General features: G+C 50.0%; 52 protein-coding genes, 1 tRNA gene, 1 pseudogene and 1 CRISPR repeat array (2 of these 55 running past the window's edge). Of the genes and pseudogenes, 24 read left to right on the top strand and 30 right to left on the bottom strand.

All coding sequences use genetic code 11. From position 1 onward, the window contains the following. The 3 genes in view from J1836_RS19815 to J1836_RS19825 are tightly spaced (at most 46 nt apart) and all read right to left on the bottom strand, a layout consistent with a single transcriptional unit that may run on beyond the window. On the bottom strand, positions 1-222 hold the 5' portion of the coding sequence (locus J1836_RS19815; protein ID WP_207252869.1) for a hypothetical protein. The gene continues 1,275 nt to the left of window position 1, outside the view; the window shows 222 of its 1,497 coding nt (coding positions 1-222); it begins with the start codon at positions 220-222; the stop codon falls past the left edge of the window. 46 nt (positions 223-268) lie between these two features. Beyond that, positions 269-583, bottom strand: coding sequence for an MGMT family protein (locus tag J1836_RS19820; RefSeq protein WP_207253231.1), 315 nt, complete (start codon positions 581-583; stop codon positions 269-271). Further along, positions 580-1,155 (bottom strand): carboxymuconolactone decarboxylase family protein, encoded by a 576-nt coding sequence (locus J1836_RS19825; protein WP_242632931.1) that lies wholly within the window; start codon positions 1,153-1,155, stop codon positions 580-582. The genes J1836_RS19820 and J1836_RS19825 overlap by 4 nt, the downstream gene beginning before the upstream one ends. A 160-nt stretch (positions 1,156-1,315) precedes the next feature. Here J1836_RS19825 and J1836_RS19830 point away from each other — a divergent pair. Both J1836_RS19830 and J1836_RS19835 read left to right on the top strand, forming a co-directional pair. Then, a tRNA-Arg gene (locus J1836_RS19830) sits at positions 1,316-1,392 on the top strand. 107 nt (positions 1,393-1,499) lie between these two features. Beyond that, entirely contained in the window at positions 1,500-4,265 is a 2,766-nt protein-coding gene (locus J1836_RS19835; protein ID WP_207252870.1) for a response regulator, read from the top strand. Here the strand turns inward: J1836_RS19835 and J1836_RS19840 are convergent. Together J1836_RS19840 and J1836_RS19845 are read right to left on the bottom strand one after the other, a co-directional pair. Then, positions 4,262-6,010, bottom strand: a complete 1,749-nt coding sequence (locus J1836_RS19840; protein ID WP_207252871.1) for an ABC transporter ATP-binding protein — start codon at positions 6,008-6,010, stop codon at positions 4,262-4,264. The genes J1836_RS19835 and J1836_RS19840 overlap by 4 nt on opposite strands. Before the next feature lie 9 nt (positions 6,011-6,019). Further along, a complete protein-coding gene (locus J1836_RS19845; protein ID WP_207252872.1) occupies positions 6,020-6,472 on the bottom strand; it encodes a hypothetical protein in 453 nt (150 codons plus the stop codon). Between the two features lie 111 nt (positions 6,473-6,583). On the opposite strand from J1836_RS19845, the gene J1836_RS19850 reads away from it, so the two are divergent. The 4 genes and pseudogenes from J1836_RS19850 to J1836_RS19870 all read left to right on the top strand — a co-directional run bounded on the left by J1836_RS19850 (position 6,584) and on the right by J1836_RS19870 (position 9,944). Continuing rightward, positions 6,584-8,623, top strand: a complete 2,040-nt coding sequence (locus tag J1836_RS19850) for a monovalent cation:proton antiporter family protein (RefSeq protein WP_207252873.1) — start codon at positions 6,584-6,586, stop codon at positions 8,621-8,623. 47 nt (positions 8,624-8,670) lie between these two features. Beyond that, a pseudogene (locus J1836_RS21660) lies at positions 8,671-9,194 on the top strand (disulfide bond formation protein B). 195 nt (positions 9,195-9,389) lie between these two features. Then, a complete protein-coding gene (locus tag J1836_RS22035; protein ID WP_207253233.1) occupies positions 9,390-9,560 on the top strand; it encodes a tRNA-dihydrouridine synthase in 171 nt (56 codons plus the stop codon). Positions 9,561-9,686: 126 nt separating this feature from the next. Beyond that, positions 9,687-9,944 (top strand): helix-turn-helix domain-containing protein, encoded by a 258-nt coding sequence (locus J1836_RS19870; RefSeq protein ID WP_207252876.1) that lies wholly within the window; start codon positions 9,687-9,689, stop codon positions 9,942-9,944. Positions 9,945-10,015: 71 nt separating this feature from the next. Here the strand turns inward: J1836_RS19870 and J1836_RS19875 are convergent, their stop codons facing one another. After that, positions 10,016-10,543, bottom strand: coding sequence for a helix-hairpin-helix domain-containing protein (locus tag J1836_RS19875; protein WP_207252877.1), 528 nt, complete (start codon positions 10,541-10,543; stop codon positions 10,016-10,018). A 181-nt stretch (positions 10,544-10,724) separates the two neighbouring features. On the opposite strand from J1836_RS19875, the gene J1836_RS19880 reads away from it, so the two are divergent. Further along, entirely contained in the window at positions 10,725-12,158 is a 1,434-nt protein-coding gene (locus tag J1836_RS19880; RefSeq protein WP_207252878.1) for a cytochrome-c peroxidase, read from the top strand. On the opposite strand, the gene pyrE is transcribed toward J1836_RS19880, so the two are convergent. The 7 genes from pyrE to murA form a co-directional block, all read right to left on the bottom strand. After that, positions 12,155-12,796 (bottom strand): orotate phosphoribosyltransferase, encoded by a 642-nt coding sequence (pyrE, locus tag J1836_RS19885; protein WP_207252879.1) that lies wholly within the window; start codon positions 12,794-12,796, stop codon positions 12,155-12,157. The genes J1836_RS19880 and pyrE overlap by 4 nt on opposite strands. A gap of 9 nt (positions 12,797-12,805) precedes the next feature. Beyond that, positions 12,806-13,660 carry an archaetidylserine decarboxylase gene (gene asd / locus J1836_RS19890; protein WP_207252880.1) on the bottom strand — a complete coding sequence of 285 codons (855 nt, stop codon included), beginning with the start codon at positions 13,658-13,660 and terminating at the stop codon, positions 12,806-12,808. A gap of 111 nt (positions 13,661-13,771) precedes the next feature. Continuing rightward, entirely contained in the window at positions 13,772-14,206 is a 435-nt protein-coding gene (locus J1836_RS19895) for a sulfur globule family protein (RefSeq protein WP_207252881.1), read from the bottom strand. 166 nt (positions 14,207-14,372) lie between these two features. Then, entirely contained in the window at positions 14,373-15,674 is a 1,302-nt protein-coding gene (hisD, locus tag J1836_RS19900) for a histidinol dehydrogenase (RefSeq protein ID WP_207252882.1), read from the bottom strand. A gap of 9 nt (positions 15,675-15,683) precedes the next feature. After that, positions 15,684-16,745 (bottom strand): 3-deoxy-7-phosphoheptulonate synthase AroG, encoded by a 1,062-nt coding sequence (aroG, locus tag J1836_RS19905; RefSeq protein ID WP_207252883.1) that lies wholly within the window; start codon positions 16,743-16,745, stop codon positions 15,684-15,686. Further along, positions 16,745-17,386, bottom strand: coding sequence for an ATP phosphoribosyltransferase (gene hisG / locus J1836_RS19910; protein ID WP_242632932.1), 642 nt, complete (start codon positions 17,384-17,386; stop codon positions 16,745-16,747). Before hisG ends, aroG begins: the two co-directional genes overlap by 1 nt. 4 nt (positions 17,387-17,390) lie before the next feature. Continuing rightward, the gene (murA, locus tag J1836_RS19915; protein WP_207252885.1) at positions 17,391-18,650 is read right to left on the bottom strand and encodes a UDP-N-acetylglucosamine 1-carboxyvinyltransferase; all 1,260 of its coding nucleotides are present in this window, start codon (positions 18,648-18,650) and stop codon (positions 17,391-17,393) included. A gap of 212 nt (positions 18,651-18,862) precedes the next feature. Here murA and J1836_RS19920 point away from each other — a divergent pair, with 212 nt between their 5' ends. The 3 genes from J1836_RS19920 to J1836_RS19930 all read left to right on the top strand — a co-directional run bounded on the left by J1836_RS19920 (position 18,863) and on the right by J1836_RS19930 (position 22,728). Continuing rightward, positions 18,863-21,274 (top strand): sugar-binding protein, encoded by a 2,412-nt coding sequence (locus J1836_RS19920; protein WP_242632933.1) that lies wholly within the window; start codon positions 18,863-18,865, stop codon positions 21,272-21,274. Positions 21,275-21,300: 26 nt separating this feature from the next. Further along, positions 21,301-21,714 (top strand): DUF3293 domain-containing protein, encoded by a 414-nt coding sequence (locus J1836_RS19925; protein ID WP_207252887.1) that lies wholly within the window; start codon positions 21,301-21,303, stop codon positions 21,712-21,714. A gap of 90 nt (positions 21,715-21,804) precedes the next feature. After that, positions 21,805-22,728 carry an NAD(P)H-binding protein gene (locus J1836_RS19930; RefSeq protein ID WP_207252888.1) on the top strand — a complete coding sequence of 308 codons (924 nt, stop codon included), beginning with the start codon at positions 21,805-21,807 and terminating at the stop codon, positions 22,726-22,728. Between the two features lie 5 nt (positions 22,729-22,733). Here the strand turns inward: J1836_RS19930 and J1836_RS19935 are convergent, their stop codons facing one another. The 6 genes from J1836_RS19935 to J1836_RS19960 all read right to left on the bottom strand — a co-directional run bounded on the left by J1836_RS19935 (position 22,734) and on the right by J1836_RS19960 (position 26,223). Next, entirely contained in the window at positions 22,734-23,072 is a 339-nt protein-coding gene (locus J1836_RS19935; protein WP_207252889.1) for a zinc ribbon domain-containing protein YjdM, read from the bottom strand. Between the two features lie 55 nt (positions 23,073-23,127). Further along, the gene (locus J1836_RS19940) at positions 23,128-24,450 is read right to left on the bottom strand and encodes an ABC1 kinase family protein (RefSeq protein WP_207252890.1); all 1,323 of its coding nucleotides are present in this window, start codon (positions 24,448-24,450) and stop codon (positions 23,128-23,130) included. Continuing rightward, a complete protein-coding gene (locus J1836_RS19945) occupies positions 24,447-24,716 on the bottom strand; it encodes an HNH endonuclease family protein (RefSeq protein ID WP_207252891.1) in 270 nt (89 codons plus the stop codon). The genes J1836_RS19940 and J1836_RS19945 overlap by 4 nt, the downstream gene beginning before the upstream one ends. 21 nt (positions 24,717-24,737) lie before the next feature. Then, on the bottom strand, positions 24,738-25,367 hold the full coding sequence (locus tag J1836_RS19950; RefSeq protein ID WP_207252892.1) for a Rossmann-fold NAD(P)-binding domain-containing protein: 630 nt from the start codon (positions 25,365-25,367) through the stop codon (positions 24,738-24,740). A gap of 2 nt (positions 25,368-25,369) precedes the next feature. Further along, the gene (locus J1836_RS19955) at positions 25,370-25,588 is read right to left on the bottom strand and encodes a hypothetical protein (RefSeq protein WP_207252893.1); all 219 of its coding nucleotides are present in this window, start codon (positions 25,586-25,588) and stop codon (positions 25,370-25,372) included. A 185-nt stretch (positions 25,589-25,773) separates the two neighbouring features. Then, a complete protein-coding gene (locus J1836_RS19960) occupies positions 25,774-26,223 on the bottom strand; it encodes a PAS domain S-box protein (protein ID WP_207252894.1) in 450 nt (149 codons plus the stop codon). 262 nt (positions 26,224-26,485) lie between these two features. On the opposite strand from J1836_RS19960, the gene J1836_RS19965 reads away from it, so the two are divergent. Genes J1836_RS19965 through J1836_RS19985 form a run of 5 tightly spaced genes read left to right on the top strand, consistent with a single transcriptional unit; the run spans position 26,486 to position 28,917 of the window. Beyond that, entirely contained in the window at positions 26,486-26,605 is a 120-nt protein-coding gene (locus J1836_RS19965) for a DUF2805 domain-containing protein (protein ID WP_207252895.1), read from the top strand. Then, positions 26,602-27,147 (top strand): DUF924 family protein, encoded by a 546-nt coding sequence (locus J1836_RS19970; RefSeq protein ID WP_242632934.1) that lies wholly within the window; start codon positions 26,602-26,604, stop codon positions 27,145-27,147. Before J1836_RS19965 ends, J1836_RS19970 begins: the two co-directional genes overlap by 4 nt. Positions 27,148-27,181: 34 nt before the next feature. Then, positions 27,182-27,709, top strand: coding sequence for a lipocalin family protein (locus J1836_RS19975; protein WP_207252896.1), 528 nt, complete (start codon positions 27,182-27,184; stop codon positions 27,707-27,709). A gap of 42 nt (positions 27,710-27,751) precedes the next feature. Next, positions 27,752-28,498 carry an SDR family NAD(P)-dependent oxidoreductase gene (locus J1836_RS19980; RefSeq protein WP_207252897.1) on the top strand — a complete coding sequence of 249 codons (747 nt, stop codon included), beginning with the start codon at positions 27,752-27,754 and terminating at the stop codon, positions 28,496-28,498. After that, entirely contained in the window at positions 28,498-28,917 is a 420-nt protein-coding gene (locus tag J1836_RS19985) for a nuclear transport factor 2 family protein (protein WP_207252898.1), read from the top strand. Before J1836_RS19980 ends, J1836_RS19985 begins: the two co-directional genes overlap by 1 nt. Before the next feature lie 96 nt (positions 28,918-29,013). Here J1836_RS19985 and J1836_RS19990 read toward each other — a convergent pair whose 3' ends face one another. The 7 genes from J1836_RS19990 to J1836_RS20020 form a co-directional block, all read right to left on the bottom strand. After that, a complete protein-coding gene (locus J1836_RS19990; RefSeq protein WP_207252899.1) occupies positions 29,014-29,979 on the bottom strand; it encodes a TerC family protein in 966 nt (321 codons plus the stop codon). 99 nt (positions 29,980-30,078) lie between these two features. Beyond that, positions 30,079-30,609 carry a chalcone isomerase family protein gene (locus J1836_RS19995; protein WP_207252900.1) on the bottom strand — a complete coding sequence of 177 codons (531 nt, stop codon included), beginning with the start codon at positions 30,607-30,609 and terminating at the stop codon, positions 30,079-30,081. Between the two features lie 11 nt (positions 30,610-30,620). Beyond that, positions 30,621-31,091, bottom strand: a complete 471-nt coding sequence (locus J1836_RS20000; protein WP_242632935.1) for a DUF3833 domain-containing protein — start codon at positions 31,089-31,091, stop codon at positions 30,621-30,623. Then, a complete protein-coding gene (locus J1836_RS20005) occupies positions 31,081-32,439 on the bottom strand; it encodes an MFS transporter (RefSeq protein WP_207252902.1) in 1,359 nt (452 codons plus the stop codon). The genes J1836_RS20000 and J1836_RS20005 overlap by 11 nt, the downstream gene beginning before the upstream one ends. Continuing rightward, positions 32,436-33,659: an SAM-dependent methyltransferase gene (locus J1836_RS20010; protein ID WP_207252903.1), complete on the bottom strand. Its 1,224-nt coding sequence runs from the start codon at positions 33,657-33,659 to the stop codon at positions 32,436-32,438. The genes J1836_RS20005 and J1836_RS20010 overlap by 4 nt, the downstream gene beginning before the upstream one ends. Continuing rightward, a complete protein-coding gene (locus tag J1836_RS20015; RefSeq protein WP_207252904.1) occupies positions 33,660-34,427 on the bottom strand; it encodes a DUF1365 domain-containing protein in 768 nt (255 codons plus the stop codon). Next, positions 34,424-35,716 (bottom strand): NAD(P)/FAD-dependent oxidoreductase, encoded by a 1,293-nt coding sequence (locus J1836_RS20020; protein ID WP_207252905.1) that lies wholly within the window; start codon positions 35,714-35,716, stop codon positions 34,424-34,426. Before J1836_RS20020 ends, J1836_RS20015 begins: the two co-directional genes overlap by 4 nt. A gap of 241 nt (positions 35,717-35,957) precedes the next feature. On the opposite strand from J1836_RS20020, the gene cas1f reads away from it, so the two are divergent. The 6 genes from cas1f (at position 35,958) to J1836_RS20050 (ending at position 47,935) form a co-directional block, all read left to right on the top strand. Then, complete coding sequence (cas1f, locus tag J1836_RS20025) at positions 35,958-36,920, top strand: type I-F CRISPR-associated endonuclease Cas1f (protein ID WP_207252906.1); 963 nt, start codon at positions 35,958-35,960, stop codon at positions 36,918-36,920. After that, positions 36,917-39,856, top strand: a complete 2,940-nt coding sequence (locus J1836_RS20030) for a CRISPR-associated endonuclease Cas3'' (RefSeq protein WP_207252907.1) — start codon at positions 36,917-36,919, stop codon at positions 39,854-39,856. Before cas1f ends, J1836_RS20030 begins: the two co-directional genes overlap by 4 nt. A gap of 11 nt (positions 39,857-39,867) precedes the next feature. Further along, positions 39,868-40,815, top strand: coding sequence for a type I-Fv CRISPR-associated protein Cas7fv (cas7fv, locus tag J1836_RS20035; protein WP_207252908.1), 948 nt, complete (start codon positions 39,868-39,870; stop codon positions 40,813-40,815). Between the two features lie 11 nt (positions 40,816-40,826). Further along, entirely contained in the window at positions 40,827-41,843 is a 1,017-nt protein-coding gene (gene cas5fv, locus J1836_RS20040) for a type I-Fv CRISPR-associated protein Cas5fv (protein WP_207252909.1), read from the top strand. Between the two features lie 11 nt (positions 41,844-41,854). Next, on the top strand, positions 41,855-42,406 hold the full coding sequence (cas6f, locus tag J1836_RS20045) for a type I-F CRISPR-associated endoribonuclease Cas6/Csy4 (RefSeq protein ID WP_207252910.1): 552 nt from the start codon (positions 41,855-41,857) through the stop codon (positions 42,404-42,406). A 171-nt stretch (positions 42,407-42,577) separates the two neighbouring features. Then, positions 42,578-46,627: direct repeats of the CRISPR family, unit length 28 nt; unit sequence GTTCACTGCCGGATAGGCAGCTTAGAAA. A 66-nt stretch (positions 46,628-46,693) separates the two neighbouring features. Further along, positions 46,694-47,935, top strand: coding sequence for an AAA family ATPase (locus tag J1836_RS20050; RefSeq protein ID WP_207252911.1), 1,242 nt, complete (start codon positions 46,694-46,696; stop codon positions 47,933-47,935). Here the strand turns inward: J1836_RS20050 and J1836_RS20055 are convergent. The 4 genes from J1836_RS20055 to J1836_RS20070 form a co-directional block, all read right to left on the bottom strand. Beyond that, positions 47,919-48,983, bottom strand: coding sequence for a class I SAM-dependent methyltransferase (locus tag J1836_RS20055; protein WP_207252912.1), 1,065 nt, complete (start codon positions 48,981-48,983; stop codon positions 47,919-47,921). The genes J1836_RS20050 and J1836_RS20055 overlap by 17 nt on opposite strands. 17 nt (positions 48,984-49,000) lie before the next feature. Beyond that, complete coding sequence (locus J1836_RS20060; protein WP_207252913.1) at positions 49,001-51,475, bottom strand: cellulase family glycosylhydrolase; 2,475 nt, start codon at positions 51,473-51,475, stop codon at positions 49,001-49,003. Positions 51,476-51,625: 150 nt separating this feature from the next. Beyond that, complete coding sequence (creD, locus tag J1836_RS20065) at positions 51,626-53,002, bottom strand: cell envelope integrity protein CreD (RefSeq protein ID WP_207252914.1); 1,377 nt, start codon at positions 53,000-53,002, stop codon at positions 51,626-51,628. 73 nt (positions 53,003-53,075) lie between these two features. Continuing rightward, complete coding sequence (locus J1836_RS20070) at positions 53,076-53,606, bottom strand: SCP2 sterol-binding domain-containing protein (RefSeq protein WP_207252915.1); 531 nt, start codon at positions 53,604-53,606, stop codon at positions 53,076-53,078. Between the two features lie 286 nt (positions 53,607-53,892). Between J1836_RS20070 and J1836_RS20075 the strand changes: the two genes are divergently transcribed. The 3 genes in view from J1836_RS20075 to J1836_RS20085 are tightly spaced (at most 26 nt apart) and all read left to right on the top strand, a layout consistent with a single transcriptional unit that may run on beyond the window. Next, a complete protein-coding gene (locus J1836_RS20075) occupies positions 53,893-55,821 on the top strand; it encodes a PrkA family serine protein kinase (protein WP_207252916.1) in 1,929 nt (642 codons plus the stop codon). 26 nt (positions 55,822-55,847) lie between these two features. Beyond that, complete coding sequence (locus J1836_RS20080) at positions 55,848-57,137, top strand: YeaH/YhbH family protein (RefSeq protein WP_207252917.1); 1,290 nt, start codon at positions 55,848-55,850, stop codon at positions 57,135-57,137. Continuing rightward, positions 57,137-57,671: the 5' end (the start) of a SpoVR family protein gene (locus J1836_RS20085; RefSeq protein WP_207252918.1), read on the top strand. It continues 992 nt past the right edge of the window; the window shows 535 of its 1,527 coding nt (coding positions 1-535); it begins with the start codon at positions 57,137-57,139; its stop codon lies beyond the right edge, outside the window. Before J1836_RS20080 ends, J1836_RS20085 begins: the two co-directional genes overlap by 1 nt.

Raw genomic sequence — 57,671 nt, forward strand, 5'->3', positions numbered from 1 at the left:
GTGCGTGGGGACTTCTTCCCATTTGCCACCGACTTCGATGCGTTTGGTGACGAGGGAACGGTTGTTGGTCAGGGTGGGGTCTTTCCACAAGGCTTGCGCGGTGGCGGGATTGATGTCGTAAGCCGCTGGCGGCAAAGGACGGTCATAGCGAGATTGTGGATTCTGAGCGTACCAAGCATTGGCTTGCGCCAAGGTGAGGTCGGCGAGTCGTGAGACCATCATATTCTCCTTCTGTTGTTGCCCGATTGCTTGAGTATAGTGCAATGTTTTAGCGTATGGGCTGCCAGCGGAAGCGTTTTAAATCGATTTTGTTATTGGCATCAAACACGATGCCTTCGGCTTCTAAGAGGTGACGTTGGTGTAAGTCGCCGCCGGGATAAGCGCGACCAAGGCTGAGCTTACCTTGCGCATTGATAACGCGTTGCCACGGTACGTCAGAAAATTCGGGGAGGGCGTGCAAGGCATAGCCCACTAAGCGAGCGTGTCCCGGTAAGTGGGCTATGGCGGCTACATCGCCGTAAGTAGCGACGTAGCCTGCGGGAATTTGCCGGACGGCGGTATAAATGCGTTGGTGCTTGTTCAGGCAGCAGCCTCAGCCGGTTCGTATTTTTCCAGTGCGTGTACCAGTTGAGGAATTTGCGAGAGCGCGGGTGCGCCATCCATCAACAGGGCGATAGGCATGACCTCGAAAATTTCTTCAGGGCTTGCACCAAATTCACGCGCCGCTTTGACGTGCATGTCGATCAGACGAGCATCTTGGCGCACTAAGGCGATACCTAACCCGACCAGCTCGCGGCAACGGCGGTCAATACAGCCTTTGCTGAGGGAAAATTCACGCCATGAGTCCATCCACGCTTTCCATAGTTCGGTGTGATGGTGTTCTGGGCTGGCTTGCACGTAGAGCGCGACGCGGCGTACTTGCAGCATTTCGGTGTCGCTTGCCCCCAGTTTGAGTGCTGCGTCGGTGTGAATGTCGATGCAGCGGTGACAGCCTTTGGCTAATGCCATGCCTAAGGTAATCAGTTCTTTATGTTTACGATCCAGTACGCCTTTTTTGGTACTTTCTTGAGAAAGTTCGCCGATGATTTCCAAAAACTCACCTAAGCCGTAAGTTCTTGCCTGTTTCAGGGATTCCATGAAGTCATGATCTATCATTGTTTGTACCTAGTTTTGTTGCAGTGCAAACAAAGTTTAGCATATTCTTATACGCTACTGTCTCGGTCGTTTTTCTGAAAGACTGAAAAAAGTGTAAAAAAATGTAAATTTTTGCTTGACCAAATCTGAATGCATCTCCATAATATGCACCTCTTCCAGCGCATCTGTAGCTCAGTTGGATAGAGTACCTGGCTACGAACCAGGTGGTCGGAGGTTCGAATCCTTCCAGATGCGCCATCTATATCAAAGGGCTGTCCATGTGACAGCCCTTTTTTTTTACTGAATCTCCTCAGTATATTTGCTAATATGGCCATCAATAATTTTATAAAAAAGATGCCATACGTGTGAAAAATGCAAACGTTTACTCTAGTGATGGTTTTGTTACCCGCTACATCGTCTACATTCTCTCCTTTTTGCTGGTGATTGGTTCTACACTGGTGTTTTGGGTCAGTTATCAGAAAAGCCGTTCGGTCAATGAAGAAATTGCGGTTTACGAAGCCAGCCAGTTTGCTGCGTCGGTGGCGCGTTTCCGCACGTTTTATTCTGAGCAGTTTTTGCCGCGTGCTCAAGAAAACGGGATGGTGATTACGCATGACTACCTTTCTCGTAAGGATGCCTTACCCTTACCCGCAACGATGATGATTGATTTTGCAAAGTTTTTGACCGATGCAAAAGACAGTTCGTATAAAGTGCGTATCTACAGCGATCTACCTTTCCCATGGCGTAAAGATAAAGACGGTGGGGCGCACGACGATTTTGAGCGGTGGGCATTGCAAGAGCTGCGTAAAAGCCCTGAACAAGCAGTGTGGCGATTTGAAGGCAAAGACGATAACCAAGTGTTACGTTATGCCCGTGCGGATCGTTTGGGGGCGAGTTGCATCGAGTGCCATAACACCTACCCCGGTACGCCTAAAAAAGATTGGAAAGTGGGTGATGTTCGTGGAGTCTTGGTCGTCAGCCGTCCGATCAGTGGGTTCGAGAAAGCGACCCAATCCGCGATGATGGAATCGTTTCTGATGCTGTTCGGCTTGGGGATTGCGATGTTGCTGGTATTAGTGCTGGCATTGCGTGGCTTGCGAGCCTCCGCTGAGGAGTTAAAAGCCAGTCAAATCAAAAGCCGCACGATTGTCGATTCGGTGCTGGATGCGATTGTGGTGATCAATTCCAAAGGCATCATGATTGAAGCGAATGAATCCGTTTACCCTGTTTTGGGTTACACGCAGCAAGAATTACTGGGGCAAAACATCAATATTTTGATGGAGGGTGAGCACCATGTTGCGCACAATGGCTATCTTCAGCGTTATTTACACACCGGCGAGCCACATATTATTGGTAAACCGCGTCAGTTGATTGCCCGCCGTAAAGATGGTTCGTCTTTCCCTATCGACTTATCGGTGAGTGAGGCGCGTTTCGGTGATAATGTAGTGTTTACGGGGATTATTCGCGATATTAGTCACCGCATTGTTGCGCAACAAGAGTTGGCGACAGCGCGTGATGCGGCGTTGGAATCAGCGCGTCTAAAATCCGAATTCCTCGCGAACATGAGCCACGAAATCCGCACCCCCATGAACGGTGTTATTGGGATGACCGAGTTGCTGCTGGGCAGTAAATTAAATCGTGAACAACGTGATCAGGTACGTACCGTACAGCACAGTGCCGAATCGTTGTTGCGCATTATCAATGATATTTTGGATTTTTCTAAAATTGAGGCAGGGAAATTGTCGATCAGTAGCAGCCGGTTTGAGTTGTTGCCGGTAGTGGAGGGTGTGATCGACTTATTAGCTGAATATGCACACACCAAAAATATCGAAGTGGCGTTCTTTATCGACGCTGATGTGCCTGCGATTATTGTGAGTGACCCCATTCGTTTGCGCCAAATTTTAATCAATCTACTCAATAATGCCATCAAGTTTACCGAACGTGGGCATGTGATTCTCAATATTCGTACATCAGGGGACGTTTGGCAACACGAGGGTGATAAGCAACGGTTACTGTTTGAGGTCATGGATACGGGGTGTGGCATTCCTGCCGCTGCGCAAGCCAAGCTGTTTTCCGCGTTTTCGCAGGTGGATGGTTCTGTCACGCGTCAATACGGTGGTACAGGTTTAGGGTTAGCGATTTGCAAGCAATTGGCGCAATTGATGGGCGGCGATGTGGGTTTGAGCAGTACCGTGGGCGAAGGGTCGTGTTTCTCGATTACGCTTCAGGTGGTGGTGGTTGCTGGGCAGCAGCGCTTGCAGAATCCGCGTGTGACATCGTTATTAATGTTGGGCGCAAAACCGTCACTCAATCGTTATTATGAAAAACAGATACGCCAATGGGGTATTGAGCCTACCCTCGTTGAAACCCTGAATAGCTTGATGATGACCTTGGAGGAAAACAATCGTTATGACGTGGTGGTGTTGGATGCCGATATGTTTTACTACAAACCAGAACACCCGTTAGGGATTCTGGCGGTACTCCATGCGGTGCGGCAATGCAGCGCTGTGCCCTTGATTATTTATGGTAGTGCGCGACAGATTGCTGTGTTGGAAACGATTCGTTTAGGGCGGCATGTGCAACTGTTGACCAAGCCGATCAAGCATTCCGCTATCCAACGGTATCTCCAGCGCTCCAATACGCTACCCGTTGAGGCAACCGTTGAGGTCACGCGACCTGCGACCGCTTCGCCAGACACGGTTAAAACGACTGCAACCGTGGTGCGTATCCTACTGACCGAAGATCATATGGTGAATCAAAAAGTCGCCTTAGCCATGCTGAAAAAGCTCGGTTATACCCAGATTGATTGTGCCATGAACGGTGAGGAGGCGTTGGCAGCAGTGCAACAGCACACCTACGACGTGGTGTTAATGGACTGCCAAATGCCACAAATGGATGGTTATGAAGCCACTCGCCAAATCCGCCAGTTGGCAGACGCACGTTATCAAGCTTTACCCATTATTGCGTTAACAGCACACACCATGAAGGGTGACGATGAGAAATGCTTTGCTGCGGGCATGAACGACTACTTGTCCAAACCCGTGCGCGTCGATGAACTTCAGCAAAAGCTGGCAAAATGGTTGAAGGTCAACCCTCTACAACTGTTGGCGGTGGTGGCAGCAGACGCTTAGCTATTCAAGAATTCGCCGCTTTGGTGTTGCCACATTTCGGCATATTTGCCGTGTTGTGCGAGGAGTTCATGGTGTGTGCCTTGTTCGATAATGCGCCCATTTTCGAGCACGATGATTCTGTCCATGCGCAGAATAGTGGAGAGGCGGTGCGCAATCACGATGGCGGTTTTGTCCTTAATCAGCTCAAAAATAGCCACTTGGATTTGCTGCTCGGTTAGGGAGTCGAGGGCGCTGGTGGCTTCGTCCAGCACCACAATCGGTGCATTGTCGAGGAAGGCGCGTGCAATCGCGATGCGTTGTTTTTCCCCGCCGGATAGTTTCACGCCGCGCTCACCGACCATGGTCTCGAAGCCTTGCGGTAGTTTGTCGATAAAATCTAATGCTTGTGCTTTGCGAGCAACGTCGCGTAATTGTTCATCCGTAATGATTTTGCCCAAGGCAATATTGTCGCGAATGCTGCGGTGAAATAGATCGGGTTGTTGCGGTACGAGCGAGAGTTGTTCCCGCAACGAAGTGAGGGTGAAGGCTTTAGCATCCACTTGATCAAACAGGATATGCCCTTGCTGCGGGTCAATAAAGCGGAACAGTAATTTGGTTAATGAGGTTTTGCCTGAGCCGGAATGCCCGACGAAAGCGACTTTTTCGCCCGCCTTAATGTGTAGGTTAAAATCGTCAAATAGCGTGACGTGTTGAGCGTCTTTACCATACGCAAAACCGAGATGCTCAAAGCGAATGTCGCCCTGTGTAATGGGATACGCTTGCCCCGCGTTGGCGTCTTCGACGTCGGTTTGCCGGAATACATCGGCCATTTCCCGCGCATCCGCGAGTACGTTGAAGAAACGCCGGAAATTCATGCCGAAATCCCACAAATGTTTGATTAGAATAAGCAAAACGCTTTGGAATAAAATGAATTCGCCGATCTCGAATGCGCCGTTACGCCATGCACCAATCATCCAATAAATCAGCAATAATTCGATGCCAAACACCAAGGTACTTTGCACGGCAAAGGATACGAAGGTGAGCAACCACGCCACATTGCGTTTACGGTAAGCTTCATCGGCGATGCTGCTGATATTGGTGCGTTCCCGCTGTTCGAGCGCGAAACTTTTGACGACCGCCATATTGCTAATGCCGTCGGCATACGCGCCACCGAGTTTGGAATCCATCGCCGCCACGCGTAAGTCGAATTGCAATTTCCACACCAGAAAGCCGCCACTCCAGCCCAGAAAAATCACGACCCAAATCAGAAAATACAGCGCAAACTCCGGTTGTTGCTGGTAAAAAATGATGAAGGCGAGGGCGATACGCAGCAAGTTGCCGTAGAACTGGAAAATCAGCCAATCAATAATGGTTTCAAAGGCTTTAATGAAACGGTTGGCTTGCTTGACTAAACTGCCTGCGAAATTATTTTCAAAGAAGTGTTGGCGTTGCTTCACCAAGACATCGAAACAGCGTTTATCGAGTTTGTTTAAACCCCAACTTTGGAACATGATCATGCCCAGTTCCAACGCCCGCCAGCTTAACCAAATCAGCCCGTAGGTGAAGGCAATATAGCCGAGATTTTCCAGCAGCAGCGTGTGCGTGGCAGCACTGAACGGTTTAGAAAGACCGTTGGCGATTTCTTTGTAATACAGGGGGACGAGCAGATCCAGCCCCGCACCACCGGAAATGCCCAGCATGACCACAAAAAACCATCCCCATTTTTGGCGGATGAGCGTTCCATATTCGCGAAAAATAATATCCATGCCGGAATATTAGCAGAGGGCAGGGTTTGAATGCTTGTTTCTTGCTGCTGCGGTGGCTCTGGCGCGTGCTTCGATTTCGTAAGGATTATCCCAATAAAAGCGCTTGCCTTGTAGATGAGCGCGTAGCCCCGCGAGCGCGTACACCAGCGGGAAAAGTACACCCCAACGCTCAAATTGTTCCACATGCACGCGTTCATGCACGCGGCTGTTGTGTAAATGTTGTGGGGAAACACCTGCGATGACGTGCCCGATGGTGATGGCATTGACTGCGCCAAGAAAGGGCAGCCGCCCTTTATCCAGCCATTGCCCGACGATACCCCCCCAGATTTCCAATGCGCCGCTGTGTATCACGTATCCACCGCCAGTCCATTTCGCGAGTAAGGCTAAGGGCAGGCAAGCGATGCTGATAGGGCTGACCCATAGGTAGAGGAGTAATTGCCACCAAAAGGGCGTTTTTTTCACCTGTTGCTCCGCGTGATCTGGATAAGAACTGAACTGATGCCGTGTGCCAAGGGTCAGAAACCCGTATACTTATGGAAAACGATGTTAAGCAGATTGTAGGGGATTTAGGCGATGGAGCATGAACTATTACGCAACATTTTATTATTGTTGGTCATGTCCGTGGGCGGTGTCGCTGCATTTCGTACCCTGCATTTACCGCCTATCTTGGGCTATTTGTTGGTGGGGGCGTTAGCGGGCACGCATGGGCTGGAATTTATTCATGAGCCGAAAAGGCTGGATTTCATGGGTGAAGTCGGCATGGTCTTTTTGCTATTTGCGATTGGACTAGAGTTTTCTGTGAAGCAATTCATGGCAATGCGCAACACCATTATGGGCTTGGGTGGTATGCAGGTGGTGATCTCGACGCTATCCGGCATGGTGATACTGTCGTATTTTGGTGCATCTTGGCAAAGTGCTTTAGTGGCTGGTGGGGCGATGGCGATGTCTTCCACGGCGATTGTGGTCAAGCAATTGAATGATCAGGCTGAAATGCGTTCTCCTCACGGTCAAGCCGCATTAGGTATTTTGTTGTTTCAGGATATAGCGGTTGTGCCGTTTTTAGTCATTATTCCCTTGTTAGCGCTTGGCGATAGCGGAGGCGGACGTAGCCTAAGTGAATTATTATTGACGGCTTCTTATTACGCGGCGTTGTTATTTGCGACGTTGTTGGTTGGGCATTATACCTTGCGCCCGTTATTCCAATACATTTCCCGTGCGGAATCTCTTGAACTGTTCAATATTACGGTATTGTTGGTCGCGCTTACAGCGGCGTGGATTACGTTTTCATTGGGGTTGTCGATGGCGTTAGGTGCATTCCTTGCGGGGATGTTGCTGAGTGAAACGGAATACAAGCACCAGATTGAAAGTGAAATTCGCCCGTTTCGCGATATTTTGATGGGGATTTTCTTTATCACTGTCGGCATGAAATTGGACATGGCGTTGTTGTCGTCCCTCTGGTTGCCGGTACTGTTGTTGGTAGTGGGGTTGACCGTTGGCAAGGGGTTCTTGATTGCGCTATTGGCGCGGATGTTTACGAGCAGTAATAGCTCTTCGTTGCGTACTGGGTTAGTGTTAGGGCAGGGGGGGGAGTTTGGTTTTGCTTTACTGGCATTGGCATTGGACAACGATGTGATGCTTGAACATGAATCCCAGACAACATTGGCGGCGATTGTGATCAGTATGGCGATTTCACCGCTGATTATTCGCTACAATGAAAAGATTACCACGGTGCTGTTGGGCGATACCTACGCAAAACAACAATTTAAGGAGGCGGCAGAGGTCAGCGTTGCCGTCAAAGAAATCGAGGATCATGTTATTCTGTGCGGGTATCGCCGCATGGGTCAGAATATTGCGCGTTTTTTGCAGGAACAAGGTGTGCCGTATATTGCGCTCGACCTTGACCCCGGTATCGTGGAAAAAACCTGGGAAGCGGGTGATCCCGTGCATTATGCGGATGCAACCCGCCCTGAGATTCTGCTAGCGGCAGGCTTGCAACGGGCGCGGATGGTGGTGATTACCGTGGTGGATATTGAAGTGGCGAAGCGTGTGGTGGAAGCGGTGCGCTTAAAACGTGCCGATATTCCGGTGTTGGTGCGTACCCGTGATGAGCGTCATTTGCAGGCATTGGTGCGTTTAGGTGCAACCAGCGTGCTCCCCGAATCGCTGGAGGCTACTTTGATGATTACCCAGCGTATTGTTGAGCAATTGGGCTTCAGCCCTGATGAAGTATTTGAGATGACGGAAAAAATTCGTCGGGATAGTTACCGTGCCTTGCATAGCTATTACCACGGCGCTCAAGATAAGCCTGAGCAAAGTAATAAAGCGGCAACATTTTTGCATACCTTTACCTTGCATGAGCATGATTACAGCGTAGGCAAGCGCATTTCTGCGTTAGGGTTAGAGCGTTTTACGGTGCATATCAAGGCGTTGCGTCGAGGTGAGATTCGCGGTGAGCAGCCGTCACCGGAGATATTCTTGCAAAGCGGGGATGTGTTGGTGTTGGAAAGTGGTAAAGCAGATGGTTTTAAGGATGTAGAGAATGTGTTGCGCACGGGTGGTAAACTAGCGAAAACGCAGCTAGTGAGTCAGACTGTTGCGCCAGACGTGCGTTGATATGGATATGACAATAATTTTTGATGTTTTGGAGGGAGTCCGAACCGATGAATAAGCGTCCTCACTACTTATTTGTATGCCTGTTTAGTGTCGCCTTGTTGGGGGCAGCCCTGTTCGTGCAGTTGGTGATGGGGCTAGAACCTTGCCCACTGTGCATTTTGCAACGCATGGCGCTGATCACCATCGGTGTAGTGGGACTGGTAGCCTTTTTGCATAACCCTGCGTGGCTTGGCGATAAAGTATACGGACTGCTCTTGATGCTGGGGGCTTATGCAGTGCTGGGATTGCCATTCGTCAGGTGTGGTTGTTGAGTTTGCCTGCGGAAGAGGCGGCATCTTGTGGGCCGGGTCTCGAAATCTGGTTGGATCGTTTTATTACCTATTTACCGCAAGGGCAGGCAACGGAAGTATTGCTGCGTAGTGGGGCGAGTTGCACGGATGTTGCGTGGACACTGTTGGGCTTGAGTTTACCGCAATTAACCGCCCCTCTCTTTATTTTGGTGGCACTGTATTTGGTTTGGCTATTTTTTAAGCGAGCTAACAACCATAGCGGTACATTTTCAATGCGATAAAGGCTAGCGTCGCTTATCACCCTATATCCTAGATAATATACCGTTTATCAACGATTTCATTGGGTATATTTCATGCTGTGGTATTCTTTTATTCAGGATGTGCGTTTAGTTAGATGGTTTCCATTAAGTTTAATATCAACTACAACACATGCCGGTAGCCTAATGATTGGTCGATTCGCTTGGGGTTAGCAGTGGATAGCTGGGTTAGTAAAAAATTCTCACAACAGTGGGAAACTTTTTACGCAGCCTGATGTCCATGAGAAGTGCCGAGTTGTTTTAGATCACATTGGGGCTATTCACGACTTCTATGGAACGGATATAGGTGTCCGTATTGCAAGGAAGCACATCGGGTGGTATCTGGATTGAATCACCTCCGAGGCAAATGGTTAAAAAAGGATTTTTGCGGTCACAACTCCTGAAAAACAGTTGGCTGCGGTTCATGAAGTATTGTGTAGAATCGCACTAACAAATATTAAAAAGGTTGCATGAATTATGACGAATACATCTTCTCGTGTCGGTTTGGACGCTTCTTTGTCTGAAACGGTTGCTCGTACTTTACAAGATTATCTGGATACGCTGGGTGATCACGAAGCATCAAATATCTATCGTTTGGTGCTGGATGAAGTGGAACGCCCAATGCTGGAAATCATGATGCGTTATACGCACAGTAACCAGTCAAAGGCCGCACAGTGCATGGGTATTAACCGTGCGACATTGCGCACTAAGCTGAAGCGTCATAACTTGCTCTAATTGATTAGCAAGACATGACAAAAGGGGATAGTTAACGTATTAACTATCCCCTTTATTAAATTTATCAAAAATTAATTTTTCAAGGTTGCTTGGTACACTTTTAAGCCATCCCAATCTTGTTCACTTGCCAAATTTGCTTGCTTAGCCCAGCTTTCTGCTGAGGCTTTACTGTAGCGAATCCCACTCGATGCTAGGCGTTCAGCCACTGTTTCCACACTTAATTCTGCTAATTGTGTGTAATGCTTAATGCCTGCATTATTCATGGCTTCCGCCAATTTAGGCCCTATCCCACTTAACTTGGTTAAATCGTCTTTTTCAGCGCTGCTTGGTTCTGGCGCGGTTACTGTCTCCGTTACTGTTGGGGCTTCCACAACTGGCGGAACAATGGCAGCAATTGGGGGGGCTACTTTGGTCGCATCCAATGCAGCTTGCAACTCACGATTTTGTTGCTGCAAGTTAGCATTTTCTTTACGACTGGCTTGTAAGGCTGCTTCGACTTTCTTCTTGGGGTTAGGGACAAATAAGCGGACAAAGATCCACTCGATGACCCAACCGACCAGTATTCCAAGAATAAATATGCCTGCTAGTTTAGACAACATGGCTTAACTCCGTTGATTTAGCGTGTATTTAGTGCTTTTTTTTACAAAATGGATTCTAAACAGATAATACGGCAGACAGAATACACCAAATGGTAGGGTTGAGCAGACAAACCTCCTCCCAGCTTGATCTATGGCAATGTAATAATGGTTTTACCCGATTGCTATGAGTGTCAGCCTTGCCATGCGGTTAATGATTGTTACGTTGTTTGTTACCTTGGTGTTACAAGGTTGTCAGGATGAACCCCTTAATACGACGATTTACATGCCGGAGAACGGTAGTTCGCTGGTGTTACGCTCTGAGCTGGATGCGGAGTTGGAGGGCTTGATTCAGCGTTATGGGTTAACTGGTGATCCCTTACGTGGTAAAAACTTGCCCTCCATCGACGCTCCGTTGGCACAATTAGGTCTAAAACTATTCTTTAATAAAGCCTTATCGGGTGATAAAGATGTCGCGTGCGTAACGTGTCATCACCCCTTGTTAGGCGGTGGCGATAATCTTTCCTTGTCGATTGGTGTGGGGGCTGAGAACCCTGATGTGCTGGGGCATAAGCGCTTGTTAAAAGACAGTTTGACGCTCGGTGTACCACGTAATGCGCCGACAACGTTCAATAGCGGCTTGTGGCAACAGTTTATGTTTCATGATGGGCGAGTGGCACAAGTTGCGGGGGGCATTACCACGCCGGATGTGCCATACCCACAACCCGATGCTCAGGCAGGTCATAACCTTGTGCACGCGCAAGCCCGTTTTCCCGTGACTTCTTCCCATGAGATGCGTGGCAATCTGTTTGATAGGGGCGGCACCACCCAAACGTGTCGTGATCGTTTAGCAGAACGCTTGCGGGAAGAACCCAATTGGTTGTCGTTGTTTCGTGCTGCGTTTGCGCAAGCCGATGCTGCCGCCGAAACAGTGATGACCGAACAAAACATCGCATTTGCACTGGGGGAATACGAGCGTTCGCAAGTGTTTGTGAATCATGCGTGGAAGCAATACGTGCAAGGGGATTTAACCGCACTGAGCAGTTCCGCGAAACACGGTGCATTGCTCTTTTTTCGGGAACGCTCCGAAGGGGGCTATGCGTGTGCCGCATGTCATCGTGGGGATTTCTTTACCGATGAGCAGTTTCGCAATGTGTTGATGCCGCCGATTGGTCCCGGCAAAGGGGGCGTAGACAATCTTTCTCAACAAGATTACGGGCGGTGGTTGGTGACGCAAGACCCTGCCGATAAATTCCGCTTCCGCACACCGAGCTTGTTAAACGTGGCGGTGACGGGGCCGTGGGGGCATAACGGTGCGTATACCACGCTTGAGGGTGTGGTGAAACACATGCTGAACCCGTTTCAAGCGGCGCTAAGTTATGACAGTGCGCAATTGCAGCAGACTCACATTCCACACATGCATTTACAGGAAAATTTACGTGAAATGCTCGCCAGCAATACGGATATGGCGGGGCAAGCCTATCGTGAAGAAGACGTGGGGTATTTAGTCGATTTCCTGCAAACCTTAACTGACCCGTGTGTGACGCGCTCTGAGTGTATGAGTCGTTGGTTGCCGTCAAAAGATTCTGACGAGCAGAATCCATTGACGTTACAGCTAGATGCGCGGTTTGAACCTTAGATGCCGTACTGCGTGCGGTAAGCCTGAACGTTGCTCAATAGTGCGGCATCGTGCAAATGACTGCCGACGTGATTGATGACTTCGTTCAACCCAACAATGCTAATGACGGATATACCGTATAAGGCTTCGACTTCTTGTACAGCGGATTGTGTGCCGGTGCCGCGTTCTTGACGGTCGAGCGAAATAGCGACACTAGCGAGGGTTGCGCCGTGCGCTGCAACAATATTTGCCGATTCGCGAATCGCCGTGCCTGCGGTCATCACATCATCAATGACCAGTACGCGACCTTGCAACGGTGCGCCCACAATCGTACCGCCTTCGCCATGATCTTTGGCTTCTTTGCGGTTGAACGCATACGGATAATCTTTGCCATGATGTTCATACAAGGCAATGGCGGTCGCGGCAGCCAAGGGAATGCCTTTGTAAGCTGGGCCAAACAGCATGTCAAATTGCACCCCAGAATCGACAATCGCTTGCGCGTAAAATTTACCTAAGCGCGATAGGGCAGAACCCGTTTGGAACAACCCCGCATTGAAAAAATACGGGCTGATACGCCCTGATTTCAGGGTGAATTCACCGAAACGTAACACGCCTTGCCCAATGGCAAAATCCAAAAAATCCTGTTGGTATGTCTTCATGAATCCTTCCTATGCTGATAAATCGGCTAATGCTTGTCCTACACACAGCGCTACATCGGCGCTCAGTGCCTTGTCCCACGGAATTTGTCCCTGCTCTAGCAGCAAGATCACGGTCGAACCCATGTTGAAACGCCCCATTTCCGCGCCTTTTTCCAAAGAAACATGGGGGAATACCTGACGTTTCACGCCCCAACCTTGTGGTGGGGTGACTAAGCCATCCCAAACCGTTTCGATTGCCGCAACGTTAATCGCGCCGACCAGCACCATCGCCAGTTTGCCGAATTCGGTATCAAATAGTGCGACCACGCGTTCATTGCGGGCAAACAAACGGGGAATAGAACGGGCGGTATGCCCTGCGACACTAAACAATCGCCCCGGCACATACACTTGCTCTGTCAATGTACCCATCAGCGGCATGTGGATGCGGTGATAATCGCGAGGTGATAGGTAAATCGTCATGAATTGCCCATTCATAAATGGGGCGGCGCGTTCCTCATCGTCACCCAGCAATTCCAATGCAGAATACTCATGCCCTTTGGCTTGGAAAATTCGCCCCGCTTCAATCTTACCCATTTGGCTAATACGTCCATCCACCGGGCTAACCAAGACCTGTTCACCAGCAGCGATAGGGCGCAGCTCTGGTTTGAGGGGGCGGGTGAAAAAGGCATTGAACGTGGGGTAACAGGCAGGATCAGGGTTGACGGCTTCAGCTAAATTGACCTTGAAAATGTTACTGAACAGTTGTATCGCATGGGGTACAAGGTTCGGGCATTGAATGCGTGTTAAGCGGAACACCAAGCGGGAAATGAAATGATGTGGCAGGATATAAAGAGGCCAAGATTTCAGCGCGTCGAGTAGAGTCATGCAAATTCACGTATTAGGGAATAAAGGCGCGATGATACGGTAAATTAGCCGAGAAGAAAGCAAAAAAGGCGTTCCGAAGAACGCCTTTTCGCAAACTGTGATGCTTGCTTATTATTGCGCAGTCGTTGGCGCAGTTTGTGGCGTTACCGGTGCAGCCATCATGATTGGAGCGCCGTCTTTAGCCGTTTGGGTGTAACCCGATGCGTTGTTAGCGGTGTTGCCGTAGCCATAGCCGTTACCTGCGGTATACCAGTCGCCATTGCCTTTACCGTTAGCTGCCATGTCGGTGTTCATATTGGTTTTGCCTTTACCTTTGAAAGTGATAGCAAAATCAACTTCACCGTCAGCGTCACCTTTACCACGACCCCAGCCATTCACATCACCCGCGCCATTGCCGTAACCGTTGCCGTTCGCAGCAGTAGAGCCAGTGCCGTTGCCTGTGCCGTTACCCGCCGCCGCACCGTTATCAAAGCCATCCATGAATTCAGCAGAAGCAGCACCGGATAAAGCGATCAGGGCAGCGAAAGCGATTGCTTGTAATTTCATAATGTTATCTCCTAGCGTTAGTGTGTGAAGAATCTTGAATATGTGAATATCATAATATTAGAGTTTTCTAATGTAAAGGGCTTTACATCCGATTTTTACACTTTTTTTGCAAATGTAAAAAAGCCCCAGTAGGCGGGGCTTCTTCAATGCGGTTAGGATAGAAATCTTAGTCTTTAATCCGATACTCCGCCGACCGTGCATGGGCGATCAGCCCTTCGCCGCGTGCCAATACCGAGGCAATCTTACCCAACGTTGAAGCACCGTCTGCCGAACAATCAATCAGCGACGAGCGTTTCTGGAAATCATACACCCCCAGCGGGCTAGAGAAACGGGCGGTACGTGAAGTCGGCAATACGTGGTTCGGGCCTGCACAATAGTCGCCCACCGCTTCCGCCGTGTAACGTCCCATGAAAATCGCGCCTGCATGACGAATTTGCGTCGCCATGTCACGCGGATTTTCCACGGAAAGCTCCAAGTGTTCGGGGGCGATGTAGTTGGCAACTTTCACTGCTTCTGCCATATCTTGCACATGAATCAGCACACCACGGCTTTGCAGCGAAGTGGAAATGATGGTTTTGCGCGGCATTTCTTCCACCAGACGGTTGATGCTGGCTTTCACTTGTTCGATGAAATCCGCATCGGGGCAGACCAGAATGGATTGTGCGTCTTCGTCGTGTTCTGCTTGCGAGAACAGATCCATCGCAATCCAATCTGGGTTGGTCTTGCCGTCGCAGATGACGAGAATTTCAGATGGGCCTGCAATCATGTCGATACCGACCGTGCCGTATACCATGCGCTTGGCAGTTGCTACGTAGATATTGCCGGGGCCAACGACCTTATCCACTTGCGGAACGGTTGCTGTGCCGTAAGCCAAAGCGGCTACCGCTTGTGCGCCGCCGATGGCAAACACGCGATCAACGTTGGAAATAGCGGCCGCTGCCAGTACCAGTTCGTTCACCTCACCATCGGGCGTGGGTACGACCATGATCAATTCCGGTACACCCGCCACTTTAGCAGGCACGGCATTCATCAGCACGGAAGAAGGGTAAGCCGCTTTGCCACCGGGGACGTATAAACCAACCCGATCCAACGCAGTGACTTGTTGCCCCAGCAAGGTGCCGTCGGCTTCGGTATAGCTCCACGAATCCATGATTTGGCGTTGCGCATAGGATTTGAGGCGAGCCGCCGCTTGTTCTAAGGCAATACGCTGTTCAGGCGTGATCTTGGTCAGCGCTTCTTGCAAACGAGCGGCTGGAATCTCCAATTCAGCCATACTGCCGACGCTCATGCGGTCGAAACGGTTGGTGTATTCGACCACGGCGGCATCGCCATGTTTGCGCACATCTTTGAGGATGCCGTTGACGGTATTGAATACCGCGTCATCGGAGACGCTTTCCCACGCTAGTAAGTCTTGCAGTTTTGACCAGAAATCGCTGTCGTTGGTGTTTAATTCAGTAATGTTAAGCATGTTTAACTCCTATTGCTTGCGCCGTGCTTTCACTGCCTCGGCCAACTGACGCAGCACTGCTTCAGTCGTGTCGAAGTTGATGCAAGCGTCGGTAATGCTTTGCCCGTAAACCAGTTCTTCACGTTGTTTGCCGTCGGCTTTTTGGTTGCCTTCAACCAGATTGCTTTCGATCATGACACCCGTAATCGCTTTGCTACCCGCCGCAAGCTGTTCGGCAACATTCGTCGCGACTTCTGGCTGACGGCGGTAATCCTTGTAGCTATTGGCATGGCTGAAATCGACCATCAAATACGGTGGTAATTTGGCTTTTTCCAAAGCAGCAACGGCGGCGGCAACACTGGTTGCGTCGTAATTCGGCTCTTGTCCACCGCGTAGGATGACGTGGCAATCTTCATTACCCTTGGTCGCAAAAATCGCGGTATGCCCTTCCTTGGTGACAGACAGGAAATGGTGCGGACGCGAAGACGCACCAATCGCATCAATCGCGATGTTCAGGTTGCCATACGTGCCGTTCTTGAAACCAATCGGGCAAGATACACCAGAAGCCAATTCGCGGTGCGCCTGACTTTCGGTGGTACGTGCGCCAATCGCTGCCCAGCTTACCAAATCTGCCACGTATTGTGGGCTGATCAAGTCGAGGTATTCAGTCGCTGCTGGCATTCCCTGATTGTTCAGATCCAGCAACAACTTACGCGCCATGCGCAAGCCTTTGTTGATGTGGAAACTGTTATCCATATCGGGGTCATTGATCAAGCCTTTCCAACCGATAGTGGTACGTGGCTTCTCGAAATATACCCGCATAATAATGTGCAACTGATCTTGCAACTCATCACGCAACGGCTGCAAACGCGCGGCGTATTCCATTGCTGCATCCACATCGTGAATCGAGCAAGGGCCGACAACCACCAGCAAGCGATCATCTTCACCGTGCAAAATGCGGTGCGCTTCTTGACGGGCGTTGTATACCGTTTCGGTCGCGGTTTCGTTTAACGGAAATTCACGGTGCAATTCCACCGGAGGCGTTAATTCGTGCATACCGATGATACGCAGGTCGTCAGTTTGGTGTTTCATTAGGGATTCCTTTGGTCGACTGCCGCTTGAATGTGCGCAATCAGCTCACGAATGGCGGCATGTTTGAGTTTCATGGATGCTTTATTAACGATCAGCCGTGAAGTAATGTCTGCCATGTGTTCGAGTGGCGCAAGTCCATTGGCACGCAAGGTGTTGCCGGTATCCACCACGTCGACAATGCAATCTGCCAAGCCGACCAGCGGTGCAAGTTCCATCGAGCCGTACAGCTTGATGACATCGACTTGACGACCTTGTTCGGCGAAATAGCGGCGTGTGCAATTCACGAATTTGGTGGCAACTTTCAGCCCGGTGGCAGGCAAAGGGCGATCAGGGAAACCTGCCACCATTAGCTTGCACCGTGCGATTTTTAGGTCGACCAGTTCGTACAGGTCTTGTCCACCGTGTTCCATCAGCACGTCTTTGCCTGCTACGCCTAAATCAGCCGCGCCGTATTGCACATACGTCGGTACGTCGGTCGCACGGATAATAACCAGCTTCACATCGTCACGGTTGGTATCGAGGATCAGCTTGCGGCTGGTTTCGGGGTCGTCCAAAGGTTCGATACCAGCGGCTTTTAACAGCGGCGCGGTATCCTTGAAGATGCGCCCTTTGGAGAGCGCAATGGTCAGTGTTTGTTTCACAATCTTATCCATTTACCCGTTGGATTTGCGCACCCAAGCGGGACAGTTTTTCTTCAATGCGTTCATAGCCACGGTCAGTGTGGTAAATCCGATCAATCGTGGTTTTGCCTTGCGCTGCCAAGCCTGCTAACACCAGCGAGGCGGAAGCACGTAAGTCGGTTGCCATCACTGGCGCACCTCTGAGCGAGGGCATCCCCGCGACGATGGCAGTATTGCCTTCCAGCCGGATGTTTGCCCCCAAACGCATCAATTCGGCAACGTGCATCATGCGGTTCTCGAAAATGGTTTCGACAATCACGCCAATGCCGCGTGAGACAGCATTCATCGCCATGAATTGCGCCTGCATATCGGTGGGGAAAGCAGGGTAGGGGTCAGTGCGAATATCCACCGCTTTCAAGATGCCGTCGCGCATGTCGACTTCGATCCAATCCGCTCCGCTGGTCACTAATGCACCCGCTTCGGTGAATTTGTGCAGTACAGCATCGAGTGTATCAGGTGCGGCTTTTAATGTCCTTACCCGCCCGCCGGTAATCGCTGCGGCTGCTAAAAAAGTGCCCGTTTCAATCCGGTCTGGCAGGACGCTGTAATCGACCCCTTTAAGGCTAGTCACACCTTCGACGGTGATTTTATCTGTGCCAGCCCCTCGGATGTTTGCACCCATTGCAATCAAACAGTTGGCAAGGTCAACTACTTCTGGTTCACGCGCTGCATTTTCCAGAACGGTTGTGCCTTCCGCCAGTACTGCTGCCATCAACAGGTTTTCTGTACCGGTCACGGTCACGATGTCCATGACGATCTTTGCACCTTTGAGGCGCTTGGCAGTGGCGCGAATGTAGCCTTCTTCGACCACGATTTTCGCGCCCATCGCTTCCAAACCGGAGAGGTGGATATTGACGGGGCGTGAGCCAATCGCACACCCACCGGGCAAAGAAACTTCGGCTTCACCGTAACGTGCCACCATTGGTCCTAATACGAGGATAGATGCCCGCATGGTACGTACTAAATCATACGGCGCGACAAAATGCTGAATGGTGGCGGTATTAGTATGTACATTATTATGTTCGTCCGTCTCCACGGTCACGCCCATGCCCGCGATGACCGCCGCGAGCGTGGACACGTCCTTCAGGCGTGGCACATTGCGGATAGTCATCGGCGTTTCTGCCAGTAAAGTCGCAGCGAGCAGGGGCAGGACAGCGTTTTTCGCGCCGGAGATGTCTACATCCCCGTCCAGTGTTACGCCACCTTCGATAATCAGCTTTTGCATGGTATTAAGATCCGGTTCAGTCGCTTGTCAGCAAAAGGATGGAATAATAGCGAAAAGGGAACTTAAAGAACATATTGGTTTTCCAAGCATAACAAATTGGGGAATAAGGCAGCGATAGCGCGAGGCTCGACTGCTGGTTACGATAACATGGGGTTTACTTAATCATGATAAATGCTTGCCATTCAGGGGGAAGCCGCTGGGCTTTTGCCGTTATGTTGCTATTGGGTTGCGCAGCGATGACACCCGCCGAGGCGTTCTACAACAGTCAGTCTGCGCTGGGAACAAATACCAATGAAATCATGGACGATGATTCCAGTGCACCGTTCATTGATCTCATGAAAATGTCTGTGCCGTTTCGGGAAGCGCGACAATTAACCAAAGGCAATGTGGAGTACGACGGTTACGGCTGGCCGCGTCTGATCTCTGACGGTGGGCAAGCAGGCACACGTTTTGTCAGCAAATTGCCCGCTGGTACGATTCCGAGTGGCCCTTACACGGTGTTATACGATGGCGAAGGCAAGCTCGAATACGGTAATGATGCGACCTTGCGGGAGCATACACCGGGGCGTGATGTGATCATCCTTGATCCCGGCAAAGACAATGAGTTGAATGCGACGTTGTTTATCAAAGCCACCAACCCGTCGAATCATTTGCGTAATATTCGCATTCTGCCGCCAGGTGGGGTGTGTTCCAATAACCCGTTTCAGCGGGTCGCGAATCCGGGGCAGTGTTCCGGCAATTTTCTGTCGTTTGAACAACATTCCAGCAAGATCATTTTCAACCCGGATTATTTAACGTTTATGCGCGATTACCGCGTGATCCGTTTCATGAACATGAGCGGGATTACCCGTAACCCCGTTTACGCGTGGGAAGACCGCGCCAGCATCGACCAGCAATCGTGGGGTGGGGCAGAAGGCATCCGTGGCGCACCGATGGAAGTCATGGTGGAGTTGGCAAATCGTTTGCACGCTGATCCGTGGTTTTCCATGCCACATGCCGCCAGCAATGATTTCATTCGCCGCTTTGCCGAATACGTGCAAGTGCATCTCGACCCTAGCTTGAAAGTCTACGTGGAATATTCTAACGAAGTCTGGAATGGCGTATTCACCCAACATGCGTATGCCAAACAGCAGGGCGTACAAATGGGCTTAGACCCCGACCCGAATCAAGCGGCGTATAAGTTTTATTCCAAGCGTTCTGTGGATGTATTCGGGATTTGGGAGCAAGTGTTCCAAGGCAATAAGCGCGTGGTGCGCGTCATGTCCGGTTTGGTAGGTAGTACCGCGATGACCAAAACGATTTTGTCGTATAACGGCGCGTATCGTTTCACCGATGCTTACGCGGTTGCGCCGTATGTGTATGGCGATGCTGCTGCCTTACGGCAAGCCCGCAGCGTTAGCGATATTTTCCGTGTGATGACCGACCCAAAATACGCGCATTCCTTACCGAATGAAATCAAATCCATCGGCAAGCAAGCGGAATTAACTAAAAGTTTCGGGGTTGATTTGGTAGCGTATGAAGGCGGACAACATTTGGTGGATATGACTACCAAATCCGACAATCAACATCCGAATAATTTGTTTTACGAAGCGAATCGTCACCCGCAAATGGCATCTATTTACCAGCAATTGCTGACGGGTTGGAAACAGGCTGGCGGTAAATTGTTTGTGCATTTCAGCTCACCGCGCATTTACCGCAAATACGGCAGCTTTGGCACGAAGGAATACATTACCCAGCCTGACGCGCAAGCGCCCAAACACCGCGCTCTATTGGCATTCACTCGCAGTAACCAATGCTGGTGGAGCGGCTGTTCGGGCAATACCTTGGTACGTCAGGCCAAACCGGCGATTACCTTGGAGGCGATGAAAACGCAATCTGAACCGTTGGATGCGACCGCACCGCAATACGAACCCATCAATGGCGATGCACCGCCGTTCCCGATGGGCAATATCCCGCCGGAAGCTGCTGAGCAACAAGCGGTGACGGAAGGCACATTAGTGACGATGCGTCGCGCTCCTAATGAGCAATACGTAGTCGGTGGCAATGCGCTGATTCGCCCTGCGCGTAACCGTGCCGATCTTTGGCAGGCAGCGACGGCCTACCAATTGCGCACAGTTGTCAATGGTGACATTGCTGGTTCGCAAGACTTAGCGGCGCTGTGGCAAGCGAGTTGGGATCAGCAAAATCTGTACCTGCGCATCGGTGTGGAAGACGATCAACCCGACGTGAGTGATTCGACCGTGCCGTGGGAAGACGATGCGGTGGAGGTGTATCTGGATGCGGATGGCTCAATGGAGGCGCAATACGATCAACGCAATGATTTCCACTTCATTTTTAACCTAAAAGATGGCAAGGTCGCATTGGGCAAAAACTCTCCGCAAGGCGGACGTTTACCGTTAAGTCAAAAGATCACCCGTTCCGGCGATGGCTATGTGCTGGAAGTGACCTTGACGTGGGCAGGTTTGGGCATTGCACCGCGTGCAGGGCATCGAATCGGCTTGGATGTTCACGTCGATGACGATGACAATGGCGGCGACCGTGACGGTAAATTAACATGGAAAGCTAAACAGGACGATGCTTGGCAGAATCCAGCGTTGTTTGGTGGGGCGATTTTGGGCGAATAACAGCTTCAATCAATGGGGACTTCACAATGACATCAGAACTACTGGCGGCGTATCACGCTGCCCATTACCAAGTGCGCTATCCTCAGGGGGCGTTTACTCTGAAAACCGATAGCCCCTCGCAAGAGTTGGCGGCATTGTTACGTGAAACGGGGCATAGTTGCGCGGCATTTATTACCGCTTGCAACCCGCACAGTTGGCCGCAGAGTGAGGCTGAAAATGCACAGGCGCAACGCCAATTAGCTGTTGAATTAGCGGAACACGGTTATCAAGCGATTCCGGCGGTTGGGCTTGACCCGGCGGGTGAATGGCAGGGTGAAGAGAGCTTTCTTGTGCCGGGGCTGGATTTGGATAACGCGAAATCTCTGGGTGAACAATACGCGCAAAACGCGATTCTGTGGGCAGATGCAGAAACCGCTGTGCCGCAATTGGTATTGATTTAAGCGGCGAATACCTCAGTGATTCAGGTTATTTGGCAATACTTGTACTAAAGTAGGACAATACCTGCATAACCTAATCACAAGGATTCCACTATGAAAGTCAGTATCATCGGCGGCACGGGTTTTGTTGGTACATACCTTATCGACGCGTTGCTGCAAGCCGGACATATGCCACGCGTATTAGTGCGGGCGGGGAGTGAGAGCAAACTCGCCGCTGCCAGTCAGTGTGAAACGATTTCTGGCAATATCCGCGAACCTTTTGCATTGGATGCTTGTTTGCAAGGGACGGATGCGGTGATCTACCTCATTGGTATCCTGCGTGAATTCCCCGCTAAAGGGATTACTTACGAGGAAAGCCAATTTAACGGCGTGGAACGCACGGTTGCTGCCGCACAACGCCAAGGTGTAAAACACTTCATCCTGATGAGTGCCAACGGTGTGAAAGCGGGCGGCACGCCCTACCAAGACACCAAGTTTCGCGCTGAAGAATGCGTGCAAGCCTCCGGTTTGGCGTGGACGATCTTTCGTCCGTCGGTGATTTTCGGCGACCCACGTGGCAAGGCAGAATTCTGTACGCAATTGCAACGCGAACTGATCTTGCCCCCTATCCCCGCACCGCTGTTTTTTGGCGGGTTTAATATCCTGCAAGCGGGTGAATTTCAGATGCAGCCCGTGCATGTCACCGATGTGGCGCAAGCGTTTGTGGGGGCGTTGGAGAATCCGGCGGCGCTTGGCAAAACCTTCACATTGTGTGGCGCAGAAGCGGTGAGCTGGAAAGCCATTATCCAAACCTTGGCGCAGGCATCGGGGCGTAGCAGCAAACTCGCTGTTCCCGCGCCTGCCGCCATCCTGAAAGTCGTGGCGGGTGTGTTGGATAAGCAAGCATGGTTTCCGATTACCCGTGACCAGATCGTGATGTTGCTGGAAGGCAATACGTGTACCGATAGGGCGGCGTGGCAAACGTTTGGGATGATGCCCAAACGCTTTGCGCTGGAAAATTTGGGGTATTTAGTGTGAGGTCATCACACTTTTTTGACGAATTCGGATTTAAGGCTCATTGCGCCAATACCGTCGATTTTGCAATCAATGTCGTGGTCGCCATCGACCAAGCGGATATTTTTCACTTTCGTGCCGACTTTGACAACCAGCGATGAGCCTTTCAGTTTCAAATCTTTGATAACGGTGACGGTATCGCCGTTTTGTAACACCACGCCGTTGGAGTCTTTGATGACGCGTTCGCCTTCACCTTCGGTAGTAGCAGTGACTTGTGACCATTCGTGAGCGCACTCTGGGCAGACGAACATTGCACCGTCTTCGTAGGTGTATTCAGAACCACATTGGGGACAGGCAGGTAAGCTCATGGGGGATTCCTTGGCTAAAAAGGCGCGAGTCTACCATAATTTTACGGTAAAAAGGTTACGACAAATGCGCTGCAAACAACCCTGCCACATCCACCCGCGCCCGCAATTTCGCCGCCAGCAAATACAATCCCCCCAATTTACGATGCAAAAACAACGCATCCGCAGGCGGGGTATGCCAATAATCCTGCTCCATGCTCAACGCCATGCCTGCATCACGAATCCGGCTTGCCAAACTCGATGTGCCAAAGTCATACACGCCATTCCAACGCAATGGCTCACATGCTTGCTCAAACAAATCCAGCACCGCTGCCCGCTGTTCCGGCTTGATGAAGGCTTGGAAGAAACCGATTTGTGCCGCGCCCGCATCCATCATGGCGCGATCCCGTTGTACTGCACCTTGCATCACTTGCCGATAGCCTTCCGCAATGGATTCGGGGTATGCCCGCGTTGCGCCAAAATCCAGCAAGATCAATTGCTGTGCTGCACGGTCATAGCGGTAATTGGCAAAATTCGGGTCGGTCTGCACCAGCCGGAAGCTGAAAATTTCTCGGAACAGCAAGCCCAACAGCAAGTGCATTACGTGGTCACGTTCTTCCTGTGGCGCGTGTGCTAGCGATTCAATCGGCACGCCGCCAATGTGTGTCATCGCCAGAATATTTACCGTAGTGAAATCATCATGCACAGTGGTCAGCGCAAATTCGGGGCTATCCGCCAATAGCTCTTGGTAGCGGCGGATGTATGCCGCTTCCTGCAAGTAATCGGCTTCTTGGTGCAATTGTTGCTTGGCTTCTTCGAGCAGTGGTTGATAGTCGATGCCTTTGGGGATCAGCCCGGAAATACGCAGCAATGCCGCGACATTATCCACATCACTGCTGATGCTTTCGCGCACGCCGGGGTACTGGATCTTCAGCGCGAGATGCCGCCCGTCTTTGGTGTGTGCCGAATGCACTTGCCCGATGGATGCCGCAGCTAAGGGTTGGAACGAAAATTGTTGAAAGCGGGTGTTCCAGCCTTTGCCCCAATTCTCGTCCAGCACTTTTGCCAATTGGCTCAAGGGCATGGGTTTGGCATCGGAGCGCAGCCGCGAAAGAATGTCGGTGAGTTCAGCGGGCAACATATCGCCCGCATCCATCGACAGCAATTGCCCAACTTTCATTGCAGCACCGCGTAAACGCGCCAATTCGTCGGCAACGCGCTTGGCGTTGGCGGGAGTCAGCAGCAAGTCGCTGACTTTGGGGCGATTACCTTGCGCGAGTTGCCGCGCACCTTCGGCGATCATGCCGCCCGCGACACCGGTGGCGAGTGAGCCGAGGCGTGCCATGCGGGCGAAGCGTCCGGCGGGGATGCTGGCATTGTGTTTTTCGTCGATAGTGCTCATGGTAATTGCATCAGTTCGAGGTGTTCAGGGTTGATGCACAGGCGATTACCGCACGTTTGGCGCACCAGCATTTTGAGCGGAATCGCGTCGAAAAAGGCGATGTAACTGGCATCGTCAGCACCCACTGTGCGCGGCATTCCGTCGTCCTGAATCATAATACGTCCGCGCCCGCTATTGGAAATTTGCCCCTGCCATTCCCAGCATTGCGTCGTGGGGTTAACGGTGCTGAGGGATTTGAGTTGGGCTTGCAGTCTGGCTCGGTACATGGGGAGTTCCTGTCACAAGGTTTAGGGCGCGAACGGCAAACCCATGAAGTCGAAAAGTTGCCCCGAATCGCTCAATTGGCGGGTTTGCATGACGTTGAGCAAGTGGCTGGCAGTGAATTCGGGCGTTTGCAGATGGTCGGGTGACACGTTGCGCTGGAAGGGGGCGGAAAGCGCGGTCGCGGTTGTACCGGGTTGCAAGCCCACGATAATGGTGGGGCGTTTGATGTGGTTGAGTTCAATGGAAAAATTTTTGATCAGCATATTCAGCGCGGCTTTGCTGGCGCGGTAGGAATGCCAGCCGCCTAAACGGTTGTCGCTGATGCTGCCGACCCGTGCGGATAAAATACCAATGGTGGTCGGGTGTTTTTCAGGCTGGGTATCGTGATCGTGCAACCAGCCGGTAGCGATGAAAACCCAATCAATTTCGGCGTTATCAGGCAAAGCTTGTAGCGCGGTAATCATGCTGGCTTCGTCGGTCAAATCAAAGCTGATGTCTTGTGTCGCAATGTTCAAGGGTAGCAACGCATCGGTGTGACGTGCCAAGCGAATCAGATGAACGTCAGGGAATTGCTCCGCTAGTTGCTGGCAAAATGCTTGCCCGATTCCGCCAGATGCGCCTGCTACCAACACCTTGCGCGGTGTGGCTGTCATGGTTAGTTGATGCTGCCAGTGATGGGGCAATCGGCAATGTCATCAAAAATCTTTTTCAAGCCGGGGCTGTTTTCACCTGTGTGCATGGGGATGTCGAGGTATTCGGCTTTGTTGGCTTCGGATTGAAAATAGATTTTGAGGTCGCCATCCATGATGAAGGGGGCGTTGGTAACGTCGGTCACGTCTTCGAGAGTAATTGGGTCAAGGGTTGAAATGCGCATGGTCGAGTTCCTCCTAGTGATTGTTAACTGAGTGTGGTGATTATGGACAAGGCTTGCAATTAATCCTGCTTTGTATCCGGTATTTATACAAGAATGTGACAACAGTGATTATTGCGGTGATAATCGTACACTTCTAGCGATGCGGCGGCGTTGGATTAGCATAATCTGCACACGTGTTGAGTCAGTCAGCCCTGCTCAAGTTCTTTGATACGTGCTTGTGCGGCAGCGAGTTCTTGCTGGAGATTGACCAACGCGGTCACGTCTTTTTGCACGCCGATGTAGTAGGTAATACCTTCTTCCTCATCGAAATACGGGGTAATGGTCAGATCATTCCAGAATAAGCTGCCGTCTTTGCGGTAATTGCGTAAGACGACACGTATTGGCTTGTCTGCTTCAATAGCACTGCGGATACGGCTGACAACAGCCTGATCACGTTCACCATTTTGCAAAAAGCGGCAATCCTGATACAAACATTCTTCGGATGAATAGCCTGTCAGTTGTTCAAACGCACGGTTGACGTAGAGCAAAATCGTGTCGTTGCCTTCGCGCTCGGCAATGGTGATGCCGTGTTCGGTATGGTCGATCAGGGCTTGCAATAAGTCCGGTCGGATGGCGGTGGTTTGTTCGTTACGCATGAGAATGTCCTGCATGGTTTGGCGTGATTGGTTAGTTGCGTTAGGCTCTGATGATAGCCGCTTGTGCCCGAATCGCGCTACGTTCTGCTGCGGGTAGTTTGCGCAAATTACTCAGCATAACCCTATGCGCGGGTGCGTGGCAAAGCGAGCGGGCTTCGTGCCGATTCAGAAAATCCCAACTTAAACCGCAGAGTTACTGCTGATTATCAGTAATGTATAACTCTAGTGCTATTATCGACGGGGTTTACACGGTATTTTCCAAATGAAGTTATACAAAACTGCGATCAATGATGCTGATCTGAGCCGCATCGTGGAAATGGCGTGGGAAGATCGCACCCCGTTTGGGATGTGGCACAAAACAAGGACAAGGAATTACGCATGATTACCCCCGATGACATTCTCGACTTTTGGTACAAACCACCGATGTCAGAACATTGGTTCGCATCCACGCCGGTCATTGATGCCGACATCCGTGAGCGTTTCGGCGCACTATGGGAGCAAGCTGCTGCGGGTGAGTGGGATGCTTGGCAAGCAACGCCGAACGGTTGCCTTGCCTTGTGCATCGTGTTGGATCAGTTCCCGCTGAATATGTTTCGGGGGGAAGTCCGCAGTTTTTCTACCGAACAACAAGCGGTTGTCGCCAGCAAGCAGGCGGTGCAACGTGAGTTTGACACGTTATTGCCACTGGATCGCCGTAGTTTCCTCTACATGCCCTTGATGCACAGCGAACATTTGGCTGATCAGGATGAATCGGTGCGCTTATTTGAAGCCGCTGGTTTGGAAGCAAATGCGCGGTTTGCCCGCCATCACCGTGACATTGTGCGGCGTTTTGGGCGTTTTCCACACCGTAATGCCGTGTTAGGGCGTGAGAGTACGGCGGAAGAATTGGCGTATTTGGCATCTAAAGAGGCGTTTACGGGTTAAGAAACGATCGGTGTAATTTAAAAGGAGTTTTGTCATGCGTTTGTACAAAAAATTATTTTATGGATGGATGAGCGGTTTGGCGCTGTTGTTATCCGGTTGCGTCGGGATTCCAGACGGCATAACGCCAGTGAAAGGCTTCCATGTCGAGCGTTATCTGGGCAAGTGGTATGAAGTGGCGCGGTTGGATCATTCCTTCGAGCGCGGTTTAGAGCAAGTGTCGGCGGAATACAGCCCGCGTGACGATGGTGATATTCGCGTCATCAATCGCGGTTACAACACTGCCAAGCAGCAATGGGAAGAGGCGGAAGGTCGCGCTAAATTCGTCGGCGCAAAGGATGTCGGGCAATTGAAAGTGTCGTTCTTTGGCCCGTTCTACGGCGGTTACAATATTGTGGAACTCGACCCAAATTACCAATATGTGCTGATTGCAGGCAATGACCGTGATTACTTATGGGTGCTGTCGCGCACGCCACAATTGGATGCAGCGGTGCAGCAGCGCTTGGTGGATAAGGCGAAAAGCCTTGGTTTTGCCACCGACAAGCTGATTTTTGTGAAACAGTGACGCGAGATAGACAGGAGAACCCCATGCAATCTCAATACTTCGATGATCGTTAAGCCTTCCGTCGCGTGGTTAGTGGGGGCAAGCTCCGGCATCGGGCAAGCCCTCGCGTTTGCGTTGGCGGAGGTGGGTTGGAAGGTTGCCATCAGTGCGCGGCGCATCGAGCCGTTGCAGGCAATGCAAGCGCGTAACCCCTTGCTGACACCGTATCCGCTGGATGTGACGGATGTGCAAAGCCTGCATCAAGCGGCGGCGGCGATTACCCGCGAACTGGGTGACATTGAGCTATGTGTGCTGAATGCGGGCGATTACACCCCGATGCCATTGGCGGATTTTGACCTGACGTTATTTCGTAAGCTGTGCGACGTGAATTATTTGGGTGTGGTCAACGGGCTGGATGCGATATTGCCGTTGATGCTGACGCGGGGGCGTGGGCAAATTTTGTTGACGGCGAGTATTGCGGGGTATCGCGGTTTGCCCAAATCTGCGCCCTACAGTGCCAGCAAAGCGGCGGTGATCAGTTTGGCGGAATCGTTGCATCTGGAATTGAAGGCGAAGGGTGTGTTGTTGCGGGTGGTGAATCCTGGTTTTGTGCGTTCGCCGCTGACCGATAAAAACGCTTTTAAAATGCCATTTCTGATGGAAGTAGAAGGAGCGGCGCAAGCGATTATGCGCGATTTACCGCGTCAGAATTTCGAGATTGCTTTTCCCAAACGCTTTGCATACTTGATGAAAGCACTGCGTATCTTGCCATACTGGTTGTATTTCAAGCTGACGAAGGGGACGGTGTGATGGATCATGTAAGCCGTTATTTGCAGACGTTCACGACTTTGCAGGCGGATAAGTTGGAAGGCTTGGCGGAGATTTTTGAGGCGGATGCGCGGTTCAAAGACCCGTTTAATGATGTGCGTGGTGTGGCGGCAATTACGCGCATTTTTGCGCATATGTTTGCCACAACGCAGCATTCGCGCTTTATGATTGTGGATCACGCGCTGGCGGGGGATACGCTGTTTATTCGTTGGGATTACCATTTTCAAACCTTGAAAGGTGAGTCGTGGGAAATCCCCGGTACGAGCGTAGTGCAGTTTAATGCGGAAGGCTTGGCGGTGGAGCATGTGGATTATTGGGATCCGGCAGAGCATATTTACAGTAAATTGCCGATGTTGGGGTTGGTAATGCGCTGGTTACGTGGGAAGTTGGCGGTCAAATAATGTTTTTTTAAAACGTACTTACGCATTTATTCTCAACCCATTGTATTTCAGTTAAATTTCACTGAAATACAATGGGATTTTTTTACGTATTTAAACTTATTTAATGTCTATAGTACGCTGTTGGCGAGTGTAAAACATGCTCAAAACCACCGACAAACCGATAATGCCTGCTACGACCAGCAATGACCATTCGATAGGGATTTTGTAGACATCTAGCAGCAGCATCTTGCTACCGATAAATACCAGTACCAAAGCCAAGCCGTATTTCAACAACACAAAGCGATTGGCGAAGTCTGCCAGCAGGAAATACATCGCCCGCAATCCCAGAATCGCAAAGATGTTGGAAGTCAACACAATGAACGGGTCGCCGGTAATTGCGAAAATTGCTGGGATGGAATCCACCGCAAAAATCAGGTCGGTGATTTCCACCAGTATCAGTACCAAAAACAGCGGCGTGGCGTAGCGCAGTCCATCCTGCATCACAAAAAAGCGTTCTTGATGCAAGATTGTGGTGACGCGCATGTGACCCCGCAGCCAGCGCACCAGTGGATTTTGTTCCAGATCAGACTGATGTTCCGAAAACCACAACATTTTGATGCCAGTAAACAGCAGAAACGCGCCGAACACGTACAAAATCCAGTGGAAGTGCGCCAGCAGCCATGCCCCTAGCAAGATCATGACGGTACGCATAACCAACGCACCCAATACCCCGTACAGCAGAACACGCCGCTGGTATTCAATCGGGATGGCAAAATAGCTGAATAACATCAACCAAACGAAGACGTTATCGATCGCCAATGATTTTTCCACGAGATAGCCCGTGAGGAATTCCAAGGCTTTGGTATCTGCTACCTCGCGTCCGCTGGTTTGTTCCAGATACCACCACAATGCGGCATTAAACAGCAGCGCGATACTGACCCAGACTATTGACCAGAGCGCCGCTTCCTTGATGGAAACTTTGTGAGCCTTGCGCCCACCCAGCAGAAACAGGTCAACAAGCAACATAATAATGACAAAGGCAAAAAAACCAAGCCACATCCACGGCGTTCCAATCGTCTCCATGCAACCGTCCTTTTAAACTTGAGTATTTTAGTAGGAATTCATGCTGACTGTACAAGAAGGCGTTAAAGCGTTGCCAATAAACCTAGAAAATAACGTTCATTATGATGACAGCCCTTTAAGCAGATTTTCCCGTAATGCTTGCGCAATGGGCTGCTTTTCTCCCAACCAAATCCCGAAATACACCGCAGCAAACGCGGCAGATTTTACTTGTGTCACCGCCTTGCCGTTCAATTGCAAGCGGGTGGTTTGTGCTTTTGCGTCATAACACATTTGGTAAACATCGCCTGCTTTTACATCCACATACGCTGCGTGAAGCTGGTCAAGTTGCGGCTGAATGTCTGCCAACGTTGCTGCATTGTGCTGGCGTTTAAGCACGGTTTCGGCGGCAAGGCTAAATTTATCTGCGCTCAATTCCACCGCGTAATCCAGTGTTAAACAGCGCGATACTTCAGCATCCAGTACCGTAGTGCGATTGGCATCAGGGCTAACAAACAATTCTGCGTCGTACACTTTGATCACGCCAAGGTAAAGTGCCTTACCCTTGCCAGCCGTTTGCAAGCCAGCGGGAATGGTCGCCGCTACCGTCACGGGTAAGCAGCACAATGCCAGTAATAAACCGTTACGCCACATCGGGATACCCCTCACTTTTTCTGAAATGCAATCGTCACTTCACCCAAGGTAAAGCCAAATTTGCTCATCTTTGCCCGATTCAGCAATACGCCATCGGGTTGCAAATACATCCAGTCATCGAAACTCACTTGCCAGACTTTGCCATCCACGGGCAAATTCAAGTCGTATTGCCAATTCAGCGCATTACCGTAAGCCACACCTTTGGCTTCACCGACCACATCCGCTGCACGCCCGCTGTAACGGTGTGCGTCTTGCTTGCGGATGCGCCAGACACGTTGCGATTTTTCGCCATCGTTCCACACGAAATCCTCCGTCATCACCAACTCACCGTCGGGGCTGATAGTGCCGTTAATATCGACCACGAATTGGCGTTTTAACGCGCCGCCGCGATCCTGAAACACGCCCCAACCACGGGTATTGCCCTGAAAATAAGTAAACAGGTCAAACGTCGGTTCAAACGCGGCGTAATCTTCAATCTTCATGCTGCTGCACCCGCTCACGAGGAGCACTAGGGTTAGCAGGATAGAGCGCACTCGCATAACTCATCTCCCAATAATCACGGAAATCAACTTCACTAAACGGAAACTGCCACATCCGCCAAATTACCCAACTTTTCAGTAATACAGGCAATCCAGCGTAGAGCAACACCATGCTCCACAAGGTCGTGCTGGTTTGCGTGGTAGCGGCTGGCGCAAATCCCGCCCAATCCAACAGCGGAAAGGCAAGCCCCACCGCCAACGCCAGTGCCAGCTTGGTCAATAAACCCCACAAGCCAAACAGCAAGCCCGTATTGGGGTTGCCCTGATGCTGCATTTGCTGGGCAATATCCGCCTGCATCGACGCAGGCAATGCCACATCCGCCCCTAGCGCCAACCCACTGATCACGCAAATCGCCATAAACCACGCGGTATCACCCGCCCCCAACAGCGGCACAAACGCAAACCCCACCACCGACAACAGCAATGCCGATGCCCACGCCCGACTCTTATCGAGGTGACGAGCTAACCACAACCACAGCGGTAAACCCAGCACACCGCTGAGAAAATAAACCAACAACACGACACCCACCTGTTCCGGCGCTTGCAACACATGCGTCACAAACAAAATGAACAGCGTGGCGGGTAGGGCATTGGCGAGACTGTTAATAAAATAAGCGGGCAGCAACTGGCGTATCGCTGGATGTGCGGAGAGAATGCTACCCACTTTGCGCAATGACGCGAACCGACGTGCTTGGCGGCGTTCCACCAACCACACTAAGGCGGGAATCAGGCTCAACGGCAAGAGCCACCACAGCAAATTAGCCAGCGTCCCCAAGGTAATTGCCGCCTGCGATGCGCCTGTCAGCAAGGGTAAACTGATTACCACCACCGTTCCCACGATACCAAACCCTTCACGGCTGGCGGCTAAAGCACTTTTGCCGTGATAATCGCGGGTCATTTCCGCCCCCCACGCTTGCCACGGAATGCTAATAAACGTCCAGCCCAAATAGGTGACGAACGACCAAGCAAACAAATACACCCCGTCAACGTTACCGCTAGGGCGCAGCAAATATTCCAAGCCCACCAGCAACAGCGGCAAGCCCAGCAGCATAAACAACTTGCGCCGTCCCCATGTGCTTTGCACCTTGTCATTTAACCAGCCGATCAGCGGGTCGGTGAGCACATCCAAACCGCGTGCTGCCAGCAATGCCATTCCCACCACGCTTAATGACAAGCCTAAGTCTTGCGCATAAAACGACGGCAAATACACATACAACGGCAAGCCCAACATCGCCAACGGTAGCCCCGGCAAGCCGTAAAATAACCATTGACGATAATGGGCGGTGCTCATGACAAGGGTTTCTCCAAGGTCAGTTGAATCACATCCACACGCCCTTCGTTGAAACCCGCTTCGCAATACGCAAGGTAATAACGCCACAGCCGTTCAAAACGTTGGTCATACCCCAGCGGGCGCAAGCTCGGCAGAGCGGCGGTGAATTGCTGATCCCACGTTGCCAAAGTACGCGCATAATCATGCCCAAAGCTAAGATGCTTGGTTTGCTTAAGGTTATTGTCCGCAATCAGCGCATCCAAACGGGTAGGGCAAGGCAACATGCCGCCGGGAAAAATATAACGTTGGATAAAATCGGGGCGAGCGCGGTAGGTTTCAAACCATTCATCGCCGATGGTGATGATTTGCAGCACGGCACGTCCGCCCGGTTTTAGGCTGCGTTGCAAGGTTTGAAAATAGGTAGACCAATATGCCTCGCCCACCGCTTCAAACATTTCAATCGACACAATGTGGTCGTAAGTGCCTTGCAGATGGCGGTAATCACGCAATTCCAGCAGCGTTTGGTCGCCAAACTTCGCTAGCCGCTGCTGCGCCCATGCGAGTTGTTCGCTGGATAAGGTGATGCCGTGAACCTTGCAGCCTTGTTCTGCCGCCAGTTCCGCAAAGCCGCCCCAGCCACAGCCGATTTCGAGGATGGTTTGCCCCGGTTGCACCTGCAATTCATCAAGGATGCGCTGGTATTTAGCACGTTGCGCTTGTTCCAACGTCAGCTCTGGCGTGGTGTAGAGCGCAGAGGAATACGTCATGCTGGGGTCTAGCCATGCGCTGTAAAAATCGTTGCCCATGTCGTAATGGTGCGCAATGTTCTTGCGGCTATTTTTGACGCTATTGCGGTTGAGCCAATGCGTCACGGTGGTGCGCCAGCGTAACCATTGCCCACGTTCATCCAGCGGTGTGCCGATTTTGTGCCAGTTGCGCAGTAATAGCGTCAGCAAGGCGGCAGGGTTGTCGCTCGACCAATTGCCTGCGAGATACGCTTGCCCAAAACCCAAATCACCTTTGGTTAGGCATTGCAACGCCAGTTTCAGCGGGTGGTGGATGTGAATGCTGGCGTGTAATTCGTCGGTATCACCGACCACGTAGCATTCGCCATCCAAATGAATGCTGAGTTTGCCGTGGCGAATCCGTGCCAATAGCGACATTAACCAACGTTTGAAGGTGGGCAAATGCGCAAAGCTGGGCGGCGCAAGCGGCGGATTCAAGGTGTTTTCTAATGCCATTTAAGTAATGTTCTCCGTGGGGGGCGCAGGTTTGCGGTAAAACTTGCCGCCTTTTAGCCAAATGTTGAGGGCTTGCCAGTGAATCAACACCATAACCTTGAGCGTCATGAACGGGATTTGCGCAAACTGGCGCAGCAATACGCCCGTGGTAAACGGCAAACGTTGCCCTCGCTGGCTGGCAATCAGCATGAGTTCATCGCCCTCGTATTCGTGGATCAGAATGTTCAATTTGTCCTGCGGCTGATGAATGAAAAATTCATACCGCGCCTGCATCCCCACAAACGGGGAAACGTGGAATACCTTCTGTTTGCTGCCCGTTACGATGGGGGCGAGGGCTGTGCCGTGTTCGTGCAGCACGTAATGGTGGTGTTCGCCAAAGGTATTGCGTACCTCACAAATCACTGCCAGTAATTGCCCCGCCTCGTCATGGCAGAACCACAGACTCAAAGGGTTAAAGCCATAACCCAAGATACGCGGGAAACACAGCAAGTGGATGTTGCCAAGAGGCGTGGCAATGCCTTGCTGCTGCAAGACTTGTTCTGCCCAACCGCGCCAGCCGCTGCCATCGCGTGCGCCGTGGTCACGTTGGTAGAGGCTGAATAGGTTGAAACGGTTAATGGAAAACAGGGGGTTACGCCCGACTTCATCCAGCCGATCGATGTCTACCCAGAGATTAAAAACGCGATAGCTGAAACGGTAAGCCACTGGAAAACGCCGACTGTGCATGACTGTTGAGGGGAAGACAGCCGCTGCGGCGAGCGTGTTCATGGTGTTTCCTTGACCCAAACGGGGGTGATGCCAAAATCGCGACACACCGTGACGGCGGAGGCGAGGGCATCTTCGTGGAAACCGTAACGGTGATAGCTGCCGCAAAACCACGACTGGTGCTGCCCTTGCAGGCTGGCGAGTTGTGGCTGCGCATCCATCGCGGCTTGGTTGAAGATGGGGTGTTCGTAAGTCATGGTGGTGATAATGTGTTCGTCACGCGGCAATACGTAAGGGTTGAGGGTGACGAAATAGTCTTTGCTGGCATTCAGCCCTTGCAAATTATTCATCCAATACGTCGCGGTCATTTGCTGCCGAGCGTTGGCGTGTTCTGGTTGGCTGGTTGCAAGGTAATTCCACGATGACCACACCTTGCGATTGACGGGCATAAGGTTCGCGTCGGTGTGCAAATACGTTTGGTTTTTTTCGTAGCGGAAGCAACCGAGGATGCGTTGTTCCTCAGCGGTGGGTTGTGCTAGCAGAGCAAGCGCTTCGTCCGCATGGCAGGCAAAAATCACCGCATCAAAGTCGTGTTGGGCAACATCGGTGAAGACGCTGGCTTGCGTGTCGCTGCGTTCGACGCGGATTGCACCGGATTGGCGTTGAATCTTGTCGCCCATTTCGGCGAGAAGTTTGCGCACGTAAACAGAACTTCCTCCGCAAACGGTGCGCCATTGGGGACGGTTTTGAATGTCGATTAAACCGTGGTTGGCGAAGAAGCGGAGGAAGCTGAGCGCGGGAAATGTGAGCATGGTGTCAACGGGACAAGACCAAATCGCTGCCCCCATCGGTAGCAAGTAATGTTCGCGCATGTCGCGGGAAAACTGATGCGCGTCGAGCATCTCACCCAAGCTCATGGCGGTGACAGCGGCAGGGTTTTCAAGCAAGCGGTGCGCGACTTTGTTGAAACGCATGATTTCTTTGAGCAAACGCCAGTGGCTTAAGCTGAACAGGTTTTTACGTTGCGCGAACAGGGTATTGAGGCTGGAGCCGGAATATTCCAATTCGCCCTGATTCAGCGAAAACCCAAATGACATATCGGTGTCGCGGGTAGGAATGCCAAGTTGTGCGAATAGCCCAATCAGGTTGGGGTAATTGCGGTCGTTGTAGACGATAAAGCCGGTATCGACCGGAATCTGGCGGTCTTGTTCGGGTACGTCGATGGTGTGGGTGTGCCCGCCGATGTAGGCGTTTTTTTCAAACAGGGTGACGTTGTAGCGTGGGTGTAGCAGCCATGCAGATGCAAGTCCTGTAATACCTGAACCAATAATTGCCACACTTTTCTTGTACATATAACGCACTTCCTTTGTCTAAACCTATACCTTACTTGTACGGTGGAGTATGCGTTATGGATGCAGGGAAGTGCTAAAAAACGAAGGTTTTGTGGGGTTATCGGGTGGAGTGGGCGTTATTAGATGTCGTTGGGGTCTGTTGATATGCCTATCTTGTCATTAAATTGGCAAATAGAACTAGATTAGTTCATTTTTCTGGCATACAGTCAGTATTCTGTCAGAAAAATCCCCAAGGGCAATCATGGATCAATTGACTGATTTAAAAGCCATCCTGCACTCTAAGCGTGCCAATATTTATTACCTTGAACACTGCCGCGTTTTGCAAAAAGCGGGACGAGTGCTTTATCTCACCGAAGAAAAGTCTGACAAGCAGTATTGGAACATCCCCATTGCGAATACCACTTGCATTTTGCTCGGAACCGGCACGTCCATCACGCAGGCAGCGGTACGGATGTTGGCTTCTGCGGGTGTATTGATTGGGTTTAGTGGCAGTGGTGGCACGCCATTAATTGCGGCGAATGAGGTGGAATGGCTATCGCCGCAAAGTGAATATCGCCCGACGGAATACATCCAAGGTTGGATGCATTTTTGGTTTGATGATGCCAAGCGTCTTCAGGCAGCACGTTTGTTTCAGCAACAGCGGTTGGATTATTTAAAACGGATTTGGGGCAAAGATCGGGATTTAAAAAACGAGGGGTTTAATTCTGACGATTCGGATATTGCCGCAGCGCTGGATAATTTTTCTGCCCGCATGGCGATTAGCCCGAACACTGGGGATTTGTTGCTGGTGGAAGCGCAGCTCACCAAGCAACTGTATAAGATCGCCGCCACGCGCACCAAGCAAGGGGATTTTGTGCGTGATCACGGAGCGGTTGATGATGCGAATGCGTTTTTGAATCACGGTAATTATTTGGCGTATGGTTTGGCGGCGACCACGTTGTGGGTGTTGGGGATTCCGCATGGTTTTGCGGTAATGCATGGCAAGACGCGGCGCGGTGCTTTGGTGTTTGATGTGGCGGATTTAATCAAAGATACCTTGATTTTGCCGTGGGCGTTTATTTGTGCCAAGGAGGGGGCGACCGAGCAGGAGTTTCGGCAGCAGTGTTTGCTGAATTTCACGCAGCATCAAGCCTTGGATTTTATGTTTGAGGTGGTGAAGTCGGTGGCACTGAAGACGGATTGGGCGGAGAAATGTAAGCCATGATGGTCACATTTGTATCGGAGTGTGAAAAGAATGCCTTACCGAAGACGCGGCGGGTGCTGGATGCCTTCGCCAATCGGATTGGTAGCCGCACTTGGCAGACGGTGATCACTAACGATGGGCTGGATGCAGTGAAGAAGCTGCTGCGCAAAACGGCGAGTAAGAATACGGCGGTGAGTTGTCATTGGATTCGGTCGCGGTCGCGGAGTGAGTTGGTGTGGGTGATAGGCAATAAAGATAAGTTTAATGCTCAGGGCTATGTGCCAGTAAACTTTACGAATCAGATAGATGCACTAAAAATAGATGAGATTACAGTTATGACAGATAAGATTTTTGCAAATACACGGAAGCAACTGCTAAGCCAACATCTTTTTGCTGTAGGTTACATCGCCTACGAGCTAACTAGCCGACTGTTGAAAGATAGTGATGAAGATACAAAGTTAGCAAAAACAGCTTTTATCGCAGGGTGCTTGCATGATTTGGGAAAGCTCGATCCTTGTTTTCAATCATGGGTTGCTGGCGAGCTAAAAAATAAAGAGTTGCCTGAAGTTGCCGAAGAAGGTGAGCATATTCAAAAGCCAGTTAAATTTTCTTTCGAGAAGCACCCACGGCATAACGAAATCTCATTGCTGCTGTATCACTTACTTAATGATGTAGCCTATAAAAAGATCAATAAGGAGAATAAGGATAGGATTCGTCATGCCATTTACTGGCATCATGCCAAACCTATTCGAAAAGAGCCATTTCGTGTGCTTGATACCGTTTATAAAAAGCTAAAAAGTAATATTGATAGTAGTGCTGAAATGACGGTATTGATACACAGTGTTAAGCAATTAATCTCTGAGGTCAATGCGTTTTCGGAAGCCTATTTTGGTGAGGAAGAATCGTTGTCCGTGGGTGGGCTATTGGATTATTTTGACAATGATCATCTATATGAATTGGGCAATACTGAGTTCCCAAAATACAAACGCTATAGCCAGAATGACGAGATAAAAGATTACCAAGATGATTTAATCCACAATGCGAGAAATAATATCTGTCGGGCGGTAGTCGTGAGTGCGGATCGAATTATCTCCTCACTAACCGCTGAAGCACTGTTAACACATCTGGATAATCAAACTTTAGATAGCTTGATTGATGACGCTTTGCTGAAAGAGAGTCAACTTGCGAAAGATATTGAAAGCAGCCTGAAGGATTTCGAAAATAGATTTCCAAACAGTGCGCGTAATCAAGCACAAAGTGAGGCTGCTGAGAAGCTATTAGATGTGCGGTCTGTCGCTGTGTTGAAAGGCCCTGCGGGTTGTGGTAAGACAAAAATTGCTTTAGAGTGGGCAGCTAAATCTCGTGCAAAAAAGATTATATGGATTTGTCCACGCATACAGGTATGCCAAGGTTTATTGCATGATCTGACTAGCAAGGATTATTTACCAAATACAAAGATTGAAATTAATACAGGTGAGCTTAAAGCCATTTATCAATCAGGGGGCGTGAGTAACACACCGGAAAGTGATGAGTTTTCGGGTGATATTGTTATCACGACGATTGATCAAGTATTAAATACGATTACCACCCATACCAAGGTCAATGCATTGGTTCAGTATTTGGGGGCGCACACGGTATTTGATGAATACCACGAGTATATCAATATGCCAGCGTTTAACCTGCTATTTGCTGAGTTGGTAGAGTGCAAAAAACTACAAGGAAATCGCGCAAAGGCTTTGTTGGTTTCTGCAACTCCAAACTATTTTTTCTTGAAGGCTTTATTGGGGTTGGACTATGAGGATGTGATTGGAATTAGTAGTTTTAATCAAAGTGACTATCAAATAACCATTCAAACATTTGAAGAAAAGCAAATCGATGAGAGTAATCCACTTTATCAACAGCAGCCTGAAAATACTATTGTTATTAGCAATACAGCGCTAACTGCACAGCGTAGTTTCATCAAGAATCAATGCCATGAAAACGCAATTCTATTTCATTCAAAGTTTACTCTGCCGGATAAGCAAGCCTTGTTTGAACAGGTTTTCCAATGCTTTAAGCAAGAGGGAAATCAGCGCTATGCGGTATTGCGTAGTGGACCAGTCGTGCAGGCTTCTTTAAACATAACGTGTAGTCGCATGGTGACTGAGTTTACTCATGCTGAAAATTGGCTCCAGCGTCTTGGTCGCCTAGATCGCTTTGGCGAAAGTAAGGAGGTTAATGAGTACATTGTGGCGATTCCTGACTCACTGGCTATCGGTGGAAAACAAATTAGTCGTTGTGCTAAATTTTTGGATGCGATGCATAGTTTACAAAGTGCAAAAGCATGGAATAACTTTATACAACAGCATATAGAAGTAGGTGAAACAATAACGATTAATCGTTTGTATGAGCTGTATGATGCCTTTTATCAACATGATGCTAGCTTAAAGGCAGTAGAAGCTGACTTGGTAAAAGCGTTGAAAAAAAGCGTTGAGCGGCTTGATGCTAAGTTATTCGATCCAGTGGTTCTCGTTCGTAAAGACTCCATTAAAAGCAGTAAAGTTAAAATCAAAAAACACTCACTGCGTGGGGATAACCGTTTTGTGCAAATGGCTGTTTGCCAGATTAATTCCTTGGAGGATTATCAGTTCGTTGATCACTATGCTTATGATTCTAACACTGAGGCTAATCTGACTAGTTCTATTGAGCTTATTTTAGGGTATGGCGATAGCCGACAAAATTTATTGGCGTTTATGGCTAAAAAGCACCATAACGTATCCGATAGCAAAAAAGTCTATAATGATAATATCTTATTAAATGAAGCGCGTGATCCAGACAAACCGATTTATCTAAGTTATATCTCAGAAGATTTGCAAAAAGTGGGTGGAGAATCACAACGTCACGAATTTGCAATTTACTACGCAATAGGCTACAAACAAGCAATAGGTACAATTTCAATCAATCAACTTTCAATATAGGGATAAATCAGATGCAAAAAGTAACTGGAATCAAAAGTGTTGACTTTAAAATCAAAGCGCTAGGGCATGGCGTAGTGAACTGGAACGGACCAACAACACTCACAGGTGATGGTGGTAAGACAGTTGATAATCATACTTTGCCTAAACTACGTGGCTATAGCAATTTAACGGGTAAGATCAAAGAAGAGTCTGGGTACAAATATAAGAAAGAAGCGACTGATATTGATTTTAAAGCAACGCCACTTTACATCAGTCAAAACTGTATCAGGCATCATCTTTTTAAAGAACAGGCTTTTGATTTGCATTATGCGAAAAAATCAAACCTGCAAAAGGTATTAGCATCGATCACTGGCTTAGTGCGAGGTTACGTCGTTCCTGCTACTCAAAATAAGCGTACTAGTCCTTTGTTATTAGAAGACTTTGTGGATCAGTTAGGTAACGGTAATTTTGAACAGTTTGGGCAGGCTGGGGAACGTGATAGCTCTTCTTTTTTCTCCAAAACGACTTTCGGTGATACTGAATATATTTCTTATGGTTCAATCAGTATTGAGCAATTGCAGTTTATCTCACTGGATAAAAAATTTGATCGTGAGGCAATGGAGATTAAAGAAGGACAGGGTGAAGTTGTAGCTAAAGAAGTTCAGGATTTTATTCAGTCACTCAATACTAGCTTAAAGCCTGTAGCGACATTCCACGCGAACTATGTACGTAAGGGGACAATTTTTGAAGAGGGCGAAGCGGGGATTTTGTTGAATAATGATGCTATCCAAGCTTTGGTGGATCACACGCTAGAGCGTATTGCCAATCTATCTATTCGCCAAGCTAAATCCTATATGTATGTTGATGAAATCACGGTTGATTACAACGATAGCAGCAAAATGATGCGTATTAAGAAAGATTTAGGTAGCATTTCTGAAATGCCTGAAGGGGAATATGCGGTTTACTTCTACGCAAAATAAGGATGAGATCAATGAAGATAACAATTGAATATGAATCCTCATGGCGTAATTCTTTTCTTGATGGTAGTAATAATGAACCACTACCAAAAACGAGTAAGGGTGTTGGGCGCAACTTTGTAGGCTCTATGACTAGTTTAAAGACCGAGGAAAATTTCATTAAGCGTGAAGTTACGCTTGATACGGTCATGGGCATTTTGAATAGGTTGATCGGTGATCAGCGGAAATTATATCAAGCCAGAGCAGGGCGCTCGTATTTCTTTGCTGACATTGAACCACTGATTACGTTTGTTGATAGACCTAGTTGTATTAATCATGAAATGACTTATATCCGTAATATCACGGGTAGCACTGATCAAAACTCTTACACTGGCATGGTCAAGGTGAGCGATCCCATATTTAGCTCTGACTACAGTACTAAATTTTGGGGCGTTTTAGCGCTAGATTTTGACGTGCTTTGTGATTTCATTGTGCAGGATACTGCAATTAATGCAGTGATCGAAGCGAATCCACTGGTGATTATCGAGCGTTTAGAGGAAATCAATAAGTTTAAGCCAGTTGAGAATGCTGGTGTTGTGAATGATGCATTCCTTGTTCTTAAGAAGCGCTTCGAGAAGTTTAATGGTTTAAACCAGAAAGGTGAGGTGCTACCTATAAGTTTGTATTGCTCAGCTTTGTACCTACAGCTAGAACGATTATCAAAGACCTACGACCTTAGCACAGCCAGAACGAAGTCAGGGGGTATCAGTGGCATTTCTAATAATGGTTTTACCAAAAAAGATTTTATGAATTGTTACACAACAGGCGATAAGAAAAAAATCTGGGGTAATCCTTATATTCGAAAAGAGCGTATCAAAGGTGTTGGAGAGGTGACTTCATTAATGAAGAAAGCCAGTGGCACTTTAGAAATCCAGTTACTGATTGAGCGCGATAAATCTAAAGTGTTAGAAGCCATGATAAGTGCCGCAGGCGTGTCGAGCTTTTATCTAGGCAAGAAGGGTTTAGCCTATGTCTCAGACATTCGGGTCTAAGGAGGTGATTTGTGGATTATTACATTGATGTATTGACTAAGCCGGATGAGGAGATGCGTGAAAATGTACTGCTCAACAAGGTTTATACAAAACTGCATAAGGCTTTGTACACACTCCGGTCAACGACTATAGGTATTAGTTTTCCTCAGCGAAAAATAGTGCTTGGCAAGTTGTTGAGAATACATGGCTCCGAAAGTGCTTTAAATAGTTTGGAGGAAATGAACTGGCTGGGTGGCTTGATCGGGTATTGCGAGGTATCTAAGATACAGTGCATACCTGCTAATGTTCAGTATCAAGTTGTTTCTCGAAAGCAGTCAACAATGACGCAGGCTAAATTGAAGCGGCTTGTTAAACGTAGTGAGATAGGTGAGTTAGAGATAAAACAGTACAAGGCAAAAATGTTTTCTAAAGGGCTGGATGCACCCTACCTTGAACTGGAAAGTGGCTCAAGTGGGCATAGCTATCGGCGGTATATCGTTTTTAGTGAATTGTTCGACCAGCCAGTATCGGGTGATTTTGATCAATTCGGATTAAGTAAGAACGCTACTGTACCAGTGTTTTGACTGTTTATGGTTGTGTTCACTGCCGGATAAGCAGCTTATAAGCTTTGTTTTGCTCGCTCTTTAAAAATTTATTAAAATCAATAAGTTACAACGGGTCGATTTTTGATTGGTTAAAACGCCAAAAAATCACTAACTACCTGTTGTAGCTTATGTTTTATTGTTTATACTCCTGTTCACTGCCGGATAGGCAGCTTAGAAATTATTTGCTGGTTTGTTTTGCCACTGGTGCGCGTTCACTGCCGGATAGGCAGCTTAGAAAGATGACATGAGCCACTGCAAGGCGCTGGACGAGTTCACTGCCGGATAGGCAGCTTAGAAAGGAACTGTTCAAGGCTGGAAAGCAGCGCGTATGTTCACTGCCGGATAGGCAGCTTAGAAATAGTATTAAGTTAATGGCAGGTAGCATTCTAAGTTCACTGCCGGATAGGCAGCTTAGAAAAACGTGGTCTACCATGATGCGCTTAACGCCTTGTTCACTGCCGGATAGGCAGCTTAGAAATATCACAATACCGTAAGATTGCCCAAATCCAAGTTCACTGCCGGATAGGCAGCTTAGAAATCAAGAACCTTGATAGCAAGCCCGACATCTCCGTTCACTGCCGGATAGGCAGCTTAGAAACTTTTAACGGCTTTTGGCGGCAACAATGCAGAGTTCACTGCCGGATAGGCAGCTTAGAAAAGTTTTAACAGCCGCCTTGCCAAACAGGGCGAGTTCACTGCCGGATAGGCAGCTTAGAAAATTGATCAGCAAAAACTAGCACGGATTCGGAAGTTCACTGCCGGATAGGCAGCTTAGAAAATGTCATCCACCGCGTGATACTGCGCCCATACGTTCACTGCCGGATAGGCAGCTTAGAAATGCCGCAGGTTCTGGTGAACCTCCACGGGCTTGTTCACTGCCGGATAGGCAGCTTAGAAATGTTACTGCTGGTGACACAGTTCTTGTACGTCGTTCACTGCCGGATAGGCAGCTTAGAAATTGAGCATTCTTGATTCCGCACCTTCCTCAACGTTCACTGCCGGATAGGCAGCTTAGAAAATTTTTCAATAGCGATAGGTGAGGCTAGGTAAGTTCACTGCCGGATAGGCAGCTTAGAAATCTTGCCAGATTGCCGCGCCACCCGCTTTCCTGTTCACTGCCGGATAGGCAGCTTAGAAAGATGGGTCAATTGGTGACAGACTTTGCTCATTGTTCACTGCCGGATAGGCAGCTTAGAAAAGTCAGCCGCGATCAACACGGGCGACCGTTCAGTTCACTGCCGGATAGGCAGCTTAGAAATCTGGGCGACTGGGCAAAAGCAAAAGCAGCGTGTTCACTGCCGGATAGGCAGCTTAGAAAGTAGCGACCAGTCCAGCAAGGTCATCAGGTGGCGTTCACTGCCGGATAGGCAGCTTAGAAAGAATGTGGCAGCAGTAAACGTACTGATGTTAGGTTCACTGCCGGATAGGCAGCTTAGAAAGTTGACTCTGTGACCGTAACGAATGCTAAGCCGTTCACTGCCGGATAGGCAGCTTAGAAAAGTAATTTACACAGGCAACTCCCGACCAACTAGTTCACTGCCGGATAGGCAGCTTAGAAAGTCGACTTGCTTTTGTGACAAAGCACCGTTGAGTTCACTGCCGGATAGGCAGCTTAGAAAAAGGTTGGCTAGTTCCTCGCGATGGCGGCATAGTTCACTGCCGGATAGGCAGCTTAGAAAGACACACAAGGGCGTGACTTCACTTTACGACTGTTCACTGCCGGATAGGCAGCTTAGAAATTTATTCGCTTTCGATAAGGCTATAAAACTGCGTTCACTGCCGGATAGGCAGCTTAGAAATTTGTGAAGGTGCATTTGCAGGCTGTTGGCGCGTTCACTGCCGGATAGGCAGCTTAGAAAATCGGCACGGCGATGCAACCCGGCACGGTCAAGTTCACTGCCGGATAGGCAGCTTAGAAAGCCACCGACACCACCCCGCGCCGCTTTCTCGAGTTCACTGCCGGATAGGCAGCTTAGAAAGTTCATGGTTGAAAAGTGATGCCGTACTGCAAGTTCACTGCCGGATAGGCAGCTTAGAAAATAGGTATTAGCAGCTATCCCGTATTTAGTGCGTTCACTGCCGGATAGGCAGCTTAGAAAATTGCCGCTAAACTCGCCTGTTGCGCTGCCGGGTTCACTGCCGGATAGGCAGCTTAGAAAGGATTTCGTGAACTTTGTGGGCGGGTTCATAGGTTCACTGCCGGATAGGCAGCTTAGAAATAGTTCTACGCAGCTACACGCCGGAAAACGAAGTTCACTGCCGGATAGGCAGCTTAGAAATGTTCAGGGTCTAAGCCATCCCACTGCTTTAAGTTCACTGCCGGATAGGCAGCTTAGAAATGATGATGAAGAGATTGAAGAGGCCAAGGCTAGTTCACTGCCGGATAGGCAGCTTAGAAAAATACAGCGACGAAACACGACTGGCAGCAAAAGTTCACTGCCGGATAGGCAGCTTAGAAATACCTCACAGGATTGGTAGCGTGAAAGTTATTGTTCACTGCCGGATAGGCAGCTTAGAAATAATATTTGCAATTGGAGACTAACCATGACCGGTTCACTGCCGGATAGGCAGCTTAGAAATCATCACTCATACGCGCCAACGTCGCATTTTCGTTCACTGCCGGATAGGCAGCTTAGAAAATAACGCACGGTTTCGCGGGGTGCTTGCCATTGTTCACTGCCGGATAGGCAGCTTAGAAAATTTGGCGTAGCAGCACACCACCGATGGTTTTGTTCACTGCCGGATAGGCAGCTTAGAAATTCAAATCCCCCGTAGAACGCAGAGTCGCAGTGTTCACTGCCGGATAGGCAGCTTAGAAATTAAGAGCACGTTCCGCTTCCGACGGTTTGAAGTTCACTGCCGGATAGGCAGCTTAGAAAAATCCATCGAATACAAAGGCAAGCCCGTTGACGTTCACTGCCGGATAGGCAGCTTAGAAATGACAAGCTTGCCAAACTGGACTTTCCAGACAGTTCACTGCCGGATAGGCAGCTTAGAAATGTCATCCTGACAGACCCCTAAAGCGCATAACGTTCACTGCCGGATAGGCAGCTTAGAAAACTTGGTTGGTGTCGTTGCAGGTGGTGCAGGAGTTCACTGCCGGATAGGCAGCTTAGAAAAAGCGGCGCATCGAGCCACTGCACCGTCCAGCGTTCACTGCCGGATAGGCAGCTTAGAAAATTGCTTTAGAAAAGTTTGCTTGCCTGTCTGGGTTCACTGCCGGATAGGCAGCTTAGAAAGGTGCATCGGGTTGTGTCGTGGGGTAGGGTCATGTTCACTGCCGGATAGGCAGCTTAGAAAAGAGGCGGACATGAATCAGCAATGCGTGGTTGGTTCACTGCCGGATAGGCAGCTTAGAAAATCCTCAACCAAGCCCGCATCCTAGCCGCCGAGTTCACTGCCGGATAGGCAGCTTAGAAAATTCAGTGACCTCCTTCTTTTCGCCTGTGTTTGTTCACTGCCGGATAGGCAGCTTAGAAAGTCAAAACTTCCCGCGCATGATCTTTACTTGCGTTCACTGCCGGATAGGCAGCTTAGAAAGTTAATTGGATCATCATGCAGTTGCTTGGCGAGTTCACTGCCGGATAGGCAGCTTAGAAAAATGCCGTTAGTTGTTGCACTGGATTGAACCAGTTCACTGCCGGATAGGCAGCTTAGAAATTTTACCGGCTCGGACACAACGCCATCTGCAAGTTCACTGCCGGATAGGCAGCTTAGAAATTATAGAGCCTTGGAAGTTCGTGACGATTTCCGTTCACTGCCGGATAGGCAGCTTAGAAAAGATGAATCTTGTACGCAGCAGCTAACTGGGCGTTCACTGCCGGATAGGCAGCTTAGAAACGCGCTGATGTGCTAGCACTGTGGGGGCAGGGGTTCACTGCCGGATAGGCAGCTTAGAAAGAAGACGCAGACCGCCAAGAACTGTCCGCCTTGTTCACTGCCGGATAGGCAGCTTAGAAATACTCACCCGACTACTACACCGCACTCGGTTTGTTCACTGCCGGATAGGCAGCTTAGAAACACTGCCGTAGCCAAATTAATCAGATCGAACTGTTCACTGCCGGATAGGCAGCTTAGAAAATCAGATGATGGATTCGCACGATGCAGTTATTGTTCACTGCCGGATAGGCAGCTTAGAAAAGAAAACCGTAACTGATTCCATGAGCAAACAAGTTCACTGCCGGATAGGCAGCTTAGAAAAAGCCGTTAAGCATTGTGTGCTAAACTGTTGCCTAATCAATGCATTTACCTTCAAGCGAGAAAAGGATGAAAATCCCCTACGGCATCAGCAACTTCAAAGACCTGATTACTGGCGGCTACGTCTACATCGACAAGACGGATTACATCGCCAAGCTGGAAGAAGCAGGCAAATACCACATCCTGCTGCGTCCGCGCCGTTTCGGCAAAAGCCTGATGCTCTCCGCACTGGAGTATTATTACGACATCGGCAGCAAGACCGACTTTGATGCAATATTTTCCAAACTTTACATCGGCAAGCATCCCACGCCACTACAAAGCAGCTACCAAGTGTTGTTCATGGAATTCAGCGGCATCGAAACCGGCAGCCACGAACAAATACTCAGCGGCTTCAATGTCAACGTCAACATTTACTTGCAAGCCTTCCTGAGGCGTTACGGTTATGGGGCAGACGCCATTGCAGGGCTTGCGGACTGCCCCGCCCCTGCTGACAAGCTGAAACATGTGTTTAATGTTGCCAGTGGGAAAAAAATCCTGCTGCTGGTCGATGAATACGACCATTTCGCCAATACAGTACTGGCGGAGGATTTGGGACTGTTCCGGCGTATCACCGGTAAGGGTGGTTTTGTGCGCAGCTTCTACGAAACCGTTAAAGCGGCAACCCAGCGCGGCATCGTTGACCGCCTGTTCATCACGGGCGTTACGCCTATCACGCTCGATAGCATGACCAGCGGCTTCAATATCGGCGAAAATATTTCCTTCGATAAAAGCTTCAATACGGTGACAGGCTTCACCAAGGCGGAAGTGGCGGGGCTGCTCCAACCGCTGACAGAAACTTGCCAACTGGATGCGGAAAAGCTGATGGAGGACGTGACGCGCTGGTACAACGGCTACCGTTTCCACCCGAATGCCCGCGAGAGCGTTTATAACGCCAATATGGTGCTGTATTTTCTGAAAAACTTTGATCGTGAGGAATGTGCTTATCCTGAGCGGATGCTGGATGACAACATCGCCTCGGATTATGGCAAACTGATGGGGCTATTCAAGATCGGCAACCCTGACGAAAACTACGCGGTGCTGGATGAGCTGATCAATACTGGGGAGGTCATTGCCCAGCAACGGCGCAAATTCGACTTCGACAAGGGGTTTGATCGTGACGACTTCATCAGCCTGCTGGCGTACATGGGCTTTGCGTCCCTGCAAGGCAAAACCCTCTCCGGTGAAGTGTTCGCCATCCCTAACCATGTGATGCAGGAATTGTATTTCCTGTTGAGAGATGGGGAGCGGGTTGATGTTATAAAAATGCAGTAACCGTCCCCCACACCGCAAAAACCGGATCAGACACCGCCGTTTCGCGCCGATGCGCATCATCCAACGGACGCGGCAATCCCCGCACCGATTCTGTATGCAAATCGCTGAATCGCCCCGTTTTCACGAAATAATCCAGCACCAAGCCCTGACGTTCAAACGGGTGCATTTCCGTCCACACGTCGATCACCTTATTCGGAAACCAGCGTGTGGAAAACGTCATAATGACCACGCCCCCCGCTTTGACAACCCGCGCTAATTCGCTCATCACCGCCAACGGCTGGGTGAGGTATTCGACCGAGACCGTACAAATCACCGCATCAAAGCTAGCATCCGCAAACGGCAACAGTGGCGTGTGATTGAGATCGTGGACGATGTGCTGTTGCAAGCGCGGGTTCGCTGCCAATTCCGCCGCGTTCATGCCTAGCCCCGTGACCTGCACATCAAGCGTATCCGGTAGGTGTGACACGCAACTGCTCATCAAATCAAGGACGTGCATCCCCGTTTGTAACAAACGTCCATACAACGCCGTTACTTGCGCCAACGCAGTTTTATCCAAATGTGCGACCAAGCGCGGATGGCTGTAGAACGCAGCGTCGGCGTGGTCATCTTTACGGGTAAACGGATAAACCGCGTAATAATTCGGCGCAATATCAGGGTAGGGCGCTTGCATCCCCGCACCCTGCGCCTTGAATAACGCCATGACGGCTTGTTGATCAGCAGCAACGGGGGCGTTGATGGTAAGCGCATACGCGGTCAGCGGGTGATTGGGGTCAACCGTCAAGGTATCGGGCGTGGCAGCAATCACCCGAAACGGGCGGAAATCACTGCGAGAACAATCGAGTGCTTCCCATGCGTAGGCGTGCGGGTAAAAACGCCCGACTTTGGGTTCAATCGTCAGGTGGCGTTGCTTGCCGTGGAATTGGGCGCGTGGCAACGTGACGATGGCAGCGCCCTCCAAAAGCTCACTGGCTTTGGGGATACTGTTGGCAAACAACCGATCACAATGTGTCGTGACGGTGCTTTGCCAAGTGAGAGTGAATTCATCCATCGCACGAACCTCTGTTGCTAACGTGTGGTACTTTTAAACGTACCTTTGATGCCCCCGATGGTCAACGTTGTGGTTACCGCGCTGGCGCTTTTGCTGGCAGAGGTGTGGCGTACTTTCACCGTATTGCCTTGCACGACCGTTTTGGCTGTGCTTATGTATGCTCCTCCGTTGATGCTATAAGACGCACCCGTGCCAGTAATACTGATAGTGGCTGCTGCATTGATACCGCTGACGGTAATGGCATTAGATTCAACGACGGTTGCAGGCGCAACACCCGTGAGTGCGGTAAAGCTAAAGGCGGCTGGCGTTGTATCTTTAGCAGCCGTAGTGCTTTTAAACGTGCCTTTAACTCCGCCGATGGTCAGTGTCGTGGTCACACTGGCGGAATAGCTGGCTGATGCGGTATGGCGTACTACTACGGTATCACCTTGTTTCACTGTTCCAGCCGTACTGGTGAAAGTTGCACCGTTGATGCTGTACAAGCTGCCAGCACTGACACTGATAGCAGTGGCAGTATCAATGCCCGTCACTGTGATGGATGCAGAATCCACGGGCTTGCTGGGTGATACTCCCGTTTGGGTGGCGAAACTGAACGCATTAGGCGTCGTGTCTTGTGTGATGCTGGTGAAGTAGCCGACCGCCCCGCCGATAATCACCTTGGTGGATACCTTGGTGGCATAGTTGGCGGAAGAGGTGTGTTTTATTTTTACCGTATCGCCGTTTTTGATTTTTCCGGCAGTGCTGGTGTATACCCCGCCATTAATACTGTAAGTGCCGCTGTAGATATTGATGGGGACCTGTTTATCAATCCCACCGATAGTGATGGGGAGCGATTCTACTGCCGTGGAGCGTAATACCGCCGTTTTGGGGGGGAAATTGGGTGTAGTTGGGTAGCTGTCTGTCCCCGATGTGATGGGTACATTGTTGAGTGCCTGTATCATTACTTTCATTGGCACATTGATGGTAGTGCTTTCTCCCGGATAGGTCTGCCAACCACTGTACAAACCGAAACGGTTTTCGTGGTAGGCAAACATGTGGCGATTGATGCCATAATAGTCCATTGCCGCCGACAGGTCAGTCATCCACTGTTCAGCCCCTAAGTTCTTTTCCCCCGCATATTTCTGGTGGACAACACCGTATTCACCGCTGTTGAGCGGGTAGGGGAACGTGTCGGTGCTGGCATCATAAAAGGCGTCAAATTCATTGGCTAATGCTGATTTGAACGCTGCAACACTCCCTGCGTAAGGGGTTGTGCCTGTATCGGAACTGGCAAACGTATCGTAAAAATGAACATCGTATACCATGTTGTCGAACGGCAACGGGTACATTTTTCCTGATACGCCTAAATCATTGGGATGATAAGACGGTTGGATGTAAACCAGATGGTTGGGGTCAACGGCTCGGATTTTATTGATTAGTGTCGGAGCGTAAGCAAACCAGTTGGCCGTGTATGGCTCGTTAAGCAAGTCATAACCGAGTACGGTGGTTTCATTGCGGTAACGTTGGGCAATCGCAACCCATAGGTCTTCCAAGCGCTTTTGGGTTGTGGCGGTCAATCCAAGCTGGTTGGGAAGTTGCGCCCCACCGGGTGGTTCATGCATATCCAATAACAGGCGTAGGTTATGCTTTTTTGCCCACTGGATATTGCGGTCTAGCCATGCCCAACCTTCATCCTTGTACACGCCGGGGTTGGCATTATCCTCAAAGACCACGAAAGACATCATGAGTCGGACAGTGTTGAAACCCAATGCCGCAATGTCTTGGAAGGATTGCTCGTCATAATTTTTCCAACCAAAATTGTCGATAGCATTTTCAGCACCCGCGATGTCGTTGCCGTAATTGTAGGCTTCCACATTAATGCCTCGGACGTTGAGCGGCGTTTTAGCCGTACCCACGACCAGTCGGTTGCCATCAGCCTGCACCAATTGTGCGTAATCCAGCGTTGTTGGCGGTTGGTAGCCAATTTCGGTAGTGGTCAATGGACGTACAAATACGTCATCAAGGTAGGTGGGGATATTAGCACCGCCACTGATACACAGTTTGAGGTTATCAGTCGGAGCAACATTGGCAAGGTAAGCACCAAACAAGCGTGTCCAACGGTCAGGGTAAGCTTTGCTGGTAGCGCTGTAACCATCCAGATAGACAGGTGCAGCGCCGTTTTTGATCAGTCCCATGCGTAAGTCGGCTGATGTTGTGCCGCTACCAAGGCGGGTACGCGCTCCAAATTCATAGAGCTTTCCCTTTTGGAAAGCGGCACTATTCAGGGTGTAAAGCGCCCCGTTAATACAATAGGTATTTGCCGACAACAGTTTCAGCCCGCTTTGCCCACTAAAAGCAGCAGCGGTATTCAATGTCAAGATTGAGCCACCTGCCCCAGACCACAATAGGCTGCCAGATTCAAACCCCCCGTCCGTTATTAAATTCGTCCCTGCCAGAGCACCTTGTACCGCTAATGTTAGCGGTAAGGTATAAAACCATGTCTTATGCTTCATAAGGGAAATTTCCTCGCATTAATCTTGCTTGTGTAGAGTCATTAGCAATGACCATCGCTCTATTGCTTTGGCACAGGTAATGCGCACAATGATCACATGAATAATATGTTTATATATTGATCATTGTCAAAATTTATCAAGAAGCATGGGTTAATCCGTCTGCTTCAAATGCCGCGTGACAAACATCATAATGACCGTTGCCAGCAGCAATAAACCCACTCCGACCACCAGCGCGTAATCCTCCATCTGCAACAACAAATACAGCAACCCGTACAGCGTCGCCAGCAGCAAAAACAGCAAGACAGTGCGTCGTGCATTGCGCAGGACAATGCCCATGTAGGCGGTAATGCCGATAACCGTGGTTGTCGCTGCCGCGATATAGGCGTACATAAAACCGATGTGTTCCGCCAACGCCAACAAAATCAGGTAAAACAAAGATAAAGCGATGCCCACGATACTGTATTGCAACACATGCAGCCGCCGTTTCAGGCTCATTTCAAACGCCAAAAAGACCACAAACGTCAGCGCAATAAACAATGCACCGTATTTCACCGCACGAGCAATTTGCACATACAAGGCGGCAGGTTCATACAAGCTCACTCCCGCACTGACACTGTGCAAGTTGTAAGCCTCTTCTTGCTTGTCTTCCAGCACCCAATATTGTGGGTAACTGCGCACCAGATGCGGGATTGCCCATTCTGCATGAAAACCTTCTTCGCCCACGTCGTATTTATCCGGCAATAATTCGCCTTGGAAACTGGGGTGAGTCCACGCCGAGGTCATCAAAATCTTGGTATTTTCACCGAGCGGCGCAAAGAACAGCCCCTCGCTGCCGCGCACGCTCAAGGTGAGTTTGAATTCATTGCTGGGGTTGCTGTCGGCATTGACGCTCAACGGTACGTGAAAGCCGGTGGGCAGCAACTTGTTTAAGCGTGTGCCGGGAGCTAGATCAATGCGCCCGTCATTCCAGAAAAAGCTGGAGGCGTTATCAATGGCGCGGGTGTCGTCCAAGCCAATCGCGATAAAGGCTTTGCTCCACAAAATGCGCCGTTCACCTTCGGCGGCTTGGGTGAGCTGTTCATGGTTAAATGTGCCGGTAATGCTGATATTGGCGGTGTAAACCAGTGCATCGTGTACGCCGCGCTGACGGTGTTCTTCTTTTAAATCGCTGCGGATTTCTAGATTTTCCGGCAATAAAATCGCGGTGCGGTCATTGAAGACGTCGTTGCTCACGACGCTGTTTTCACCATTTTCATCGACGGTGGTATCCACTGTGGTGAAATGCTCGACATACGGTACGACCAGCACAGGACCCGTTAGCGTCTGCTTTTTGCCCCACGTATGCGCAATATTCTGGATAGCTGTTTGGTAATTGCTGCTCCGTTCTTGCACGACGCGTTCGGCAATGAATAGCGGAATCAGCATCAACAACCCTAGCAACAGGATCACGAAGGTGCGGAAACCAATGGACTGCGGCAAGCTGCGCAAGCGGTAGGTGGGAATAGGGGGGGGGAGCTGCTCCGACATGTTTCGTATCCTAGTATTGACGGGGCAGATAATAGCATGAAACGGGGTGTAGGCTTACACCCCGTCGGGTTTGTTACTTCGCCTTACACTCCGTTTTTGTGCCAGCGACTTTGCCGGTGAGTTGCAGGAAGTGTTCAAACGGTCCCATGACTTTCATGGCTTCGATTTTCGGACCGGTGAATTTGAGCTTGCCGGTGCTCATCGCACCCATTGCCCCACAACCGAACTTGCCTTCGCCCATGCAGATCCAATCGGCATCGGTCGCGTGCATCAAATAATCGTAGCTGGCATCCATGGCTTTGCCATCGGGTGCGCCGCCGTAACTACAGGTGGCTTTGTCGCCTTCTAGGGTGATGTTGAGCTGTACTTTGGTGCTTTCGCCGCAAGCGGTGCGATACATCTGCACCAACTTGTAGCCCCGTTTATTGTCGTTTTTGATCCAAGAGTAGCCATCGGCATCCATCAGACCGCTGGTCAGATTGCTATCCGCATTCCACGCGGCACAGGCTTGTTTTGCCCAAGCCGCATCCATGAATTCAGCCGCGTGGACAGGGGCAGTCAGCAGCAGCGTCAGGCAGGATGCCAGTGTGATCTGTTTCAACATGTTAAAACTCCTCCTCATTTTGTGGTGTCCGTAGCATTGGCTGAGGCAATAGTTATGATTGGTTCAGCCACGAGCATGGTATAGCAGATCATTCCGTTTGTCTGCTATTTACACTTTTTCGGGAATCTGTGGTCTAAAGTTAGGAGCACAACAGGATTCAACATTAGACGGTTTATAGTCACTTGGCATTTGACTTGCAAACTGTCACTATCAGATGAAGATGATCGTCTGGATATACAACACCGGGCAGTGAACTGCCCTCGTATTTACCGTCAAGGGGTACATCATGAGTAGCATTTTCAATCACTATCAGTCTCGATACGAAGCCTTAAAAGAAGAAGAGTATTCGCTACAGGAGTACTTGGACATTTGCAAGCGCGACCGCATGGCTTACGCCACTGCCGCTGAACGCATGTTGTACGCTATCGGTGAAGCCGAGCTGGTTGACACTTCCCGCGACCCGCGCATGAGCCGGATGTTTTCCAATAAAGTCATCCGTCGCTACCCCGCCTTCGCCGAATTTTACGGCATGGAAGAGTGCATTGAGCAAATTGTGTCGTTCTTCCGCCACGCTGCGCAAGGCTTGGAAGAAAGCAAGCAAGTGCTCTATTTATTAGGTCCAGTCGGGGGCGGTAAATCGTCGCTGGCGGAACGCCTCAAAGCCTTGATCGAGAAAGCGCCGATTTACAGCATTAAAGGCTCGCCTATCAACGAATCGCCATTAGGCTTGTTCACGGTGGAGGAAGATGGCGCGATTCTGGAAGAAGATTTCGGCATTGCCCCACGTTACCTGAAAACCATTATGTCGCCGTGGGCAGTGAAACGCTTGCACGAATACGGCGGCGACATTACGCGCTTTCGTGTGGTAAAACGTTACCCGTCACGCCTCAACCAAATCGCCGTTTCCAAAACCGAACCGGGCGATGAAAATAACCAAGACATTTCCTCCTTGGTGGGTAAGGTCGACATCCGCAAGCTGGAAGATTTCCCGCAAAATGATACGGACGCGTACAGCTATTCCGGCGGCTTGTGCTTATCAAACCAAGGTTTGATGGAATTCGTGGAAATGTTCAAAGCGCCAATCAAGGTACTGCATCCCTTGTTGACCGCGACGCAAGAAGGCAACTTCAATGGCACGGAAAGCATCGGCGCAATCCCGTTCAGCGGGGTGATTCTGGCGCATTCCAACGAATCCGAATGGCAAACCTTCAAGAACAATCGCAATAACGAAGCCTTTATTGACCGCGTGTCGATTGTGAAAGTGCCGTATTGCTTGCGTGTCACCGAAGAGATCAAGATTTACGACAAGCTGCTGTTTAACAGTTCCTTGGCAGCGTCGCCGTGTGCGCCGGATACGTTGAAAATGTTGGCACAATTCATTGTGTTGTCGCGTTTAAAAGAGCCGGAAAATTCCAGTCTGTTCTCGAAAATGCGTATCTACGACGGCGAAAACCTCAAGGATATTGACCCGAAAGCCAAAACCATTCAGGAATACCAAGACACCGCTGGCGTGGATGAGGGCATGAATGGCTTGTCTACTCGTTTCGCCTTCAAGATTCTCTCGAAAGTGTTCAACTACGATGCCACCGAAGTTGCGGCAGACCCTGTGCATTTGATGTACGTGTTGGAACGCCAGATTGAGAAAGAGCAATTCCAACGCGAACTGCAAGACCGTTATATTCGCTTCATCAAGGAATACCTTGCACCGCGTTACGTGGATTTCATTGGCAAGGAAATTCAAACTGCTTACCTCGAATCCTATTCCGAATACGGGCAGAATTTGTTTGACCGCTACGTCACTTATGCGGATTTCTGGATTCAAGATCAGGAATTCCGTGACCCTGAAACGGGTGAGTTTTTGGATCGGTCGGCATTGAATGCGGATTTGGAAAAAATCGAGAAGCCAGCGGGTATCAGCAATCCGAAAGATTTTCGGAATGAAATCGTTAACTTCGTGCTGCGGGCGCGTGCCAACAATAACAATGGGCGCAATCCGGCGTGGACGAGCTACGAAAAGTTGCGCCGTGTGATTGAGATGAAAATGTTCTCTAGCACTGAAGACTTGCTGCCAGTCATTTCTTACGGCGCAAAATCCTCAGCGGATGAGCAGCGCAAGCATGACAATTTCGTGGAACGCATGATGAAACGGGGCTACACCGAGAAGCAAGTGCGCTTGCTGGCGGAATGGTATCTGCGGGTACGTAAATCGCAATAATCGGTGATAACCCTAAGGAGTGCCGTATGGCTTACATCGTTGACCGTCGACTGAACAGTAAAAATAAGAGTTTAGTGAATCGGGAACGTTTCTTGAAGCGTTACCAGAAACAGATTCGCCGCGCCGTGTCGGATGCTGTCAGCCGCCGTACTATCACGGATATGGAGCAGGGGGAGAGTATTACGATCCCCCGTCGCGATATTTCCGAGCCGGGGTTTCATCACGGGCAGGGCGGCAAGCGCGACATCGTACATCCGGGTAATAAAGAATTTGTTACGGGTGAACGTATCCCGCGTCCTCCGAATGGTGGGGGCGGCGGGAGTGGTTCGGGCAAAGCCTCCGGTGATGGCGAGGGCATGGAAGACTTCGTGTTTCAAATCTCGCAAGAGGAATTCCTCGAATACCTGTTTGAAGATTTGGCACTGCCCAATATGGTCAAGCGGCAGTTGTTAAGCACGGACTCGTTTGAGTATCACCGTGCAGGGGTGAGCGAGGTCGGCAACCCGGCACAAATCAACGTCATGCGCTCCATGCGCAGTGCGCAAGGGCGGCGGATTGCTTTGCGCGGTAAAGAACGCCGTCGCCGCCGCGAAATTTTGGCAGCGTTGGAAGCGCTCAATCAAGGTGTTGATAGCCCCGATATTGCCGAGCAACGTGCGTTACTGAAAGCCGAATTGACGCAACTCAATGTGAAAATTCACGCGATTCCGTGGCTGGACGATTTCGACTTGAAGTACAACCTCAAGGTGAAAATACCGAAACCATCCCCGAAAGCGGTGATGTTTTGCGTGATGGACGTGTCTGGTTCGATGACGCAGGATATTAAGGATACCGCCAAGCGTTTCTTTTTCTTGCTGTATCTATTCTTGAAAAAGAATTACGAGAAAATTGAAGTGGTATTTATCCGCCACCATACCCAAGCGCAGGAAGTGGATGAAAACACGTTCTTTTATGCACGGGAAACCGGCGGTACGGTAGTGTCCAGCGCGTTACATCTGATGGGGGACATTATTGAAGAACGTTATTCGCCTAGCCAGTGGAATATTTACGTGGCGCAAGCCTCCGACGGTGATAACTGGCATGAAGATAACCAACGTTGTCACGATGCCTTGATCAATACGGTGTTGCCGTTTGTGCAGTATTACACCTATATCGAAATCGGTGACCGTGACCCGCAAGGCTTGTGGTATCTGTACGAGCATTTGCAACGCGATTTTCTGGATCGGTTTGCGATTCAGCGCGTCCGCAATAATGCTGAAATTTACCCAGTATTCCGCGAGTTGTTCAAACGTCACGCGGGTGGGGAGGTGAACTAATGAGCGAGCATGATGCTGAAAAACGCTACATTTCGACCAGTTCGGAATGGACGTTTGAGACTATCGAAGCCTATGAGCGCGAAATTGCCCGTATTGCCCGTGATAAATTCAAGCTGGATACTTACCCGAACCAGATTGAAATGATCCGTTCCGATCAGATGATGGATGCGTATGCGTCGATTGGGATGCCAGTGTTTTACAGCCACTGGTCGTATGGCAAGCATTTCGTCCATGTCGAGCAGAATTACAGTCGGGGGCGCATGGGGCTGGCGTATGAAATCGTCATCAATTCCAATCCGTGCATTGCCTATTTGATGGAAGAAAATACCATGACGATGCAGGTGCTGGTGATTGCGCACGCGTGTTATGGGCACAATTCGTTCTTCAAGGGTAACTACTTGTTCCGCACTTGGACGGACGCAGAAGCGATCATTGATTACTTGCTGTTTGCCAAAAAGTACATCAGTCAGTGCGAAGAACGCTATGGCGTGGAACAGGTAGAAATGTTGCTGGATTCGTGCCATGCCCTGAAAG

This window comes from Thiothrix fructosivorans (assembly GCF_017349355.1).
GTDB classification, from domain to species: domain Bacteria; phylum Pseudomonadota; class Gammaproteobacteria; order Thiotrichales; family Thiotrichaceae; genus Thiothrix; species Thiothrix fructosivorans.

Coding starts and splice junctions, on each gene's coding strand:
- J1836_RS19825 (WP_242632931.1), bottom strand. CDS start 1,155: ATGATAGATCATGACTTCATGGAATCCCTGAAACAGGCAAGAACTTAC.
- J1836_RS19840 (WP_207252871.1), bottom strand. CDS start 6,010: ATGGATATTATTTTTCGCGAATATGGAACGCTCATCCGCCAAAAATGG.
- J1836_RS19850 (WP_207252873.1), top strand. CDS start 6,584: ATGGAGCATGAACTATTACGCAACATTTTATTATTGTTGGTCATGTCC.
- J1836_RS19870 (WP_207252876.1), top strand. CDS start 9,687: ATGACGAATACATCTTCTCGTGTCGGTTTGGACGCTTCTTTGTCTGAA.
- J1836_RS19875 (WP_207252877.1), bottom strand. CDS start 10,543: ATGTTGTCTAAACTAGCAGGCATATTTATTCTTGGAATACTGGTCGGT.
- J1836_RS19880 (WP_207252878.1), top strand. CDS start 10,725: ATGCGGTTAATGATTGTTACGTTGTTTGTTACCTTGGTGTTACAAGGT.
- pyrE (WP_207252879.1), bottom strand. CDS start 12,796: ATGAAGACATACCAACAGGATTTTTTGGATTTTGCCATTGGGCAAGGC.
- asd (WP_207252880.1), bottom strand. CDS start 13,660: ATGACTCTACTCGACGCGCTGAAATCTTGGCCTCTTTATATCCTGCCA.
- J1836_RS19895 (WP_207252881.1), bottom strand. CDS start 14,206: ATGAAATTACAAGCAATCGCTTTCGCTGCCCTGATCGCTTTATCCGGT.
- hisD (WP_207252882.1), bottom strand. CDS start 15,674: ATGCTTAACATTACTGAATTAAACACCAACGACAGCGATTTCTGGTCA.
- aroG (WP_207252883.1), bottom strand. CDS start 16,745: ATGAAACACCAAACTGACGACCTGCGTATCATCGGTATGCACGAATTA.
- murA (WP_207252885.1), bottom strand. CDS start 18,650: ATGCAAAAGCTGATTATCGAAGGTGGCGTAACACTGGACGGGGATGTA.
- J1836_RS19920 (WP_242632933.1), top strand. CDS start 18,863: ATGTTGCTATTGGGTTGCGCAGCGATGACACCCGCCGAGGCGTTCTAC.
- J1836_RS19925 (WP_207252887.1), top strand. CDS start 21,301: ATGACATCAGAACTACTGGCGGCGTATCACGCTGCCCATTACCAAGTG.
- J1836_RS19930 (WP_207252888.1), top strand. CDS start 21,805: ATGAAAGTCAGTATCATCGGCGGCACGGGTTTTGTTGGTACATACCTT.
- J1836_RS19935 (WP_207252889.1), bottom strand. CDS start 23,072: ATGAGCTTACCTGCCTGTCCCCAATGTGGTTCTGAATACACCTACGAA.
- J1836_RS19940 (WP_207252890.1), bottom strand. CDS start 24,450: ATGAGCACTATCGACGAAAAACACAATGCCAGCATCCCCGCCGGACGC.
- J1836_RS19945 (WP_207252891.1), bottom strand. CDS start 24,716: ATGTACCGAGCCAGACTGCAAGCCCAACTCAAATCCCTCAGCACCGTT.
- J1836_RS19950 (WP_207252892.1), bottom strand. CDS start 25,367: ATGACAGCCACACCGCGCAAGGTGTTGGTAGCAGGCGCATCTGGCGGA.
- J1836_RS19955 (WP_207252893.1), bottom strand. CDS start 25,588: ATGCGCATTTCAACCCTTGACCCAATTACTCTCGAAGACGTGACCGAC.
- J1836_RS19960 (WP_207252894.1), bottom strand. CDS start 26,223: ATGCGTAACGAACAAACCACCGCCATCCGACCGGACTTATTGCAAGCC.
- J1836_RS19965 (WP_207252895.1), top strand. CDS start 26,486: ATGAAGTTATACAAAACTGCGATCAATGATGCTGATCTGAGCCGCATC.
- J1836_RS19970 (WP_242632934.1), top strand. CDS start 26,602: ATGATTACCCCCGATGACATTCTCGACTTTTGGTACAAACCACCGATG.
- J1836_RS19975 (WP_207252896.1), top strand. CDS start 27,182: ATGCGTTTGTACAAAAAATTATTTTATGGATGGATGAGCGGTTTGGCG.
- J1836_RS19980 (WP_207252897.1), top strand. CDS start 27,752: ATGATCGTTAAGCCTTCCGTCGCGTGGTTAGTGGGGGCAAGCTCCGGC.
- J1836_RS19985 (WP_207252898.1), top strand. CDS start 28,498: ATGGATCATGTAAGCCGTTATTTGCAGACGTTCACGACTTTGCAGGCG.
- J1836_RS19990 (WP_207252899.1), bottom strand. CDS start 29,979: ATGGAGACGATTGGAACGCCGTGGATGTGGCTTGGTTTTTTTGCCTTT.
- J1836_RS19995 (WP_207252900.1), bottom strand. CDS start 30,609: ATGTGGCGTAACGGTTTATTACTGGCATTGTGCTGCTTACCCGTGACG.
- J1836_RS20000 (WP_242632935.1), bottom strand. CDS start 31,091: ATGAAGATTGAAGATTACGCCGCGTTTGAACCGACGTTTGACCTGTTT.
- J1836_RS20005 (WP_207252902.1), bottom strand. CDS start 32,439: ATGAGCACCGCCCATTATCGTCAATGGTTATTTTACGGCTTGCCGGGG.
- J1836_RS20010 (WP_207252903.1), bottom strand. CDS start 33,659: ATGGCATTAGAAAACACCTTGAATCCGCCGCTTGCGCCGCCCAGCTTT.
- J1836_RS20015 (WP_207252904.1), bottom strand. CDS start 34,427: ATGAACACGCTCGCCGCAGCGGCTGTCTTCCCCTCAACAGTCATGCAC.
- J1836_RS20020 (WP_207252905.1), bottom strand. CDS start 35,716: ATGTACAAGAAAAGTGTGGCAATTATTGGTTCAGGTATTACAGGACTT.
- cas1f (WP_207252906.1), top strand. CDS start 35,958: ATGGATCAATTGACTGATTTAAAAGCCATCCTGCACTCTAAGCGTGCC.
- J1836_RS20030 (WP_207252907.1), top strand. CDS start 36,917: ATGATGGTCACATTTGTATCGGAGTGTGAAAAGAATGCCTTACCGAAG.
- cas7fv (WP_207252908.1), top strand. CDS start 39,868: ATGCAAAAAGTAACTGGAATCAAAAGTGTTGACTTTAAAATCAAAGCG.
- cas5fv (WP_207252909.1), top strand. CDS start 40,827: ATGAAGATAACAATTGAATATGAATCCTCATGGCGTAATTCTTTTCTT.
- J1836_RS20050 (WP_207252911.1), top strand. CDS start 46,694: ATGAAAATCCCCTACGGCATCAGCAACTTCAAAGACCTGATTACTGGC.
- J1836_RS20055 (WP_207252912.1), bottom strand. CDS start 48,983: ATGGATGAATTCACTCTCACTTGGCAAAGCACCGTCACGACACATTGT.
- J1836_RS20060 (WP_207252913.1), bottom strand. CDS start 51,475: ATGAAGCATAAGACATGGTTTTATACCTTACCGCTAACATTAGCGGTA.
- creD (WP_207252914.1), bottom strand. CDS start 53,002: ATGTCGGAGCAGCTCCCCCCCCCTATTCCCACCTACCGCTTGCGCAGC.
- J1836_RS20070 (WP_207252915.1), bottom strand. CDS start 53,606: ATGTTGAAACAGATCACACTGGCATCCTGCCTGACGCTGCTGCTGACT.
- J1836_RS20075 (WP_207252916.1), top strand. CDS start 53,893: ATGAGTAGCATTTTCAATCACTATCAGTCTCGATACGAAGCCTTAAAA.
- J1836_RS20080 (WP_207252917.1), top strand. CDS start 55,848: ATGGCTTACATCGTTGACCGTCGACTGAACAGTAAAAATAAGAGTTTA.